We start from the raw sequence: 56,707 nt of genomic DNA on the forward strand, positions 1-56,707 counted from the left end.
GTCGGCAGCGCGGTGTATGAATTTTTGCCCAAGGTGATCGCCGAAGCGCGGCTGAAACAGCCCCAGGTCAAAATCGTCCTGTCGGAGATGAACACTTACCAGCAGCATGAGGCCCTGCGCGCCCGGCGCATCGACCTGGGCATCGTCCGCTCGCCGCTACTGGAAACCGGCTACGCCACCGAATGCCTGGTGCGCGAACCCTTCGTGCTGGCGGTCCCGGCCGGGCACCCGCTGGCCCAGGCCGAGACCGTGAGCGTGCAGGACCTCAACGCGCAACCGTTCCTGATGTACTCCCATTCCGCCTATCCGCCGTTCAACGAATTGCTCACCGGCACGCTCCGCTCGGCCCGGGTCGCGCCGCAATACGTGCAATGGCTCGGCTCCTCACTGACCATCCTGGCGCTGGTCAACGCGGGCATGGGCCTGGCCCTGGTGCCCCGTTGTGCCACCAGCGTGGTGTTCAAGCAGGTGGTGTTCCGCGAGATCGACCTGGGCGAAGGGGTGCAAAGCGAACTGCATCTGATTTGGCGGGAAGACAACGACAACCCGGCGTTCGCCATGTTGCTGGAAGGGATTCGGGGGGCGGTTCACGGGTAATGTCCGCCCCAGGAGTGCATCGACTGTACGATCCGCCAGGCAGATTCAGACAATGTGTCTGCAATCGAATAAAACGACCCGATACCGCTTGAAAATCTTATATAAAACTGTCGAGTTTGACAGTTCTCTGTGCGGTTGAAATAAAAAACAATCGTTTCTCCGCAACCTTGGGAGAATGAAAAATGCGAAACCACACGTGTACTGAAGCAGACTTCAGTAAATATCGTCCTGACGACAAGATCTTCATTGAAGGTAAGGACGGCTCACGTCAAAACGTGTATTTCAAACTTGTTTTTGATGGACGGCTTAACTATAAAGACCTGAACTCCAGAGAGCACTCAGTTGAACTTTCAGCACTATGTGACACCTATCAGGTCGGTTAACTTTCCTGACAGAAGCCAAAAAATGGATTGCTCTACCCATGTCCGAGCCTGATTGCGAATATCAGGCTCTTTTTTCGTTTCACGCATCTTTGTTCATTACAGCCAACAACGGAACAAGCCACCGTAGCGGTCCGGCGCCTCGCCCCAGAGGGCTCTGCACAACCTTCGCTATCCTCACGCCTAAAGTAGTTGTACGATGACCGATGAGCGTAGTCAAAAACGCTCGTGACGTTCCTCATACCTACAAAAACAAGGAAACATCCATGAAGAAAGCGACATTGGTCATCAGCTTCCTGTGCCTGTTCAGCGGTTATGCGGCCACTGCCGCGGCGTCGGCCGAGCAGGATGTGGCCCAGGCCGTCGACCACCTGACCCAGGCCATGCTGCACAAGGACATCCCCCAGCTCCAGGCATTGGCCGCCGAAAACCTCACCTACGGGCATTCCAGCGGGAACATCCAGGACAAGAAAGCCTTCATCGCCGACATCGAGACCGGCAAGAGCGCGTTCAAGACCCTGGAGATGAAAAACCAGAAGATCACCCTCTCAGGCGACACCGCCCTGGTGCGTAATCATTTCTCGGCCCAGGCGATCAAGGGCAGCGACATCGTGCCGACCGAAATCGAGAACTTCCAGATCTGGCAGAAACAGAAGGACGGTAAGTGGCTGCTGATCGGTCGGCAGGCGTTCAAGTTCTGATGATTGGCCAGGTGCACGCATGAAGTGGGAGCGAGCCTGCTCGCTCCCACAGCGCCTCAGGTTTTGGCCCACTGCTCGCGGTACTGCAACAGGAAATCGATGAAGGCGCGCACGCGCTGGGGCATGTGTCGGCCGTGGGGATAGAGCAATGTGAAGGGCCGTGAGCGGCCACCCAATGGCTGCAGCACTTCCACCAGGCGCCCGTCCGCCAGTTCCTGTTCGACGATGAAGCGGTAGGTCTGGAACAGGCCCGCACCATGCTTGGCCAGCGTCACACCGCCCAACACATCGTCCGAACAACCGTAGTGGCCTTGGGCAAAGACCTCCCGGTCCTTGCCATCGACCTTGAACAGCCAGGAAATCCGTCGACCGCTGCTGGGCAATTCGAACTGGATGCACTCGTGCTGATCCAGGTCTTCGAGGGTCTGCGGGGTGCCGGCCCTGCGCAGGTAATCCGGCGCTGCGACCACCACCAGCCTCGCGTCTTCCAACTGCCGGGCGATCATCGAGGAGTCCGGCTGGGCCCGCACGCGGATCGCCAGGTCATACCCTTCGGCAACGAAATCGATGTTGCGATTGCTCAGGTGCACGTCCACGCTGACTTGTGGGTACAGCGCCCGGAACGTCGGCAGCAACGGCAGGATCCGGTGGTGACCGTAGGTGGTGGGCAGGCTGATGCGCAATGGCCCGGCGGGCACCGCTTGGGCGCCCATCATTGCCTGTTGCGCCTCGATCAGTTGCGTCAGCGCCTGCCGGCATTCTTCGAAATAGGTCTTGCCGGCCTCTGTCAGGCGGATGCTACGAGTGGTACGCACGAAAAGGCGCGAGCCCAGGCGTTCTTCCAGGCGAAAGATCGAACGGCTCACCGCCGCCGGAGTGACGCCCGCCACCTGCGCCGCCGCCGTGAAACTGCCCGCCTCCGCCGCCAGGCAAAACAGTTCTATGCTGCCCAGTTGCAGGTCTTCGAAATGCCGCTTCATGATTCGTTACACCGCGTATCAACTGAAGATTCCAGAGGCCTGTTTATCAGGCTGGCGCGTATAAATACAGTGGCCCCGGTGGCGTGGGAATGGTCCTGCGCCCGTGTTCATCAGCAGGAGTGCGAGATGCCCTTTGTCAATGTACGAATTACCCGTGATGGCGTGACACGTGAGCAGAAGGCCCAGGTGATCGCTGAAATCACCGAGACCCTTCAACGTGTGTTGGGCAAGGACCCGCACTTGACCCATATCGTGATCGAGGAGGTGGATACGGATAACTGGGGATACGCGGGTATGACGACGACGCAGTTTCGAAGTCTTCCGAAGGAGTGAGTCTGCTCGTGATGGCGGCCTTATTGAGTACCTATCCATTGCTGCGATAACGGCCGCTTTTTGAGACACCGGGAGCCGGACCCGCCAAAACTAACCAAGAGCGCTTTGCCCCACCCCCTGGTGCCTCGCCCAGGCTCGGCATGCCCGAGACGGCCTTAAAGCCGACCTGGCTCGTTCATGCCTGCGCGGGGCCCTGTGGGAGCGGGCTTGCCCGCGAAGGCGACCTGACAGCCAACCCATATCTTCCAACTGCCCCGCAAGTCCCATTGCGAGAGCGAGCTCGCTCGCGAAGACAGTGGCACACCCAGCATTGATTCAACCTGCTCCCCATCTTCGGCAAAGTTCGGTTGTGTGGATGTTTGGGATTGATTACATGAGGTATCAACTCAAGTACCAGAACCCTGATTTATCAAGTCTGAGTGCATCAATACCCTGAGCACAACCCGCGCCGCTCCCGGCGCAGCGGTTCAATCAAGTGATCAGGAGTCGATTTCATGAGTATCAACAAAACCGTCATCATCACCGGCGCTTCCAGCGGTATCGGCTTGGGCTTGGTCAAGGCGTTCCTGGATCGGGGCTATAACGTGGTGGGCAATGCCCGTTCTCAATCCGGGCTGGACGCCGCTGCGGCCCAGCTCAACCATACCGACCGGTTCATTGGCGTGGCCGGTGATATTGCCGACCCGGCCACCTCTACCCGTGTCGTTGCCAAAGCCGTCGAGGTCTTCGGCCGTATGGACGGGTTGGTGAACAATGCGGGTTTCTTCCTGCCCAAGCCGTTCATCGAGTACAGCCCCCAGGACCTGGAAGCGCTGCTGGACACCAACCTCAAGGGCCTCGTGTATGCCAGCCAGGCAGCGGCCGCGCACATGATCGGCCGTCGCCAGGGCTTTATCATCAACATCTCCGCCTCGGTGGCGCTGCAACCCAATATCCAGGTGCCGGCCGCGCTGCCGGTGCTGATCAAGGGCGGTGTCAACCAGATGACCCGCGCCCTGGCCCTGGAGTTGTCGCCCCATCACATCAAGGTCAACACCGTCGCGCCCGGGATCATCGACACGCCGATGCATGACCCGGCGCACCGTGCGTTTCTCGACAACCTGGCGCCGGCGGGTCGTGTGGGGACGGTCGAGGAAATTGCCGAGGCCGTGCTTTATCTGGCGGGAGCCGATTTCACCACCGGCGTGGTACTGCCGGTGGATGGCGGGATGAGCACGGGCAAGTGGTGAGCAGCAACTGCCCGCTGTGTGGGAGCGAGCCAGCTCGCTCCCACAGCGATCAGAGGGTGTAGGAGATGCCAGCCTGCACAGTGCGCGGTGCGCCTGGGTAGGCGTAGACGTTACCGAACGCACCCTCTTCATAATCGGCGTCGAACAGGTTCTTCACGTCCAGGTTCAGGCGGATCCGCTCGTTGACCTTGTAGTAGCCCAGCAGGTCCACCACCGTGTAGCTGTCCATCGAGAAGGCATTCGCCGCCGTCTGGCCGGCGCGCTCGTCAACGTACCGGGCACCGGCGCCCAGCCCCAGGCCCTTGAGGCCGCCGTCCTGGAATTCGTAGACGTTCAACAGGCTGAAGGTGTTCTTGGGCACGTTGAGCAGGCGGGTCCCGCTTGGGATGCTGGTGTCCTTGGTCACCTCGGCATCGACGTAGGCATAGCCACCGATCACCCGCCACGCCGGTGTCAGATTACCGGCCACGTTCAGGTCGAAGCCACGGCTGCGCACTTCGCCGGCGGCCACGCTGAAGGTGGAGTCCAGCGGGTCAGTGGTGAGCACGTTACGCTTCTCGATCTGATAGACCGCCGCGTCGACGCTCAACTGGCGATCCAGCGCTTCCCATTTCACACCCATCTCGTAGGACTTGCCCTCTTCCGGCTTGAAGCCGCCACCCTGGCGGCTGGCACCGGTGTTGGGCTTGAACGAGCGGGCCGTGTTGGCGTAGACCGCCACGGTGTCGGTCAGGTCGTAGATCACGCCCAGCCGCGGGGTGACCGCGCTGTCGTCTTTGCTCCAGCTCCTGCCATTGGGCACAAACGTCTCGTACTCATGCTCGAAGCGCTCGAATCGCGCCCCCGCCAGCACTTTCAAGCGCTCGGTCAGCGCCACCTGGTCCTGGAGGAACAGGCCAAGGGTCTTGAGGTTTTCCTGGTCGTCGGTGGGGGTGCGGGTCAGCGGCGGGCGGGGCTGGCCGTACACCGGATCGAAGATATCAATGGGGTAGGCCCCGGTCCCGGCCGCGGAGCGCTGGATGATGGACTGGTAGTCGTAGTCTTCGTACTCGATCCCGGTCAACAGCGTGTGCTCCAAGCCGCCCGTGGCGAAATGCCCGGTGAGGTTCAGTTGCGTGTCGCGGTCTGTCCATTCCAGCTTGCGGTAGTTGAAATTGCGCCCCAGGGTACGGCCGTCGGCGGCGATGCCGTTGCCTTCGATGGCATTGCCCTGCAACGTGCCGTCCAGCCATTGGGTGCCACCGGCCAGGGTCCAGTCGTCGTTGAGCATGTGCTCGAAACGCACCTGCAGCATGTTGTTGTCGTTGTGCAGTTTGCCGGCGTCCTTTTCGCCGAAGAAGGTCTCGCGCGATGCCGTGCCACGCTGGCCAGGATAGTGCGTCACACCCCGGTCCAGCGGATGGTTGTTGCGCATGAAGTCGCCTTCGAACGTCAGGCGCGTGGTGTCGTTGAGTTGCCAGGTCACCACCGGGGCGACACCGTAGCGCTCGGTCTCGACGTGGTCGCGGAAGGTGTCGCCCCCTTCGCCGATCACGTTCAAGCGGTAGGCCAGTGTGCCCGCTTCGTCCAACGGGCCGGACGCGTCCAGCGTGCCGCGACGCATGCCTTGGTCATTGAGCTGGCTGCCGAGGGTCACCGTGCGCTCGGCCAACGGCTGCTTGGACACCACGTTGAAGGTGCCGCCGGGGTCGCCACGCCCGTACAGCATGGTCGCCGGGCCGCGCAGCACTTCCAGGCGCTCGATGGTGTTGGCGTCGGGCATGTTCGGGTAACCCCGGTTGATCGGGAAGCCGTTGCGGTAGAACTCCCCCGTGGTGAAGCCGCGCACGGTGAAGGTGGTCAGGCCCTGGCCGCCGAAGTTGTTGGCCCGGCCCACGCCGCCGGCGTAGTCGAGGGCATCTTGCAGGCGCGTGGCGCCGAGGTCTTCGACGGCGTCGCGCGACACCACGGAGATCGATTGCGGGGTTTCATGGATCGCGGTGTCGGTACGGGTGGCGCTGGCCGAACGGGTGGCGTGATAGCCCTTGACCGGTCCCTGGGGATTTTCATAGTCGCCAGCGCCGACGATGTCGGTGGCTTGCAGCTCCATGGACGCCGGGGCGACGAGGGGCTCTTCTGCCCAGGTGGATACGGAATAAGCCTGCAGCACACACAGTGAAACGAGAATCCGACGCATCGATGCACAATCCTAAGGGAAAAACGCCAACCCGCTGGGGCCGGCAAGAATGTGTCGCGAAAGATACAGCAACTCATTCCTGTTTGATATGCATTCCCATTAACACCCTGCATTTCCCTGCGCATATTCAGTTATCGGGTGGCTGAGGGACTCTTGCTCGATTCGCTGGAAAAAACGTTGTGCGCGAACGTCCTGGACAAAGGCCACGTTCAGCCGCAGCCAGTCACACGCCTCACCCGCCGGCATGAAGCTGGAACCCTGGGAGAGTTGCACTTGCGCTTCATGGGCAATCTGCTGCACCCGGTCGGCAGCCAGGTGTCGCGGCCGGGCCCATACGAACAAGCCACCGGTGGGCTCGGCGAAAACCTCCCAATGCGCCTGGTCGAGTTGGCGAAGGGTGCTTGCCATCTGCTTGTTCAGCCGTTGGCGCAGGCGCTGGATCAACTTGCGATACGCGCCGTTGGCGAGCAACGCCGCCACGACGTTCTCCGCCAGCAGCGAGCAGCCGATGCCGGTCACCATCTTGACCTCGGCCAGCCGGTTGATGATGTCGGGCTGGGCAACCACGTAACCGACACGCAAGGAGCTGGACAAGGTCTTGGAAAAACTCGCGAGGTAGATCACCCGGTCCAGCCCGTCCAGGGTCGCCAGCCGGGACGTCACGCCGTTCTGGAAGTCGGCGTAGATGTCGTCCTCGATCAGCTTGAAGTCATGCTGGTTGGCCAGTTGCAGCAAGCGGTACGCCACGCTGGGTGCCAGGCTGGTGCCGGTGGGGTTCTGGTACATGCTGTTGAGGAAGAAATAGGCGGGTTTGTGCTGTTCCAGCAAGCGTTCCAGGTCCTCGATAGCCGGGCCCTGGGTACCTCGCGCCACCGCCAGGGTCCTGACCCCATGCAGCCTCAGCAGGTTGAACAGGTTGTAGTAGCCGGGGCTCTCCACCAGCACCAGGTCACCGGGTTTGAGCAGCGTGCGCACCAACAGGTCAAGGCCCTGGCTGGCCCCCTGGGTCGTGAGAATCTGCGGCAGGTCGACGTGGATGTCGATCAGATCCAGGCGTTTCTGAATGTGCTGGCGCAGCTCGACCGACCCCAGCGGCGTGCTGTAGTTGAACAGGGCGTGGTTGTCGCTGCGCACCACCTGGCGGATGGCCTGGCCCAGGTCGGTGTCGTCCCGCCAGGCGTCGGGCAGCCAGCCGCAGCCGAGCTTGAGCCGCGAAGACTGCGGCTCGAACAGGGCCCATGCGCCCTCCTCTTCGCCCGTCGCCGGTTCCTTCGGGCGCGACACCTGGGGCGCGACGAAAAAACCCGACCCATGCCGGGATTCCAACACCCCACTGGCAACCAGTTGGTCGTAGGCCTTGATCACACACGCCAGGCTCACGCCGTTTTCCTGGGCCAGTTGCCGAATGGAGGGCATCCGGGCGCCGGGGCGGATGCCCTGGCGCTTTATCCAGCCCAGCAATTGAGCCACCAGTTGCCGGACCATCGGCTCGGCGGCATTGCGATCGATGTTCAGATCCATGGCATGCCTTTTAAGTGTTCGCTGTTTTTTGGCGAACAGTTAAACACAAAACGCCCCGGGCTGTTTCTTGTTCCTGGGGGAGTCGGCGGTGATAGTCCTCGAGACTTACGATTTCCTGAGGAACACGCTTGAACGCACAGCATCGACACCCATGGGGACTGGCTTTCGGCCTGTGCCTGATCACCCTGGCCGTGAACCTGCAGGCGCCGTTGTACACCGCCTATGCGCTGGCTTCAGGGCATGGGGCGGGCGCCACGGCGGTGGCCTTTTCCTGTTATGTGCTGGGAGTGCTGCCGGTGTTGCTGGCCTTCGGCGGGATCGCCGACCGAGTGGGCCGCCGGCCCTTGATCCTGTTGGCGCTGGGCCTGTCGATGCTGGCGACGGTGGTCACCTCGATCTGGCCGAACCTGATCGCGCTGGGCCTGGCGCGGCTGATGATGGGCGTGGGCACGGGGCTGGCCTCGGCGACCGCGACGGCCTACATGACCGAACTGATGGCAGGCGACGACACCCGCGCGGCTGCCAACCGGGTCACCGCCAGTACCTCGCTGGGCTTCGGCCTCGGCGCGGCATTGACCAGCCTGTTCCTGATTGGCCAGCACAGCGTCGTGCCCGGCAGTTTCTGGCTGCAACTGACCCTGGCGGCCCTGGCGATGGGCGTGGTCGTCCGGTTGCCGGACCCTGCCACGCGCAACAGCCATGCACCGCTGCTGCGCCTGCCGCTGTTTCCCGCCGGCAGCCTGCCCTACAGTTTTTCGATGCTGCTGGCCTGGGCCACCTCGGGACTGGTCATCGCGATATTGCCATCGGTACTGGCCGCCCACGCCTTGCAGCAGTGGTCAGGCCTGTCGACCTTTACCGTGATCAGTTGCGGGCTGCTCTTCCAGCCCTGGGCCCGCCGCCTGCCACCTGCCCGGGCCACCGGCATCGGCTTGCTGGTGCTGCCCATAAGCTATGCGCTACTGGCGTTGGGCGCGAGCAACGGTTCGCTGCCCGCGGTGCTGTTGGGCGCCCTGGGGGCCAGCAGCGCGTGCTACGGGTTTCTGTACCTGGGCGGGTTATCGGCGATCACGGCCATGGCCGGCCTGGAAAAGGCCCGGGTCAGCGCCGGTTTTTTCCTGTTCGCGTATATCGGTTTCAGTCTTCCCGTGGTGGTCACCGGCGTGGTGGCCGACGCGTTCGGCGCCGATATGGCGTTGATCCTGTTCGGGGTGGCGTTGATGGTCGGATCGCTGGTCACCGGCTGGGTGGTTGTTCGCAAGGTGGAACCTGTGGCGAGGGCGCTTGCTCCCGCTCAATTGAGTGACAATCACTGAAATGGGGCTGCTGCGCAGCCCAGCGGGAGCAAGCGCCCTCGCCACGGGATAAAGCCCGCAGCAAGGCTCGACACTGGCTTAGGCAAAGTCGTATACCATATCCCCAATTCCATCAGCCGACTCGCCGCCGTGACCTTATCCAAGTTCAACCTGCCTGACCTGGGCAACACCCCCACCACTTCGGAAATCATCACCCGTCACCTGCGCGATGCCATCGTGGCCGGGCATTTCGCCGAGGACGAGCCGATTCGCCAGGACGACATCGCCCGACAGTTCAACGTCAGCAAGATCCCCGTACGCGAAGCCCTCAAGCGCCTGGAGGCCGAGGGCCTGGTGATGTTCCAGCGCAATCGCGGGGCGATGGTCACGCGCATCTCCGAGGCGGAACTGGCGCAGATGTTCGAGGTGCGCATGTTGCTGGAGGACAAGGTGCTGCGCCTGGCGATCCCGAACATGACCGAAGAGACCTTCGCCCGTGCGGACAGTATTTGCCGTGAATTCATCGGCGAGGATGATGTGGGCCGCTGGGCCGAGCTGAACTGGCAATTGCATGCCTGTCTCTACGAACCGGCACAACGGCCGTTCCTGGTGGGGCTGATCCGTTCGGTCCACGACAAACTGGAGCGTTACCTGCGCATGCAGATGAGCCTGTCGGCCGGCAAGGACCGCGCCGACCACGAACACCGGGAAATCCTCGACGCCTGCCGCGCCGGCGATGTCGAACGGGCGGTCAAACTCCTGGACGAACACATCGCCGGCGTCTGCAAGACCCTGTTCGAATTCTTGCCCTCCAGCCATTGAGGACCAGTGGCATCCCCTCGGCGCTTTTGTGGGAGCGAGCTTGCTCGCGAAGACGGCGGCACATCCAATCTCACCATCACTGACCCACCGCTTTCGCGAGCAAGCTCGCTCCCACAGGGATAGTGGATTTCACGCACATACTGGGTATCCCCCCGGCGCTTTTGTGGGAGCGAGCTTGCTCGCGAAGACGGCGGCACATCCAATCTCACCGTCACAGAACCACCGCTTTCGCGAGCAAGCTCGCTCCCACAGGGATAGTGGATTTCACGCACATACTGGGTATCCCCCCGGCGCTTTTGTGGGAGCGAGCTTGCTCGCGAAGACGGCGGCACATCCAAATTCACCGTCACTGATCCACCGCTTTCGCGGGCAAGCCCGCTCCCACAAGGGATTTGGGGTGTACGCCGCCTTTGCATGCACCAGCAAGACCTGTGGGAGCGGGCTTGCCCGCGAAGACGGCGGCACATTCAACATCTTCGTGGCAGACATGCCGCTTTCGCGAGCAAGCTCGCTCCCACAGGGATAGCGGATTCCACGCACATACCGGGCATCCTCCGGCGCTTTTGTGGGAGCGGGCTTGCTCGCGAAGACGGCGGCACATCCAAATTCACCGTCACTGACCCACCGCTTTCGCGAGCAAGCCCGCTCCCACACAGAGCCGGGGTTCCCGCGATGTTTAGAACAGGTTCTGCACCTGTTCCAGCACGGCGCGGTTCATCTGGCCGGTGTGGGTGTGCAGGCTGACGTAGCTTTGCAGCATGTCGAGCTTGGTATTGAGCAGGTCTCGACGGGCCTGGAACACCCGTTGCTGGGCGTCGAGGATGTCCACGGTGGAACGCACGCCGCCCTGGAAGCCTTTCTCCGTCGAGGTCAGCGCACGCTGATTGGACTCCACCGCCCGCTGCATCGCCTTGCTCTTGGCGAACCCGGCCACGACGCCCAGGTAGTCAGTCTCGATGTCCTCGGCCAGTTGCTGGCGTTGCACGTCGTAGTCGGACTGGGCTCCAGCCAGTTGCGCCTCGGCCTTGGCCACCGATGCTCGCACCGCGCCGCCACGGTATAACGGGATGTCCAGTTGCACGCCGACATAATAGGTGTCCTGGCGCGGGTCGAGCTCCTGGTACTGTCGGGTTTCCCGGCGAGTCAGTTGGGTGGTCAGGGACAAGGTCGGGTAGTGCCCGGCGCGCTGGCTGTCGGCCTGGGCCTCGGCGACCTTGACCGCCGCCAGCCGCGCGGCCAACTCGGGGCTGGCGTCGCGGGCGATCGCCGTCCAGTAAGGCAAGTCCTGCTCTGGTGGAATCGGGTTGGCGGTGGCCAGTTCCTCGCGCATGGGCTGGATGTCCTCGATCGGCACACTGGCGCGCCCGGACAATGCCCGTAGCGCCGCCACCCGGCGCGCCTGGGCTTCGGCTTCCTGGGCATCGACCAGGTCGAGCCGCGCCTGGGCCTCATCGATATCGGTGATCGCGCCCTGGCCCCCCTGATAGAGCTTCTTGCTCTGGGTGACCAGGCCGTTGATCGCCGCCTTCTGCTGGGCGATCAACTTGATTTCGTTTTCGGCCCGAGCCACGTCGAAGTAGCTCTTGGCGACCCGGTCATACAAGGTCTGGCCGGCCACGTCGAACACCTGCACGCCCAGTTGCCCACGCGCCTTGCCCTCCTGGTACGCCGCCCAGCGCCCCTTGTCATAGAGCGGCTGCTGCGCCGCCAGGGTGACACTGTTCGCCTGGTAGTCGTTACTGTTGACGTAGCTGCGGTCATCGCCGCCATCGGTACGGCCGCCGTAGCCATAACGTGAGCTCAACGACACCTGCGGATAGAGCCCGCCCCGGCCGATCGCCTCTTCGTTCCGAGAAGCCTCGAAGGCATGGGCGGCCGATTGCACGGTCGGGTCGTTGAGCCGCGAGGCGTCGTACGCAGCGGTCAGGCTCAGGCCCCCTTCGGCCGCCCAGGCGGGGCCGATCACCGCCCAACTGGTGCACAGGCCCAGCAACATCTGGGCGCGGTAACGGTGACGGTCGGTCATGCTCATTCCTCCTTGAAGGCCGCCAGCAAGCGTTCGCGCAAAGGCTTCATCAGGTAGTTCATCAAGGTGCGTTCCCCCGTCACCACCGTCACGTCGGCGAGCATGCCCGGGCGGACCAACAGCCCGGCACCCTGCAACGCTGCGACGGTCTCGGCGGGGATCTCGACCTTGGCGGAAAAATACGGCTGGTGGGTCTGTTCGTTGATCAACTGATCAGCCGAAACCGTCTTCACCGTGCCGGTGACCGTCGGCGTGTCGACCCGTTGCAGCGCGGTGAAGTGCACATGCACCGGCAGCCCGGGCCGCAGCTTGTTGGCCATCAACGGTTCGAAACGCGCAGTGATCGCCATGGGGGCGTCCAGCGGCACCACCTGCATCAAGGTCTGCCCCGCTTGCGCCACGCCGCCGACGGTATGAATGTTCACGTCCATGACTTGCCCGGACACCGGCGCGCGGATCGCCCCGTTGTCGACTTCGAACTGCAAGGCGCGAATCTGATCGGCATAGCCTGCCGCTTCGGCCGAGACTTCGCTGAGCTGGGTTTCGGCGTCCCGACGAAACTCCTGCTGCGCCTGCAAGGCCTTGAGCCGGCTTTCGTTGATGGCCTGGCGCGTCCTGCCGACGTCGCCGACGCCCGAGGCGATCTGCCCGGCCAGTTGCGCCGCGTTGCGCTCGGCCTCGAAGAGTTTGTTGCGCGGCACGTAGCCCTCCCGCGCCAGGTCACGCAGCCCTTCGAGCTCCTGCTGCTGGAAACGCATCTGCGCGTCGTAGTTGCGCTTCACGCCTTCGTAGCCCAGCAACTGCTGCTGCAACGCCGCGGCCTCGTGCTCAATGATCTGCAAGCGGCTGCCCAGCTCGGCGCGCCGGGTCAGGAACAGTTGGCTCTGCAACGCCATGGACGCCTTGACCCGTGGCTCGTCGGCACGCGCCAGCAGCTCCGGCGGCCATTGGATCTCGGCATTGCCCAGGCGCTCGGCAATCAGCCGTGCCTCGACGCTGCGGTCGTTGAGCAACTTGCCCAGGGTCACGTCCAGTTGCGACTGTGCCTGCACGGTGTTGAGCTGCACCAGCAACTGCCCTTGGGTGACGCGATCGCCGTCGCTGACCAACAGTTTTTCCACCACCCCGCCGACCAGCGACTGCACCGCCTTGCGCTCGCCCGCCACCACCACGGTGCCGCTGCCCACCACACCCTGATCGAGCGGCGCCAGGCAGGCCCAGAGCAGGAAGCCGCCCAGGGCGAGCACCAGGAAACCGACACCATAGCGCGCCGCGCCACGGGCATCGGTGCTGGCGGTGGGCAGGGTCGAGCTGCTGCGAACACTCACCCCGTGCTCGCTGTAAGTGTGCGCTCCCGGCGTCAGATCACGCATCTTTGCCTGCCTCCCTCACCGCGGCCGGCCTCGGCCCCGGCATCAATGCCTTGAGAACCCGGTCCCGGGGGCCGAACGCCTGTTGCGTGCCGTCCTTGAGCACCAGGATGTGATCGACCACCGCCAGCACGTTCGGCCGGTGGGTGATCAGCACCACCGTGCTGCCCGCCGCCTTGAGCGCGTTGATGGCCTGCACCAGCGCCAGTTCGCCGGCTTCATCGAGGTTGGAATTGGGCTCATCGAGCACGATCAGCGCCGGCCGCCCGTAGAGCGCACGAGCCAGCCCGAGACGCTGTTTCTGCCCGCCGGACAAGCCCAGCCCACCTGGCCCCAGCGGCGTGTCGTAGCCCTTGGGAAAACGCAGGATCATCTCGTGAATCCCGGCCAGGCGTCCGGCGGCGATGATCTTGTCCGCGTCCTGTTCGCCGAAGCGGGCGATGTTGTCGGCCACGCTGCCGTCGAACAGTTCGATGTCCTGGGGCAGGTAGCCCAGGTGCGGGCCCAAGGCGTCGTGGGTCCACTGGCTGATCTCGGCGTCGTCCAGGCGCACCGAGCCGCCCATGGCCGGCCATACACCGACCAGCGCCCTGGCGAGGGTCGACTTGCCGCTGGCACTGGGGCCGACGACGGCCAGCACGTCCCCTTTGGCCAGGCTGAACTGGATGCCCCGCAGAATCGGCTGCGTGGCACCCGGCGTACCGACGTACAGTTGCTCCAGACGCACCGCGCCGCTGGGGGGCGGCAACGGCATGCGCAGGCGTTCGCGCGGATGCTGGGCCAACAACTGGCTCAAGCGCTGATAGCTCTGGCGCCCGGCATTGAATTGCTTCCACGAACCGATCGCGATTTCCACGGGCGCCAGGGCCCGTCCCAGCAACAGCGACATCGCGATCATCATGCCCGCCGACAACTGCCCTTCCAGCACCAGCAGCGCGCCCAGCCCCAATGACAACGACTGGCCCGAGATGCGCACGAAACGCGTCGCCGAAGTGATGCGCGCACCGCGATCGCTGGCGTGGGCCTGGGCCGCAATGATGCGCTGCTGCAACAGGCTCCAGCGTTGGCGCAACGGCCCGAGCATGCCCAGGGCCTGGATCACTTCGGCGTTGTGCAAGGTGCTGTTGACGTAAACCGCCGATTGCACCCCCAACCGATTGGCCTCCCCCAGGCGCGTGCGCGTCGCCAGTTCCCCCCACAGCGCCAGGCCGACCAGCACCAGGGCGAGGATCAACGTCAACACGCCGAACCAGGGGTGAAAGATGAACGCCACCAACAGGAAGATCGGCAGCCATGGCGCATCGAGCAACGCAATCAGGCCCTGGCCGGTGATCAGTTGCCTAAGCGTGGCCAGGTCGGTGAGCACCTGGGCCGGGTTGGCGTTGTGCTCGCGCAGGCTGCGGGCGAAGGCCGCGTCGAAGATCCGCTCGCCGAGGGCGTCGTCCAGCCCGGCGCTCATGCGGATCATCACCTCCCCGCGCACCCACTCGATCAGCGCACTGAACAGGAACAGGCCCAGGGCGATCAAGGTGAGCATGAACAGCGTGGTTTCGTTGCGACTGGTGAGCACCCGGTCGTACACCTGCATCATGTACAGGGACGGCACCAGCACCAGCAGGTTGATCACCCCGCTGAACAGCGCAAGCGACCAGAACACCCGGCGATAGCTCAGTAAAGCGGCATCAATGTCATGACGCGGATCGAGAAGCAAACCCATAGAAAGTCGCCCGCAAAAGAAAGAGTCGGTCCAAGACGCAATCCATCGCGCGCTTTCTGCCCGAAGGCATTGGAGAAAACACTCACGTCGCTTTCAGTGACGATCCTCGTCGCTACAGGCGCCAATAACTGACAACGCCGCTACCGGTTAGTGCCGGTTCGACAGGCTGGGTTTTTACAGTGGGTGACCAGCGGGAGGGATGTGCTGCAAGCCAGGGTTTTCGGGGCCTCGAACGGGCCCCGAGTGTGGATTTCTTGGCGCCAGCAACGTGGCGCCAAGCGGGCGAAAAACGCCGCCGGACTATCCGAGGGAAGCGGCCCGTTCGGGCTGCGCATGCTGCCGGGAAGTCACCAGCCCGATGAAGGAAATAACCAGCGCCAGCCCCAGGGTGGTGCTCACTTCACTGCGGTGTTCGGGCGTCACCATCATCACCGCCAGCGCCGCCGAGATGAACACGATCACCAGCCAGGTCAGCCACGGGAACAGCCACATGTGAAAAGCCAGCTCGACGTTCTGCCGATGCAGCATCCTGCGCATGCGCAGCTGGGAAATGGCAATTACCAGGTACACCAGCAATGCGATGGCGCCGGAGCTGGCGAGCAGGAACTGGAACAGCCCCGCCGGCATGAAGTAGCTGAACAAGGTGACCCCTGCCCCCAGCACAGTGCTGGCGATCACCGCCGAGCGCGGGACACCGGCCGCGGACGTCACTTTCAGCGCCTTCGGCGCATCACCGCGGCGCCCCAGGGAATACAGCATGCGTGAGGCGATGTAGATCGAGGAGTTCATGCAACTGGCCACGGCAATCAGCACCACCGCATCAACCATGAGCTTGGCGTGGGGAATGTTCATCAGTTCCAGCGCACGCTGGTAGGAGCCCACGGACGCCAGCAGCGGATCGTTCCAAGGCACCACGGAAATGACCACGAAGATCGACAGCAGGTAGAACACCCCGATTCGCCAGATCACCGACCGGGTCGCCTTGGCGATGTTCTGGGCCGGATCGTTGGACTCGGCCGCCGCGATGGTCACCGCCTCGGTGCCGATGAAGCTGAACATGATGGTGATGAAAGCACCGACCACCGCGGACAGGCCGTTGGGCGCGAACCCGCCGTGTTCCTCCATCAAGCGGCTCAGGCCGCTGGCTTCCCGCTCGGGGATCCAGCCCATCAACACGGCAAAGCCCAGGGAAATGAAACCGATGATCGCCACTACCTTGGCCATCGCGAACCAGAACTCGAACTCCCCGTACTTGGCCACGCTGAACAGGTTGGTCACGGCCAACAGGACAATGGACGCCGAGGCAAACACCCAGGCGTCCACGGCCGGAAACCACTGGTTCAGGACATGCCCGGCGGCCAGCGCCTCGATCGGTATCACCAACACCCAGAACCACCAGTAGAGCCAGCCGATGGTGAAGCCCGCCCAACGGCCGATGGCCTGGTCGGCGTAGGTTGAAAAGGATCCGGTGTCCGGGTTGGCCACCGCCATTTCACCCAGCATGCGCATGACAAGGACCACCAACAGCCCGGAAAACAGGTAAGCCAGCAAGACGGCCGGGCCGGCGGCGGCGATGGCGTGTCCGGAGCCGACGAACAGGCCCGCACCGATGATCCCGGCGATGGACAGCATGGTGACGTGACGAGGCTTGAAGCCCTGCGCCAGATGGCCGTTCGAATCCTTGAAGCTGGGGCTGGTCATTTTCTTATTCTCTTTTTATCGGCATTGAGGCGTAGACAGGGATCAGTGGGTGACTGCCCCTCTTGAAGCGCTGACTTCCGGTTTTTCCTGGTCCCCCCTTTACGTATCTGTGTAACCGGATGGAATGACGCGTCACGTTACCTGCCTTGCCGACGGGGAAAATTACCTGAGCGCGCCGCCTCAGTGCCTGATCTCGCCACTGCCGGGCCCCTTCCAGAGCCGAGCCAAAAGGCCAGTATTTGAAATGAGTGCTTCAAATATTTTATCCAGTTAAGTATTTTGCAGAGGCATGCGGCCCCCCGCTCGCCCCCGTCTTTGTGGCAGAGGGACAGTGGTGTGTGGCGGCCGCCTCTTCTTTCCCAGACAAGGACCTCCCGTGAGCGGACTGCGTGAACGCCAGAAAGCCGAACGACGGCAAGCCATCAGCAAAGCGGCCATCGAATTGTTCGAGCGCCAGGGCTACCAGGACACCACCATCGAACAAATCGCCAGCCAGGCCGGCGTCTCGGCGCCCACCGTGTTCAAGTACTTCGGCAACAAGCAGGAAATCATCCTGGAAATCCTCCACGAGGCCGACCAACGCGCGCTCAAGGACACCCGCAGCCAGATCCCCGGGATTGAAGACCCGGTCGAGGCAATGTGTTACCTGGAGCGATTACTGACCGGGTACGCCCTGGAAGTCATGCACCCGAGCCTGTGGCGCGAACTGCTGCCGCTGATCCTGTTCGGGGGCGACAACGATTTGCCCGAAGGCTATCGCGCCATGAACGATGCACTGCGAGCTGAAATCAGCGGCCTGCTCAGGGAGTTGCAAGCGGCCGGCAAGCTGCGCGCCGACCTCGACGTGGAACTGGCCGCCTTCCTGCTCAATGACTATTCGCACCTGCAACTGTATCGGCTAGTCAACCAGCAACAGCCGGATGTCGAGGCTCACTCCAGCCAGGTCCGGCGGATCACCGAGCTGCTGTTCCACGGCATGCGGGCCTGAATAAACCTGAGGAAAGCCCGGCGCCACGACGCCGGGCATGGCTACTCAGCGATTGCTCTTGATGGTGGTCCAGGTGCGCGTGCGGACCCGCTCGACGGCGGCTGGCACCGGCTCCAGGGCGAACAGCGTCTTGCGTGCCTCGTCCGGCACATACATGGCGGGGTTGTTGCGGATCTCGGCATTCACCAGCGCGGTGGCATCCTTGTTGGGGTTGGGGTAACCAATCTTGTTGCTGATCCGGGCAATCACGTCCGGGCGCAGGATGTAGTTGATGAAGGCATAGGCCTCTTGGGTGTGAGGGGCATTGGCCGGCACCATCATCACGTCCGACCACACCGGCGCGCCCTCCTTCGGCAAGGCCATCTCGACCTTGACGCCCTTGCCCGCGGCATCGGCCAGTTGCTTGGCCAGGGCCACGCCGCCGGACCAGCCCACGGCGACGCACACATCGCCGTTGGCCAGGTCCATGCCGTAGCGCGATGAACTGAAATAGTTGATGTAGGGGCGAATCTTCAGCATCGCGGCCTGGGCCTTCGGGTAGTCCTCGCGCTTCAGGCTATTGGGATCGAGGCCTTCGTAGTGCAAGGCGATCGGGATGATTTCGTTGGCGGCATCGAGAAAGCCCACGCCACAGCTGGCCAGCCTGGAAAGATTCTGTTCCTTGAAGATGATGTCCCAGCTGTTCATCTGCACATCGGCGCCCAGCGCCTTGCGCACCTTATCGACGTTGTAGCCGATCAACGTGGTGCCCCAGAGGTACGGCACGGCGTAGCGGTTACCGGTGTCACCGACCGCTTCGAGGGACTTCATGAACTCCGGGTCCAGGTGCTGCCAGTTGGGCAATTGGCTGCGGTCCAGCGGCTGGACGGCACCGGCGGCGATCAGGTGGCTGACGTTGGAGCTGCTCGGGTAGACCACGTCATACCCGGAGTTGCCGGTCAACAGCTTGGACTCCAGGGTCTCGACACTGTCGAATACGTCGTAGATCGGGCGAATACCGGTTTCTTCCTGGAAGCTCTTGAGGATTTCCGGCGGCAGGTACTCGATCCAGTTGTAGATCCGTACCGTGCGTTCGTCGGCCATCGCCGCGCCGCTGACCAACAATGAAATCAAACCGCCCAGCAAGGTGTTACGCAACGACTTGTACATGGGAAAAACTCCAACGCGGCCGCGAAGGCTCGCGACACTTAATAGCGGTAGGTAAAGGACATTTCCAGTGCGCTGAATGTCTGGTCATCGCCAAACACCTGCTTGGCCGCGGCCATGGGCTTGACCCAGTTATAGGACAGCGACGTCACCAGCGCCCTGGACGGCGCCCAATCAAGGAAGACGACGCTCTCGTCGGCAAAACGCCGGTCATTGACGGCGGCCCCCATGTAGTTTTTTTCGTCCAGCCAGAACTGGTAGTGGATCGTTCCCAAGGTCAGCGTTTCGTTGAGGTGCGTCTTGAGGGAGAACTGCTGGACATTTTCATTGCTGTTGAACAGCAGGTAGTTGCCGACCACATCGCCCACCAGCCAGGTGCCCCAGTCGACATAACCCTTGCTGAGCGGGTCCCAGGACGCCTGACGGTTGTCGGCGAGGTTGTCGTCCCCGGAGAAGTGGGTGTAGCGATAGCCGATGATCGGCGTCAGCGGCACGTTGTCGAAGGCATAGTCGGCCTGGGCGTACCAGGCCTCGGCGTCATAGTCGACGCCTTCGCCGTGCCCGCGCTCTACGGCATATTCAGCGTTGAGCGTCAGCGCCGGCACGCCCGGCACCTTGGCGTTGAGCGCCCGGACGTTGTACACCTGCATGCCGTCGCGGCGCAGCGGCGTCGCGCCCTTGGGCCCCAGGGCATTGACCTTCATGGCCATGGCCCCGAGCGTCACCTGGTCGGCGAGGTTGTAGTCGAGGTTGGCGCCGGTCATGCGGAAGTCGCCCAGGTCGCCGTCGGTGCGCAAGGAGAAGGCCTGGGTCTTCAATGCGCCATGGTCCCAGGCCAGCAGCGCCGATTCCTTGAAGGCGGTTCTCGGCGCAAGCCAATAGGCACCGTCCTTGAACTGGTCGAGGTCACCGTCCATGACAATGAAACCGGTGCCGATCATGTAGTTCTGGCGCCCCGCCGTGAAGGTCCACTCCCCGGCGCGAAAACCGCCATAGAACTCTTCGGTGGAGACCTCACCGTCGGAGCGGCGGCTGAAGCCACCGGCATCGCCGTCGCCCAGGGTCGTCGCCGCCACCAGCGAGCCCCCGGCCAACAGGCTGAAGTCGGGCTGCAAGGCATATTCGAGTTTGACGCCAGGCTTGAGGTAAAACTCCTGCCAATCGATTTTCGTGCCGTCGTTGCGGCGGCTGCGCAGATCGATCCGGCCCGCGCCGAAATTGACCTGGCGGGTCGAGAGGATGGCGCCGCCCGCCGTCAGGTTGGCCTCGCCCTTGAGGTTGCCGTCCTCGAACGTGTAGCCCGCCAGGACCGCTTGGGTGGTCAGGGGTAACCCGAACGCCAGCAACGTTCGGGACAAACGCATCATGGAAACCATTTGGAGCTCCTGTGTGATTATTGTTGTTACAGGGCAGTGAATGGCGGCGCAAAGCGTCGCCCAACACCTGGCCAGGCCAGGTGAATGGAACGCAGGTTTCTTATCGTCGGGCGCGGGTCAATCGCGCAGCTGGGCGGCGATGGCTCGCAGCATGCGTACGCTGTCGGTGTCGAACGGGCCGATGGCGTCATCCAGCGAAGACTGCTTGACGATCACCACGCCGGAAGGTTTGTCGACAAACAGGTATTGGCCATGAATGCCACCGGCCATGATCGCCTGGCTGTGGTCGTTGAAGACGTACCACTGGCTGCGGTAGGACGCGCCGGGGGTCCAGGCGTGGAAGTCGGCTGACGTGGCATAGACCGTCGGGTCGGCACCGGCAGCGATGCGGGCCACCGTCTCGGCCGAGAGCAGTTGTCGTTCGCCCTGACGGCCGTCGTTGGCCAGCAGGCGTCCGAAACGCGCCATGTCCCGCAACGTCGCGCTGAAACCGGCGCCGGCCACGCTACGGCCCCACGGATCGGCCATGAAATAGCCGTCGCGCTCGCAGCCCAACTGGCGCCATACGGTTTGCAGCAACTGGTGACAGGCCTTGCCACTGGCCCGCTCCATGACCCAGGCCAAGGCTTCGGTGGTCGCCGTCACGTAGCTGAAGAAGCCACCGTGCTGGCCGCGTTTTTTCAGGGACGGCAGGAACTGATACAGCGACTCGAACTGCGCGTATTGCGCCGGCGCCGGCTGGAAACCGCAGGCATAGCCGTACTGGGAGCTCTCGGAATCCGGGTCTTCGTAGACTTCGCTGTAGTCGATGCCCACCGCCATGTCGAACAACTGGCGCACGGTGGCATCGCCGAACGCGCTGCCCGCCAGCTCCGGCACGTAGAACGCCGCGGGTAATGTCGGGTCCAGCACACCGTCGCACACCAGTTGCTCACCCAAGGTGCCGACCAGCGACTTGGTCACCGAAAACATGATGTGCCGGTCCTCGGGACGCTGCCCGTTGAAGTAGCGCTCATACAGCACCGTGTCGCCCTGTAGCACCAGGAAGGCGTCGGTCTGGCTGGCGACCAGGTGGTCGATCACGCTGATGCTCAAGCCGCATTCGCTGTCGAAGTGCAGCGCATCCAGCGGCTGTGGCGCCTGCTTCAACACACTGAGCGGCCCGCTGCCCGCCTGCACGTCGATGGTGGGACGCAAGCGTGCCAGGTTGCGAAACCCCCACTGGTTGAACGGGGGCCGCATCCAGTTGTTCCAGGTGACGCGGTGCTGGGGTTCGGCGGGAAAGCCTTGCATGAGCAATGGCCCGTGGCGGGCGGCGTGCAAGGAAGATTCGTTGGCCTCGACGTAAAGGCTTGCCAAGGTTGGCAGGGTGTTCTGACTCATCGGGTTGCCCCTGAACAGTGACTCTGCGTGAAAGCAGATGCAGGGAAATAATTATCCGATAATTTCTTTTAGTCAATAAATGTTTTTACAGGCAATCTTCTTTGCAACGACCTGACCGACACCGCGTCGCCACATGGCGATGGCTTTAAGAAAATAACTAAAAGTTATTTATTAACAATTTCTTAGATCATTTAGATTAATTCTTAAGCCGAATGGCTCGCGGGGTGCTGCCATCAAGGAGTGTTGGTCCTCACCTGACCTCAATCTCATCAACGGGTGCCATCGTCATGCAACTCCTCACGCTTCCTCCCTCTCCCAACCTGGCCACGTCGATCCGCGCTACGGCCCAGGTCTTCGAGGACCCCAGCTCTCGTGCCTTGCTGGCTCATTTGCAACAAGTTGCCCCCAGCGACGCCAGCGTGCTGATCATCGGCCAGACCGGCACCGGCAAGGAGTTGGTGGCCCGCCACGTGCACAACCTCAGCGCCCGCCGTGACAAACCGTTCATTGCGGTCAACTGCGGGGCCTTTTCCGAAACGCTGGTCGAAGCCGAGCTGTTCGGACACGAGAAAGGTGCCTTCACCGGCGCGCTGACCGCCAAGGCCGGCTGGTTCGAGGAAGCCGATGGCGGCACGCTGTTCCTCGATGAAATCGGTGACCTGCCGCTGCCCATCCAGGTCAAGTTGCTCCGCGTGCTGCAAGAGCGCGAGGTGGTACGCCTGGGTTCGCGCAAGAGCATCAGGATCAACGTGCGGGTGCTCGCGGCCACCAACGTGCAGCTGGAAAAAGCCATCAACGCCGGGCATTTTCGCGAAGACCTCTACTACCGCCTCAACGTGGTCACCCTGGTGCTCAAACCCTTGCGCGAGCGGCCCGGCGACATCCTGCCGCTGATCCGCCATTTCATCGCCGAGTACAGCCGCAAGCTCGGCCTCGGCGACGTGACCCTGGACGCCCAGGCGCAGCGCAAACTGCTCGACTATTCCTGGCCAGGCAACATCCGTGAGCTGGAAAATGTCATCCATCACACCTTGCTGATCTGCCGTCACCGGGTGATCGGCGTGCAGGACCTGCATTTGTCGAACCTGCGCATCGAACGCCAGGACACCACCCAGGCGTGCCTGCCGCAAGACCCCGAGGCGCTGTTGCAAAGAGCCCTGGAAAAACTGCTCGAACAGGAACAGGGCGACTTGCATGAAAAGGTCGAAGCCGAGCTGTTGCGCGCCGCCTACCGCTACGCCAACTGCAACCAGGTCCATACCGCGCAACTGTTGGGGCTCAGCCGCAATGTCACCCGCAGCCTGCTGATCAAGATCGGCGAACTGGTGGTCAACCGGCGTCGCTCCCCACTCGACACCCGGGACGGCCAGGTCATCAACCTGTCAACCTGAAACCGCACCGGCACTCACAGCCTGGCGCCCCGTGCCACCGACCCGCGCGCCCAGGTAGAAATCCTGGAGATCGCTGCGGGCCGCCAGGTGCTCGGCGCTGCCTTCACTCACCACGCGACCGCTTTCCAGTACATAGCCGTAGTGCGCGTGACGCAGGGCAACGTTGATGTTCTGCTCGGCGACCAGGAAGCTGACGCCGTCCTGCCGGTTGAGCTGGTGAATGATGGCGAAGATCTCCTCGACCACCTGCGGGGCCAGCCCCATCGACGGTTCGTCCAGCAAGACCAGTCGCGGCTTGGCCATCAGCGCGCGGCCGATGGCGATCATCTGTTGCTCGCCGCCGGAGGTGTAGCCGGCCAGGCTGTTGCGCCGCAGCTTCAAACGCGGGAAATGACCATAGACCCACTCCAGGTCGGCCAGCAACTGGCGCCGCGGAGCCTGGCGCGCCAGGGCACCGGCCAAAAGATTTTCCTCCACGGTCAGTTGGGCAAAGCAATGCCGGCCCTCCAGCACCTGCACCAGGCCGTTCGCCGCCAGGGTGTGAGGGGCACTGTGGGTCACCTCCGCGCCCTGATAAACGATCTGTCCGCGCACCACTTCGCCCTTTTCGGCGCGTACTAGGTTGGACGCTGCCTTCAACGTGGTGCTCTTGCCCGCGCCATTGGCCCCCAACAGCACCACCACCTGCCCGGTCGGCACCGTCAGCGAGACGTTGCGCACCGCCAGGATGGTCTGTTCGTAGAGCACTTCAATGTCATCGATCTGCAGGATCGGCGTGTTGATCGTCATGGGGTTTCACCTCGTCCAGGGGCGACCGGACGCACATGCGCTGATCGCCTTGATGCCTCAGGATTCCTTGCTGCAATCACGCGGGGTCAGGCCCTTTTCCCGGGCGTACTGATGGGACGATGCTTCGATGATCGGCCGCAGCAAGGCGCGGTCGGCCTGCACCCAGTCACTGATCAGCTTCCATTGGCTGCCGTCCCATTGCTGGAAGCGCACCGCGCCACCGCCTTCATGGTCCGAGCACGACAATTGCAACGGCTGCACCAGCCCTAGCGCTCCCAATTCCTTGAGCCGGGCGTCGTCGAGCTTGAGGTGCTCGAAGCCCCAGCGCACCTGCTCGCCGGTCAACGGCTGCTTGCCGAACTTCTGCTGGGCGATGCGCACGGCTTCGACGTTGAGGATGCCGTTGACCACGCCCAGGTTGTAATACACGGTGCCGAACCGCTTGGGGTCGGCCAGGTCGCCGTGACCTGCGTCGACCACTTGCTGCTTGATGCCCTGCAGGACCGGGAAGTCGGTGCCCGAAGGGTGCGTGGTGATGGCGATGAAGCCTTTGGCGGCGGCACCGGCTGGCGCGGCGTCATCCTCGGAGTTGCTCCAGATATTGCCGATGATGTGATCGGCCGGGAAACCGACTTTCTGCGCGGTCTTCAACGCCACCGGGTTCATCACGCCCCAGCCGCGCAGGATCACCCAATCGGGTTTTTCCCGGCGGATGTTCAACCATTGCGATTGCTGTTCGTTGCCCGGGTGCGGCACTTCCAGCAGGGTCAACGCAAAGCCGTACTTGTCGGCCAGGGTCTGCAAGACCTCGTTGGTTTCCTTGCCGTAGGGCGAGCCGTGGTACAGGGTGACGATCTTCAAACCCTTGAGCTTATCCAGCCCACCGGCCCGCTGACCGATGTAGTTGATGATCGCCGACACCTCGGAATACGGGTTCAACTGCAACGGGAAAACGTACGGGAACACGCTGCCGTCGGTGGAATCCGTGCGCCCGTGGTTGATGGTGATCAGCGGCAGTTTGTCGGCTGTCGAACGTTCCAGCGTGGCGTAGGCGATGCCCACCGATAACGGGTTGGTCGCCGCTGCCGGCGCGCCGTTCAAGCCTTTCTTCAGGCGCTCGTAGCATTCGACGCCTTTTTCCACCACGTACTCGGTTTCGCATTCGCTCCAGGTCAGCTTGACGCCGTTCACGCCGCCGTTGGCATTGACGTACTTGAGGTAGTCGATAAAGCCGCCGAAAAACCCGCTCCCACCGGCCGCGTAAGGGCCGACGCGATAGCTTTGCAGCGGGAAGTACTGCTCGTTGTCCGCCTGGACAGTGAAGGCCGCGACGGTGAGGCTGAGCGCCAATGCCAGTTGGCTGGCGAGTGATCGTTTGAACATCGGGTTTTCCTTGTAGGTATCAGTCACTGCGAAAATGGGTAGGTGCACGTCCTTCAGTAGCGCAGCGGCCATCGCCGCGCGCGTTCGCGCAAGCGCCGCCAGAGGCGCGCCAGGCCTTCTGGTTCCTTGATCAGGAACAGGATGATCAGGGCACCGAAGATCATCTTCTGCAGGTTCTCCACCTGGCCGGCGTCGATCAGCCCGCCGGGCAGCAGCGCCGCCAGGTTCGAGAGCAGGATGGGAAACAGGACGATGAACGCGGCGCCGAGGAAGTTGCCCAGCAAGCTGCCGAGGCCGCCGATAATGATGATGAACAGGATCTGGAACGAACGATTGAGATCGAACCCATGGGGCTCCACCGTACCCAGGTACGCGAAGGCCCAGAGCGCACCGGCCACCCCGAGGAAAAATCCGCTGATGGCGAAGGCCAGCAATTTGGTCTTCGCCAATGGAATCCCGATGACCGCAGCAGCGGCGTCCATGTCGCGCACCGCCATCCAACTGCGCCCCAGTTCGCTGCGCACCAGGTTCTTGCCCAGCCAGAACAACGCCACCACCACACTCAGGGTGAGCAGGTAGCGCCCGGCCGGGGCGTCCAGGTTCCAGCCGAACACGCTCAGCGGCGGCGCGCTGATGACGCCCGAGGCGCTGTTGTTGGAAAACCAGCTATAGCGGGTCAGCGCCCAGGTCACGAAAAACTGCGCCGCCAGGGTCGAGACCAGCAGATAGAAGCCCTTGATGCGCAGGCTGGGCAAGCCGAACACCACCGCCACCAGTGCCGCCGTCAAGCCACCCAGGGCGATACTGACCAGCAATGGCAAGGCGCTGACGCGTATTTCCAGGTTGTAGGTGGCAAAGGCCCCCACCGCCATGAACGCCGCGGAACCGAGCGACAACTGCCCGGCGTAACCGGTCAGCAGGTTCAGCCCCAGGCCGGCCAGGGACAGCACCAGGAACGGAATCAGGATCGCGCTGAGCCAATAGTCGTTGCCGAGCCAGGGCACGCCGATGAAAGCCACCAGCAGCAAGGCGACGAGCCCGTGGCGATCCTGGCGCAGGGCGAAGACACGGCGGCCTTCAGCATAGTGCGTCGTGAACTGGCCGGCTTCTCGATAGAACATGCTGCTTTCCCCTTCTAGACTCGCTCGATGGCACGTTCGCCAAACAACCCCGCCGGACGCACCAACAGGAACAACAGCGCCAGCACGTAGGGGAACCAGTTTTCGATGCCGCTGCCGATCACCGGTCCGAGGTACACCTCCGCCAGTTTTTCCGAGGCACCGATGATCAGCCCGCCGACAATCGCGCCGCTGATGGACGTGAAGCCGCCGATGATCAGCACCGGCAACGCCTTGAGCACCACCAGCGACAGCGAAAACTGAACCCCCAGGCGAGCGCCCCAGAGCAGGCCGGCGACCAGCCCGACAAACCCCGCCACCGACCACACCACCACCCACACGCGCTGCAAGCGGATCCCCACGGCCAGGGCCGCCAGCGGATCATCGGCCACCGCTCGCAGCGCCAGGCCCAGCCGGGTGCGGTTGAACAGCCACGACAGCACCAGCACCAGCGACGCCGCCGTCAGTGCGGCGAACAGGTCGAACTGCGACAGCAACAGCCCGCCCAGTTCCAGCGGCTCGTCGCTGATGCCCAGTTCCAGGCCATGCACCTGCGCGCCCCACAGCGCCTGGGCGAAGCCTTCGATGACGTAGGACAGCCCGAGGGTGGCCATGAACAGCGTGATGGGCGAACGGTTGACCAGCGGGCGCAGCACCACGCGCTCCACCGCCACGGCGATGATCACCATCGCCGCCAGGCTGATGAGGAACGCCAGCCAGAACGGCACGCCGCGCTCCAGCAGGCTGACGAAGGTCAGCGCGGAAAACAGCACCATGGCGCCCTGGGCAAAATTGAACACCCCGGAGGCCTTGTAGATCAGCACGAAGCCGATGGCGACCAGGGCGTACATCACCCCTGCCAGCAACCCGCCAATCAATACTTCAAAGAAAAATTCCATGCCTGTTCCTGTTCTGCGGGCACAACTTGCCTGCCTTCCCGGTCGGGAAAGCCTCCAATAGTGAATGTCAGTGGCGAGTGCCCAGGTAGGCCGAAATGACCTCGGGGTTCTGCCGTACCGCGTCGGGCGTGCCGTCACCGACCTTGCGACCGTAGTCCAGCACCACCACGTGGTGGCTGATGTCCATGACGACGCCTATGTCGTGCTCGATCAACACCACGGTGGTGCCCAGCTCACGGTTGATGTCGACGATGAACCGGCTCATCTGCTGCTTCTCGTCGGCATTCATCCCGGCCATGGGTTCATCCAGCAGCAACAGCCGAGGCTCCGCCGCCAGGGCGCGAGCCAGTTCCACCCGCTTCTGCAAGCCGTAGGGCAAGGTGCCGACCAGCACGTCGCGCCACGGCTGCAAGTGAAGGAACTCGATCACCCGCTCTGCCGCTTCGCGCTGCCGATCGTCCTCGTCCCGCGCCCGGCCGATGCGCAGGGCTTGTTCGATCCAGCTGCTGCGACGCTTGAGGTGACGCCCGGTGAGCACGTTGTCGAGCACGCTCATGCCCTTGAACAGCGCAATGTTCTGGAACGTCCGGGCAATGCCGCGTACCGCCACGTCGCGAGCGCGCATGCTGCGCCGCTCCTGGTGGTCGAAGCGGATGCACCCGGCCTGGGCCTGGTAGACGCCACTGATGACGTTCAACAACGAACTCTTGCCGGCCCCGTTGGGCCCGATCAGGGCGCAGATTTCACCCGTGGCTACTCGGAAACTGATGTCGGTGACGGCTTTGACGCCCTTGAATGACAACGAAATATGTTCCAGTTCCAGCACATGCGTGGCGACAGTGTTTGTCATCGGCGCGGCCCCTCAAGCCAGTTGCGACTGGCGCTCGCGCCAATCATCGGGAGTCAGTTCCACAGGGGTTGGCGGTGCTTGCCAATGAGGGACATCACCCCAGTGGCGAACCTGGATCCCCAAGCGCTGGAAAAACGCCTGGGTCTCGGGCCGCAAGGCTTCCCCCACGACCAACGGAATACGGGTACGGGTAAACCCGAGCACGTCGCGCAATGGCCGGCGGACCAACCAGCCTCCCAACTGCCGTTGCAACACGCCTGGCGCTGGCGCCAACGCCCAATCCACCAGCCTGCGCGCCCAGCCACCAGGCTTGGGCAAGCGCTCCAGCACGTACCCGTGCAAGCGCTCGTAGGTGTCCCGCGTCCCGGCCACCAGCGTCGGGCCCAGCTCGCGCCGGTCACGATCACGGGTGGCCAGGCTCTCAGGAAAATTCAGGCAAAAACCCGCCACCAGCCAAGGCGCCAACAAGTAGCGGGCTTGTCCGCCCGAGGCAAACGCACGGGCAGCCAGCGCTTCGTCCTGCCGCCCGAGGGCTTCACGCGTCACCAGGCGTTCGCCGTCCTGCAACAGTTCGGCGTGGCTGAGACATTGCTGCTCAGGGCCCTGCGCACCTTGGCGAAAGAACACGAAGGCCGTTGGCTGAGCGTACGTGGGCGGCGCCTGACTGGCAGTCGACTGGTGGGCCACCAGCGTCGCGTAATCCAACGCCTGCACCGCTGGCAGGGCCTGGGGCAGCCCGCGCGGATCGAGGTACACCAATACCTGCGCCGTTACCGATGCCGCTTGCAGGCGCAGGATTTCCTCGGCGCCCTCCACCAGGACGAAATCCGGCTGCAGGGCACCGAGCAACTGCGTCTGCTCAGGCGCCGGTTCCAGTGGATCGAACAGGCTCGCCACGCCACCCAGCCATTGCGCAGCCAAGGCCGCGAGCAGCGCTTGTGGGCGGGGCCGGCTGATGATCGTCAGCGTCGCGCCCACCGAGAACCCCCGAGCCTGCAAGACAGTGGCCAGGCGCTGCACCTCGTCGGCCAATTGGCCCCAGGTCCGCACCTGCCAGATGCCCAGGTGCTTGTGGCGCAGGGCGACGTCGGCACCATGCCGCCGCGCCTGGCGCTGCAACCACTGGTGCAAACTGGACGGCGAGTCGTCGTGTGTATCGGTGAGCGTCCCCATGTTCGCCTCCGCGCCTACGCCACCGCCGCCGTTCGGGTGGCGGCCTTGCGTTGTTCCAGTTCACGCACCAGCGGCAAGACCTTGCGCCCGAAATATTCGACCTCTTCCTGGAAGTGCAGGAAGCCGGCGAGCACCAGGTCGACCCCCACGGCCTTGAGCGCGACGATGCGTTCGGCGATCTGCTGTGGCGTGCCGATCAGGTTGGTCTTGAAGCCATCGTTGTACTGCACCAGGTCCTCGAAACTGGACTTGGCCCAGTTGCCCTCGCCTTCCGGGCTCGACTTGCCGGCCTGCTTGGCCGCGTCGCCAAAGGCGTTCACTGCCTCCGGGTCAGCCTGCTCGATGATCTGCGCGAGTACCGCACGGGCTTCCTCCTCGGTGTCGCGGGCGATGACGAATGCGTTCACCCCGACCTTGACCGTGTGCTGGTTGGCGGCGGCTTTGGCCCGCAGGTCATCGATCTGGGCCTTGACGCCTTCCACGGTATTGCCATTGGTGAAGTACCAGTCGGACACGCGCGCGGCCATGTCTCGCGCGGCGCGAGAGCTGCCGCCCTGGAAAATTTCCGGGTGCTGTTGCAACGGTTTCGGCTTGAGGGTGTAGTCGTGGAAGCGGTAGAAGTCACCGCGAAAGGTGAAGTTGTCAGTGGTCCAGATGCCCTTGAGGGCGGTGATGAATTCTTCGGAACGCCGGTAGCGCTCGTCATGCTCCAGCCACGGCTCACCGATGGCGGTGAACTCCCCCTTGAACCAGCCGGACACCACGTTGATCGCCACGCGGCCGCCGGTCAGGTGGTCGATGGTCGCAATCTGCTTGGCCAGCACCGACGGCGTCCATGGCCCCGGTAGCACCGCGGCGATGACTTTCAGGCGTGTGGTGGCGGCCAGCAGGGCGTGACTGAACGCCACGGACTCATGCTGGTATTCGGCCCCGTAGCCGGCGGTGAAACGGACCTGGGACAACGCGTAGTCGAACCCCGCCGCTTCGGCGATCTGGGCCAGCTTGCGGTTGTAGTCGATGCCCCAATCGGTGCGTTGTTCGATCTTGCTGACCACCAGCCCACCGCTGACGTTGGGCACCCAGTAGGCGAACTTGATTGTGTCCTGGCTCATTGCATGTACTCCACGGCTCATAGAAAGAAAGCGGTTGTCAGGCGGCGCTGGCGTTGCGCCGCACATCCACGGCAAGGCTGAGGGAAGCGGCCTCGGCCGCGCGCTCGATACGTTCCAGCAATTGCGCGTTGGCGATTCGGTAATGGCTGAAATCCGTTTCAGAGGCATAGACCCCCACCGGTAAGGTCAGGGCCTGGAAGAACCCAAACAATGGCCGCAACTGGTGATCGATGACCAAGGCATGGCGCTCGGAGCCTCCCGTGGCGGCCACCAGCACCGGCACGTTCTTCAAGGCTTCGTGATGCACGAAGTCGAACAGGTGCTTGAACAGCCCGGTGTAGGAAGCCCGGTAGACAGGGCTCGCGGCGATCAGCAGATCGGCGCTTTCAATGGCTTGCAGGTCCGCCTGCACGGCAGCGGGCAAGGCCTCGCGCCGCAACACCCCGGCGAACTGCGGACCGACCTTCGCCAACTCGATCAGGCGTACCTCGATCGGCCGTTGCCGACCCAGGCTTTCCACCAGTGCCTTGACCAGTGCCAGGGTGCGCGAGGGTTGCTGCACACTGCCGGACACCGCCACCACGTTAAATTGCTTGCTCATCCGTTATCCCTTGCCGGTAGACGCCCCTTCAGCGTCTGCACAAGGTGTAGAGCAGCAACCGTGCCACTTGAATATTTTCTTTATATTCAAATAGTTAGCATATAAAGACGAATCATCTCGCTGTCGCTCGACAGACAAGCTGTTGATCCACTGTTGCCCTACGAACACCCGGCGCTCGACAGGCCTGGGCGATGGCTGTTGCCCGGCGCACAGCGGCGCAACAGATTGTTCGCGGGAGGACAGTCGCGTCGCCCTCGACCGCGAGTGGGGCCCGCATTTATGGGGGGGTTGGTCGACGGGCATGGACTGTGCAATGGCCACTGACAAGCACGGCCCGTCAGTGAGCGACCTCCTCGCTCACCCCGTTGGCCGGCACTCGCCTACTCGCCATCGAAGGAACACCACCATGACTGCACAGCAACAACACCTGCCCCCGACCCTTTCCAGCGGTACCGACTATGAAGCCCTGGCCGAACGATTCCGGCCGATCTTTGCGCGCATCCAGGCCGGCGCGCTGGAGCGTGAGCAAACCCGCAGCCTGCCCTTTGAGCAGGTGCAATGGCTGAAAGAGGCCGGCTTTGGCGCCGTGCGCGTACCGGTCGAATATGGCGGTGCCGGGGCCTCGTTGCCGCAGCTGTTGCAGTTGCTGATCGAACTGGCCGAAGCCGATTCCAACCTGCCCCAGGCCTTGCGCGGACATTTCGCCTTTGTCGAAGATCGCCTCAATGCCCATGCGGCCAAGCCACAAGACATCTGGTTCAAGCGTTTCGTCGAGGGTGACCTGGTGGGCAACGCCTGGACTGAAATCGGCGCGGTGAAGATCGGCGACGTCATCACCCGGGTGTCCCGTCATGGCGATCGATGGCAGGTCAACGGCACCAAGTACTACAGCACCGGCAGCATCTTTGCCGACTGGATCGACGTGTACGCCCAGCGCGATGACGACGGCACCGACGTGATCGCCGCCGTCCACGTGCACCAACCGGGCGTCAAGCTGAGCGACGACTGGGACGGCTTCGGCCAGCGCACCACCGGCAGCGGCACCACGGTCTTCGAGCAGGCCTGGGTCGAGGCTGAACACATCATCGACTTCTCCACCCGCTTCAAGTACCAGACCGCGTTCTACCAGTTGGTCCTGCTGGCGGTGCAGGCCGGTGCAGGCCGTGCCGCGGTCCATGACTTCACCGAAAACGTACGCGCACGCACGCGAATCTTCAGCACCGGCAACGCCAGCACAGTGAGCCAGGACGTCCAGGTGCAGCAGGTGATCGGCAAGGCCTCGGCCCAGGTCTACGCGGCCGAAGCCACCGCACTGCGAGCGGCGAGCGCCGCACAGCGGGCCTACGAGAGCCGGCTCAGCCAGGACGCCGAGGCCGAACACACCGCCAACATCGCCGCCGAACTGGAATCGGCCCAGGCCCAGGTGGTCATCGCCGACCTGATCCTGCGCGCCACCAGCGACCTGTTCAACGCCCTCGGCGCCTCAGCCACCAGCACCACCAAGGCCCTCGACCGCCATTGGCGCAACGCACGCACCGCCGCCTCGCACAACCCGCTGATCTACAAGGAACGCATCCTCGGCGACTGGGAAATCAACAGCACCGAGCCGCCGTATGTCTGGCAGATTGGCGCAGGCTCCAAGCAAAGCTGAAGCCCCAGAAATCGCCCTGTGGGAGCTTGCTCGCGAAGCGGTGTATCTGACACAGGGATGTCGAATGGACCGCCGCTTTCGCGGGCAAGCCCGCTCCCACAGGTTCAGCGGTGTCCCTTCTATTGTGGAGACACCACAACACATTCTGTGGGAGCGAGCTTGCTCGCGAAAGCGGTGTATCTGCCACACAGATGTCGAATGGACCGCCGCCTTCGCGGGCAAGCCCACTCCCACAGGTTCAGCGGCGGCCCCTTCTATTTTGGACACACCACAACACCTTCTGTGGGAGCGAGCTTGCTCGCGAAAGCGGTGTATCTGCCGCACAGATGTCGAATGGACCACCGCTTTCGCGGGCAAGCCCCGCTCCCACAAGTTCAGCGGTGGCCCTTCAGCACACCTGCCACAAGTCCGTCGGCATATTCAGGCTTTGCGCTAGCGCAGAAGCAACCCTACCCACTGGCCCGGCGTCATCTTCGTCACCATCATCGACACGATCACGAACATCCCGGAAAACCCGGCAACCCCCATCCAGAACCACTGCCGGTACACCCGGCGGTAGGCCTGCGCCAGCCCTTCCCCACGGTCCGCCGCGCTCGACGCCATGTGTTGCAGGCGCTTCTGCAGCACCAACACCGGCAGCCAGAGCATCCCCACGCAAAGGAAGATGATCAGCGAGGTCAGCACCCAGCCCGTGGTCAGGGAAAGCCCAGCCAGGCTCACCAGCCAATACCCCGTGGCAATCTGGATGAAGCCGGCCGGCGTGGTGATCCAGGCGTCGTACCGCACCACCGTCCGGGCCACGTGGGCGATGACCTGCGGATTGGCCGTGCGGCTGGCGGCAATCAGGTACAGGTAGGAACCCATGCCGAACCCGAACAGAAAAATGGCAGCGATGACATGGAGGTACTTCAGGCCCAAATAGAGCATGGCTCAGCGCTGCCCATCGGCGACGTGCACCGAGATCGACAAGTTGACCGGGTCGTTGATGGCGGCCATGTACTCGTCCACCGTGATCTCGCCGACACACGCCCGGGCGCCGGGTTCGGGCCTGTAGCCCTGGGCGATCTTGGTCGCCAGGGCCACGGCGGCACAACTCGGGATCTCCGGCCCCTTGTCGTTCAAGGCCGTCAGTTGCACGGTCAGGGACAACGGTCGCCCATCGACACCCACACCCCGGACATCCAGGTACATGGCACTCTTGCCGTCGCCGAAGCGTTCGAACCAGGTGCCCCAACGATGCAGTCGGGCGGCCCAGGGGCGATGGTCGCGAACCCAGCCCATTTTCATCGCCTGGGCCAGCAGGCCGTTGGCGACACCGCCCAGCTTCAGCCCGGCACCGGCCTTGAAACTCAGGGTCCGGGCGCCATAGCGATGGGCGAAAATGTCCATGTCCGGCACGTCGACGTTCGACAGCAGCCGTGTGCCCAGTGACTGCATCTTGCGCAGCGTCAGGTCCTGCCAGCCCAACACCTCATGGACCTGGCCATCCCTGAGTTGCTTGATGGGTTTGCCTGCGTAGGCCAGGACGCCCTCGATGGTCGACAGACCCGGCATCTTGGCCGACGAGGAAATGCCATGCTCGATCGAGTCGATACGTTGGAAACGATGCCGATGCTCATCGATCAACGCGGCCGACAGCGACGGCACCGAACTGCAACCACTGAGGATCGCGACGCCGGCTTGCCGGGCCTGTGCGTCGAGCACGCCAATGCCGTTGACGAAGGTGCGGCAGTCCGAGAGGTCGCAGTAGTGGACGCCGGCCTCGATACAACTCTGGGCAATCCGATAGGATTGGCCCTGGAAGGGGCCGCCGGTGTGGATGACCAGGTCAATGTTCATTTCTCCCAGGACCGTGCTGAACCCTTCTCCCATGGCGTCGCCACACCAACGCTCACAGACGTTGCCCGATTGTGCTTTCAACTCATCGGCCTTACGCAGTAACTTGTCCGGGTCACGCCCGGAGATCACCACCTCGATGCCCGGCGTCACGATCAGATGCCGGCAAACGATACTGCCGAAGTTTCCATAACCACCGATTACCATCACCCTGAGTGTCATTTTCCTTCCCTACAGCCACAGTGGTAGCCGCCATGATATCCCACGCGTTTCCCGGTATTGGTGATTTTGATCGAACCCTTGCCGCCCACTCCAGGATCATGAACGACCTGGACCTCACATCGAAGGCAAGGCAAGCATGAGCAGACAGACAGCCGCCTGTGCCCTGGCACTGACCGCGCTCTCGACCCTGTGCGCACCGGCACACGCCGGCACCTGGCAGATCTGCCGCCTGGAGCTGCACATTGTCGAGGTGGTGAAAAAGCCGTATCCGCAGCTGGAAGCAAGAGTCGCCAGGGCCAGCCCGGCGTCAGCCACGGTGGAGTGCCCGCCGCAAGGGTCGACGATCAGGTTCATCCCTGAAACCCCCGACTACCAGAGCACACTGCCCCGCCGCCAGTGGCCTGCCAAGGGCCAGTCGATGCGGGTCGACTACCGCTACCTCGATGGCATCTGCAAAGGCGATGGCAACCAGCATCCGTGCCGTATCAAGCATTATCCGCTGGCAGGCCATTGACGAAACGTCACTGAACCTGTGGCGAGGCCGCTGGTTCCCGTTGGAGTGCGCCGCACTCACAAGAAAGGGAGCGGCCACGCAGCGCGCTCGCCACGCGCCATTGTCAATCGTAGAACGGCGCCACCAGCGTCCGGCTGCCGACAAAGAAACTGTCTGCCACCAACCGCAGCGGTTGCAGGTCCATGTCGCTGGCCTTGTCCGCGATCAGTTGCTGGAAATGCCGGTACACCGCCGCATATTCCCCTTCATCGGCCACCGCCTGGCGCACGCCGTCGAGACTCAGCACAGCCCCCCCGTTATCCAGGCGCAAAGTGCCTTCGGCGCAGCGAATCTCGATGCTCCAGAGTTCATCATGGCCATGGTCGAAGTCGAACTCCGCGCGGATATCCAGGCGCCGCGCATCGGACATCCTGAGGCTGGCGGCGATGGGCGACTGGCAGTTGTCCGGGACGCGCAACTCGGCAGATTCGACGAACAACGGCAGCGCCAGCAGATGAGTCGCAATGGACAAGGCATTGATACCCGGATCGAAGACCCCCAAGCCACCGGGTTGCCAGATCCAGGCCTGGCCGGGGTGCCATTTGCGCACGTCTTCCTTCCAGTCGATCTGCACGCTTTGCAGGGTGCGGGTGGCCAGCCATTCACGGGCGACCTCGATACCGGGGGCGTAACGCGAGTGCCAGGCGAACAGGCCGCTGACGCCTTGCTCGCGGGCTTGATCCACCAGCGCCATGGCTTCGCCCAGCGTGGCGCAAGGTGGCTTTTCCACCAGGACATGTTTGCCGGCCGCCAGGGCCTCTTGCACCAGGGCGAAGCGCCCCTGGGGCGGCGTGCAGAAGGCAATCGCATCGACCTGCGGGCCCTTCGCGAGCAAGTCACCCAGGGAGCGGAAATTCTCGACCCCGGCGCAAGGCTGCCCCTGCGTGGCGACGGACACCAGCTGGAAAGCGGGATTGGCGAGGATGGCTGGAACATGTTGATCCTGGGCAATCTTGCCGTAGCCCACCAGAGCGAGACGAATCGGTTGCATCAATGACTCCTGATTTTTTTGTACTTGTGCCAGGGGCAGCAAACTAGCCCTAATTGCCGCGCTGGACAATGGGGCCGCCAGCGCTTTGACAAATCATTCAGCGCTGGGCACCCGTCGCCGTCACCACATTGGAGACCCTGCCAAAGAACGGTTCCAGTCGCTCGCGCGGAGCATCATGCTCCACCACCAGGGCGGTCACCTCTTCGCACGAAGCCACCTGGTAATGGGCGACACTGGAGAGTTTTTCATTGGTGACGGCGGTCACCAACTGACCGCTGGCCGCCGCCACCGCGCGCTTGAACTCAGCGTCGTCCAGGCCGAACGCCGTGACCCCGTTGTCCGGGTCAATGGCGCAGGCACCGAGAAAGCACAGGTCGAAACTGAACTGGCGCAACTGCTGCACCGCCGTCACCCCGATCACGCCACCGGCCACCGGGTTCACCCGTCCGCCCAACAGAATGACTTCGGCACAGGGCAGCTTCATCAACTGCACCGCAATCAGCGGCGAATTGGTGGCGACGGTCAACCGCAACCCAGGGTCGATGGCGCAGGCAATGGCCAGGTTGGTCGAGCCGGCGTCGATGAACACATGCTGGCCCGCGCGCAGTAACGACGCCGCGGCCTGGCCGAGACTGCCCTTGCGCGCCGGGTCCTGCCGCACGCGCACGTCCATCGGTCGTTCGGCGGCGGGCAGCAATATGGCGCCACCGTAGACACGCTTGCACACCCCCGCCGCTGCCAATGCGCCAAGGTCGCGGCGTATGGAGTGTTCGGAAACATTGAATTCACTGGCCAGGTCAGCCGCGATCACCCGGCCATACCGGGCCAGGCGTTCACTGATCAGTTGCTGGCGCTCACCGGGAAACGCTTCGTGGGTGGATGTCATGGCAATAAACCTGCATAAACGAGCAACAATAATCACAAACGAGCAAAAATATGCCGGTTACAGCGCCAGTCGTCAAACCCTCTCGGAGTCGGCACAAAAAAAAGCCCCGCAGCCCAATAGGGTGCGGGGCAAGGGAATTGGTTGGTTGCGGCCAACCAAAGGAGCACGGTGGAGCGATTCTGTGACTCAGATGCAATCCTGCGCGGCGCGTTCAAAACTCGACGGCAGCAGGTTCGAGGCCAACAAGTGGCGCTCGTAGATGAACACCTTGCCGCCGTTTCCAGCCTTGTAGGCTTCCAGCACGTTGTCGGCCGACACTTTGCTCGGCACCACGATCCGGTAGCTGCGCTGGGTCTGCGACACCAGTGGATTCAACGCGCTGTCCTGCAATTTGGGCACGACGCATTCGGCGTATTGGGCTGGCGTCTTGCTGGTTTGCAGGGTCAGGGTCGGGTCATTCGGGACGGAGGCGCACCCGGCGAGCAACGACGCGGCGAACGCCATGGACAGTAAAAATAAACGGCGCATCGGTGTAATCCTGAAAATAAAAGTGGACGGCGTGTTCGATGGCGCTGATTTTCCAATGATTGCCGTCAAAGCAGAACTTGCGTTTGATGATGGTCACTATTACTTCTAACAATAGTTGCGCAACGCACTGTGCCCTGCGCACCGAATAACACTGAAAAAAAACCGATGAGGGCCGTCCATGAGAACGTTTGACCTGATCCGCGATGCTGTACTGCCGGATTTCCGTGACCGGGTGAGCGACTACCTGGTCCAGTACGAAACGATCCTGCTGGACAAAGAGCCGGCCGACCCGGAGCTGGTGCGCGCCACCGCCCATCAGTTGCGCGGTTATCTGCGCGGCTTGAACACCACGCGGGTGTTGGGCATGGCCGATTGGGAGGAGCTGGATCGGCGGGTGGTGAACACGTGGTTATAGCGCCCGCCGCCGGTGTTCAGGTTTCGCCAGGAACCGAAGACGGCGTCGCGGCAACACTGTCCTGCGCTTTCTTCACCAGACGCTGCACCCACCCGGCCTCCTCGGCATCGACCACGCCGTAGCGGTTCGGCGGGAAAAAAAGCCAATGATGGGCGGCGTCAGCCAGGCGCTTGAGCTCATCGGCAGACAGCCAATACGCCGTGTCCAGCAACGGCAGCGGCGCGCCACTGAATCGTCGCCCCAGGCACAGCTGGGTGCCGGGCGCAAAAGCGATCGCTACTTGCTGGCAAGGGCGCATCTGCCGGTCAGGCGCCGGTTTTGTGCCGACCCTTGCATAGCTGAAGTTGCCCGGGTACTGCTCCTTGAGGACCAGCCAGTGACCGGCCTCGGTCCGGGCCACGACCCATTGCACGACGCCGCTGTCGTGCACGCATTCGAGCTTGCCGTGGGTCCATTGCATCAGCGTGTTGCAGTCGGGATCATAGTCGTTGGACCACAGGCTGATGCCAGAAACCAGCGTGTGGTGCTCAAGCTCGACCACGCCTCGATCCGGCATGGTCTGCCAGTAGCGCCGCGTGGGATCGCGGCTGTCGCGCCAAAAGTTGTGCAATACCCAGGCAGCCATGAACAGTCCTGCTGCGAGCGCAAGCCAGCCATGCCAGTCACCGATGGCCCGGTCGATATCCAGTTCAGGCGCCAGCAGTGACTGATAGAGCCACAGCCCGAGCAACACCCCCAACCCCGCCACAAACGGCCCCAGGCACAGCGGCGCCATCAACACCTCGATCCAGCTGAAGCGATGCCCAGAGGCATGCACACGCGACCACGCCTGCTCCTGGGCAAGCATCGGCGCCTGCTCCCGTGGGCCAAGCGCCGGATCGGGGGTCTGGAAGCGTTTGTACAGGGTGTAAGGGTTATCCGCCATGGACCAGCTCGCGCTCCGGGAAATCATTGCCAGCCAACTGACCGGCCGATCCTCATGGCGAAGGCGCTTGCTCTCGCCGGGTGTACAGCCGCGCACCCTATCACGTCGCGGGATCTGGCGGATGGCTTTCAGGGTGGCTTCACAACCCGGCGCGAGCAAGCGCCCTCGCCACGGCGAGACGCAGGATCAACAGTGAGGCGATCCAAGTCGCCGGACACCTGTCTCTCCCGTCACCTCATCCAATGCCTTGTCGACGGCCGCCAGCGCACCCTCCATGTAGCCGCCCTGCTCGCCACCGGCCTCGCTGCCGATCCAGCGCAGAGCCTCGCTCCACGGTGCGTCGGGGGCACATTGCAGCTCGTGTCGACCGTGCCAGCCCGGCGAAACCTGATCGTCCGGCGTGGCGGTGAATGGATCGGCTGCCCAGTCATGGAAGAAGTCCTCGAGCGGGTCGGCCGCCTCTTCGCCAAACAGGCGTACCAGTTGCTCTCGGCATAGCGCTTTCAATGCCGACGCGCCCACACCGTTACGCCGCGCTGCGTCCATGCCCAAAAAACCGAACAGCGCAGCGCCCTGGTCGGTGCCGGCATCGTGGATTTCAGCCAGCGGCCCCACCCCGCTGAATGCATCACCGGACAGCCCTTGCTCCCGCCAAAACGGTTTGGCGTAGCGCGCAACGTACTTAGCGTGGGAAGCCATCCAGGTCGGGACATTGGCCATCTGCTGCATTTCCTGCCCGGACAGGGCGGGCACCATGCGCAGGTTTTTTCCCAGGCGAGGCGGCAGCGCCAGCCAGAGATGGGTGTAATCGGCGGTATGGATACGCTTGTCGGAGAATGACAGGTGCACGCGTTCATCAACCCTTGCTACACCCGTCACCACAGCCGCCAGATGGACGCGTGTCTTGGGCAATGAAGCGGCAAGCGCCTGCACCAGGCGAGCCGTTCCGCCCTGGATGCGCATGGACACGTTGCCTGAGCGGTAGCCTTCGCGGCGGACTCGCTCGGTGGCCCAGCGCTCTATCAATGCATCGCCTTGCTCGTATTGCTGGAACACGGGCAATCCCAGCTCGGCCATCAGGGCGTGCATGCGCGGCTGGCAGTCCGGCCAGAACCAGGTCGGACCGAGGTCGAAGCCGCCAGTGGCGGTCGAGAGAATTCTTCCGCCCAGCCGATCGCGGGCTTCGAACAGCTCGAATTCCAGGCCAAGGCCATGCAGGCGGTAGGCGGCGTAGACACCCGCCAGACCGGCGCCAACGATGGCAATCTTTTGTGTCGTCATGGGTGATCCTCGGAATGCGATGAAGGGCGCCATTGGCGCCTATCGCCGCTTCAGTGTTTCTCGAACGCCGACACCGCGTCGAACACCCGTGCGGTGTAGGTCAGTGCCGCGCCGGCGTTGAGCGAGATGGCAACGCCCAAGGCCTCGGCAATTTCTTCACGAGTTGCCCCATGCTTGAGTGCTGCTTGCACGTGAGAGGCGATGCAACCGTCGCAGCGGGTAGTGATCGCCACCGACAGCGCGATTAACTCATGGATCTTCGGGTCCAGGTGTCGGGCCGGTGCACTGCCCAGTGCGCTCATGCCCCGCATGGTTTCCGGGGCAAGCCTGGCAAACTCACCGACGTTGTTCATCAACCCGGCGAAATACTCGTTCCAGTTCATCATTCCTAATGACTCCTGTTTCAGTTGCGGCCGGCAGTCACGCCGCCATCGACCGGCAGCACGGTGCCGGTAATCCACGAAGCTTCCTGCGAGGCGAGGAACAGGATCGCCTCGGCCACATCGGCTGGCTGGCCATTACGGCCCAGCGGGTGGAAAGCATTGAAGGTCGGCAGTACCGCCTTGACCTGATCAGCGTCCATGAAGGTGCCGTAGACCGGCGTCTCGACCACTGCGGGGGCCACGGTATTGATGCGGATGTTGGCGCTCGCCAGTTCCAGGGCCAGGTTGCGAGTCAGCGCGTGGACACCCGCGTTAGCGGCGGAATAGGCCGCCGACGGGGTAGCCCCGATGGCCTGGATGGCCCACAGCGAGCCGGTCTGGACAATCGCCCCGCCACCGCGCTTGAGCATGGCCCTGGCGGCCGCCTGGGCCATGAAAAATTTGCCCTTGAGGATGATGTCCAGGAAGGCGTCGTACTCGTGGGGTTCCACTTCAAGGAAGGGCTTGGGGCTGAAGATGCCGGCGTTGTTGATCAGAATATCCACCCCGCCGAACTCATTCACCGCGAGATCCACCAGCGCCTGGCCCGTGGCCGGCTGGGCGATATCGCCCGCGAGGGTGCGCACATTCTGGCCGGTCGCATCGATGTCCCGGGCAACCCGGGCGAGCTTGGCGGCGTCACGACCACCGATCACCACACGGGCACCGGCCTCGACCAGACGCTGGGCGACCTCCTTGCCAATGCCCGAACCACCACCGGTCACAATCGCGACCTTGTTAGAAAAACTTTTCATGCCTGGATTTCCTCATTGACTGGACGCAAGGGATAAAAATATCGAAGACCTTGGATCAATCCCCGTTTCTGCTATATTTCAGGGATCTATCTGAGGACTTGGTGTGCATTCTTCGCCAAAGCCCGCAACGTCACAACGCAGAAGATTTTGTTTTCCGGAATAGAAAAACTATCAATGACCAGCCCCGCTTACCTTAACGCGCTCCGTGCATTCGAGGCCGCAGCGCGACACCAGAGTTTCTCGGCCGCCGCGGCCGAGCTCAATGTCACTCCCGCAGCCGTTGGGCAACAGGTGCGTAATCTCGAGTCGTGGCTGGGCATCGCCCTGTTCATGCGTTCGAGCAGCGGCTCGGCGCGCCTGATGCTCACTGACGCCGCTCGCGCGGCCCTGCCGGATATCAGGGAAGGGTTCGATCGTTTGTCCATAGGCCTTGCGCGGTTGAAGGACGCCAGCGTGCATGCCGGGCTGACCGTCACCGTAAGCCCGGCCTTCGCCTCGAAATGGCTACTGCCGCGGATCGAGCGCTTTCAACACGCCTACCCGACGCTGGACGTGCTGCTGGATACGAACGCCCGGTCCGTGGATTTCCAGGTCGAGCAGATTGACGTGGGGGTTCGCTACGGCGCGGGGAAATGGCCGGGGCTCACCGCCGTGCACTTGATGGACGAAGTGATCTTCCCGGTCTGCTCGTCGGATTTCCCGTTGCTTGAGGGTGGCCGTCTTGCAGCCGATGCCTTGGCGCAGTGCACGCTGATCCACGACCTGTCCATGGCCAACGACCGTGACTATCCCACCTGGCGCATGTGGCTGGACGCTTCCGGTTTCAACCAGATCAAGTCCGACCACGGCCTGCGGATCAACAATTCGGCTTCGGTACTGCAAGCGGCCATCGACGGCCAGGGCCTGGCACTCGCTCGCAGCGTCATGGTGCGCGACGACCTGGCGGCGGGTCGGCTGATCCGGCCGTTTGCGGACAAGGGCCTCGACTGCCCGCTGACCCAGGCTTACTACGTGGTGTACCGTCCCGAATGCAGTGAACTGCCCAAGGTCCAGGCCTTCAGGGACTGGCTGCTCGCCGAGGCCGGGCGCGCGGCCTCAGAGGCCTAGATCAGGCGAAGCGTCCTTGAGCCAGACCCGGGCACCTTGCGCGCCCGCCCTGGCTTCGAGAGGCTCGCCCGGCGGCAAGCGCATCCAGCCCAGGGGCTGCAAAGTGAAGTCCTCGCCCTGCAGTTCGCCTTCCAGCACCAGGAGTTCCAAGCCCCGCGGGTTGGCGTGCACATGAAGGCTGTCTGCCGGATAGCGTTGCACGCAAACACGCTCGTACTCGCTCTCGAACAGCAGTTGATCGTCGCGTGCATCAAGCAGCACAACAAGTGGCTGCCGGTCCTGGCGATGAAACTGGCGCAAGCGCACGAAGATCATGCAGCCAGCGCTTGCTCCGGGAGCATGCCGGCTACCTGGAGGGTTGCGCACGTACGTGCCCGCCGGGTATCGACCATGCTCATCCTCGAAGACGCCCTCCAGCACCAGGAACTCTTCCCCGCCGCAATGGGTGTGCGCACTGAATGCACTGCCGGGTGCATACCGCACCAAGGAGGTGGCCCTTGCCTGTTCACCACCGACCCGATACAGCGGCCGCCGGTACACCCCTGCCAGTGGACTGCGGACCCACGGCTGCGTGGCACCCTGCACGATGGACCTGAGAGAGTGGTCTGCGTTGATCAACGGCTTCATCACAATTGCGCCCGCCCCCCGTCGACGACCATCTCGGCACCCAGCATGTAGCTGGACGCATCACTGGCCAGGAACAGCACTGCCGCGGCAATCTCCTCGGCCCGCCCCATGCGACCGATGGGCGCTTGCGCACCGACACGCTCGGCATAGGCGCGATACGCTTCGACGCTTTGATTGGGCTGATGATGAATGGGGGTCTCAATGGCGCCAGGGCTGACGGCGTTGACGCGGATGCGTCGTTCCAGCAACTCGGCCGAAAGCGTGCGCGCGAAGCTGCGCACGGCAGCCTTGGAGGCAGACAACAACGCCCGGCCTGGCGCGCCGACCTGGTTCAGCCAGGACGTAGACAGGATGATCGACCCCCCCGGACGCATGATCGGCTCAACGGCCTGCACCGAGAAAAAGACCCCTTTCACATTGATGTCCATGAGTTCGTCGTAGCGCTCCTCGGTGGTGCTCGACAACGGTGTGCCAAAGGCCACCCCGGCATTGGCGAAAAAGATGTCCAGGCCGCCGAACGCTTGCTCGACGGTCGCTGCCATCTGCCGCAGTTGCTCGCGTGATCGCACATCCGCCACCACCGTGATGACGCCGGGACCCAGCGCTCTGCGCGCCTGTTCCAATTTCTCCGCATCGCGGCCGGTGATCGCCACGCGCGCGCCCTGCTCCAGCAACTTCTGCGCCGTTGCCAGGCCGATGCCTGAATTGCCGCCCGTGATCAGGGCTGTTTTTCCGGTGAGCATAGGACACTCCTGCAGCGAGCCGGGTGGTCGGGAACGTGGAGTGCATCGGCTCGCAAGTTCGCAGGATGGAACAAAGCCGGGCCATGGGACGACTGATTAAAACTATGCATGCGCCGTAGAAAATCTTTGTTGCGAGCAGTCCGCTACAAGGAAAAACATGTGGCCATCAGCGACCAAAGAGCCGGCCATCAAAGCCATCTCGGCGGCAATGCGAAAGTTTTTCTATCAAACGGAGCCTTCTGCCGATGACAACGATCACCCCCATCGGCCGACGCGAACGTCGTTTTCCCGGCTGGGTCTTCCAAGCGATGGTGTGCCTGGTGGCCTTTGCGGCCAATTCCATTTTTTGCCGGCAAGCGCTGATGCAGGATCAAATCGACCCTGCGTCATTCACCGCGATCCGCCTGCTCAGCGGTGCTGTGTTCCTGCTGTGCCTGATTCGGTCGCGCCAGCCTCGGCCTGCCATGGGCGGCAGTTGGCGGGCCGGTCTGGCGCTGTTTCTCTATGCTTACTTATTCTCCATTGCCTACGTCCGACTCGGTGCGGGCGTAGGCGCCTTGATCCTGTTCGGAGCCGTGCAGGTGACGATGTTCGCCTGCGCCTGGAAACAGGGCGAGCCGGTTCAGAAAAAAGCGCTGATCGGCATGTCCGTGGCCTTCTGCGGCCTGCTGGCCCTTTTACTACCGGGCGCCGACACCCCACCCATGGGCAGCGCCCTGCTCATGGCGGTCTCGGGAATGGCCTGGGGAGCCTACTCACTGCTCGGCAAAGGCTGCGCCAACCCACTCGCAGACACCGCCGGCAACTTTGCCAGAACCCTGGCAATGCTGTGTGTGCTCGGCCCGATCATGCTCCTTGGCAGCCACCCGCGCCTGAGCGTGCCCGGCGTGCTTTATGCGCTGGCTTCCGGCATCCTGGCCTCTGGCTGCGGCTACGCGCTCTGGTATGGCACGGTCAAGAAAATCAGCGCACAACACGCCGCAACGCTGCAGCTCGGCGTGCCCATCCTCGCCTCGCTGGGCGGCGTATGGCTGCTGGATGAACCCATGTCGATCCGCTTGTTGACGGTCTCCATCGTTGTGTTGGGCGGCATTGCACTATCACTTAGGGCGCGAATCGCGTGAAGACCAAATCATGGTTCCGGACCCGGGCCTGATGGCAGGCGAAACAGGTCTGGTGCTGGGCCTCATCGGCGGGTTTGCCGTTGATGAAGCGACCGAATCCCCAGCCGCCGGTTGACGCGTATTTCTGCGAGTCCTTGACCATGACCTGGACGGTGGTGGCTGCGCCAGGGATCGAGGCCGGCTCGAATTCCGGCGACTGGACGTGCTTCCAGGCCAGCTTCACCAGCACCGTGCCGTCGGGGAACGGCAGGGTTGCATCCTGATAGGCCTTCATCGCCAGGCCATTGCCCACCACGGCTCGGAGCTCGTTCAACGGCGCGGCTTCCTGGGCCGGGGCGATCAGGGCCCATTGGCGATAGCCCTCGGGAAGTTTCACGCCATAGATCGGCGAAACCTCGCCGCCCCCGTCATCGCCCAGGACCAGGCCAGCCGTGCCCCATGTCGCGGCGGCCACGGCGGCGGACATCGCCAGATGCTTGAGTTTCATCGCTGCTCTCCAGTAAGGATGCTGTGGTTACTTTGTCGAGGTACGCAACGGCCGGAAGGCTTCGCGCAACGCTTCGCTGAACAACTGGGGTTGCTCCCAGGCCGCGAAGTGACCGCCCTTGCTGACTTCGCTGAAGTAGGACAGCGTTGGATAGGCACGCTGGGCCCAGGTCTTCGGCGCGCGATAGATTTCGTGCGCGAATACGGTGATCGCCACCGGGACCTTGATGTCCGTGGTCTTTTGCGCGGCGGCGCTGAAGTTATTGTTGTTGTTCTCCCAGTAGAAACGGGAGGACGAGGCGCCGGAGTCGGTCAGCCAGTACAAGCTGATGTCGTCGAGCATTTCATCGCGGCTGAGTACGCGCTCAGGCTGGCCGTCGCTGTCGGTCCAGGCCGCGAATTTCTCGTACATCCAGGCCGCCGTACCGGTGGGCGAATCGGCCAGCAGGTAACCGATAGTCTGCGGTCGGGTTACCATCATTGCGCCGTAGGCGGCATTGCGGCCGAAGAACGTGCTCAGCGAGCGGTAGGCCGTGCGTTCCGGTTCGGTCAGCCCGGCCGGAGCCGGATCGCCGCTGTTGATCGGTTTCACCAGTTCCGGCGGCACGGTCGCCGGCATGTTCAAGTGGATCCCCAGCAGTCCAGGCGGCGCCAGGCGCCCCATAGCGTCGGAGATCACCGAACCGTGATCGCCGCCCTGGGACACGTAGTGGCTGTAGCCCAACCGCTTCATCAACACGTCCCAGGCTTTCGCCACCCGGTCGGGGCCCCAGCCCAGTTCGGTCGGCTTGCCGGAAAAACCATGACCGGGAATCGACGGAATCACCACGTCGAAAGCATCCTCGGCGCGACCACCGTAGGCAGTCGGGTCGGTCAGCGGGCCGATCGTCTTGAGAAATTCGAACTGCGAACCTGGCCAACCGTGGGTGAGAATCAGCGGCATCGCGTTGGGGTGGCGCGAGCGCACATGGATGAACTGGATGTCGACACCATCGATGGTGGTGACGAACTCCGGCAAGGCGTTGAGCCTGGCCTCAGCCTTGCGCCAGTCGTAGCCGTCGCCCCAGTATTTGACCAGTCCCTGCACCTGGGCCAGTTGCACGCCCTGGGAGGTGTCGCTGACCGTTTCCTTGTCCGGCCAGCGCGTGGCGGCGATGCGCTGGCGCAGTTCGGTCAACTTGGCTTCCTCGACGTGAATGCGGTACGGGCGAATGGCCTCCGACCCGGCTTGTGCAGCGCTGGCGACGGGGTCCTGCGCAGCCGAGGCCTCGGCGCTGGCGGCGAGCAAGGCTAGACCGAGCGCGCTGGCCGCACCGGCTGAAACCAGGTAACGCTGCCAGGTAAAAACGAACGGGGCTGCAAGCATGGTGAATCTCCTTTTGATGCCCAGGGGGACGGCAACGGCCGTCTCGACGCAGGCCATTTAAGGCCGCACGGGTATCGCGGATGTGTCACCAACGGGCGCTAAAGCAACAGTCCGTATCGCAGTGGGGGCTGGATACACAGGGATACATGGGTGGCGAGGGGTTGGGAGAGTGGCGTGGGAGAAAGGCGGCCGTCCGATCACTGCGCCGCGTGTGCCTGCTGATACTCCCGTGGCGTACAACCAAACTCGCGCCGGAACACCGTGTGCAGGTACTGCGCCGATTTGAAGCCGCACCGCTGGGCAATATCGGCAATCGGCGAGTCGGTGTCGTCGAGCCCGCTGGCGGCAGCGGCCAGCTTGAAGCGCAGGATCTCGTCGTGAACGCTGCACCCGCGCACCTTGCGAAAATGCGATTCCAGGGATGAACGCGACACACCGACATACGCCGCCACCTGGGCGGTCTTGATGCCCTGGCAGGCGTATTGGCGGATGAACAGCAGCGCCTGCATGACGTAGGGATTGCCCAGCGGCTGGTGCAGGCTGGAGACCTGCACATTGATCGCGTCCGGCGGGACCAGGATCTGCGTGCCCGTGGACGGCATGCCGTGGAGCATCTGGTGCAGCAGGCGCGCCGCGGTCCGGCCCATGGTTTCGGTGCCCTGGATCACCGAACTCAGTGGCACCCGCGTCAGGCTGCGGGTCAGCGGATCGTTGTCGATGCCGATCAACGCCACCTGCTCCGGGACGGCGATCCCGGCGGTCAGGCAGGCTTGCAACAGTTGGCGGGCGCGGGCGTCGCTGACGGCAATGATGCCGATGGGTTTGGGCAGGCTTTGCAGCCAGGCGATCTGCTGTTCGACGGCGCTGTCCCAGAGCGGCGCGCTGGTGCCCATGCCGCGGTAGATCTCGGCGGGCAGGCCGTCGCGCTGCACCAGGCGGCGAAAGGCTTTTTCCCGCTCCTGGGCCCAACGATTGGCCTGTGCCTCGGGCAGGCTGAAACAGGCGAAGCGCGTCAGGCCGGCCTCGATCAAGTGCTCATAGGCCAGCGTCATCAACGCGTCGTTGTCGGTGGCGACGTAAGGGATACCCTTGGGGTAGGCCCGCGCATCCTGGTAGGAACCGCCCACTGCCACCACGGGCAGCTTGATCCCCGCCAGCGCCTCACCGATCAGCGGGTCATCGAAGTCGGCAATGATGCCGTCGCCCTGCCAGCGTTCGATGCCCTTGAGGCGACAGAGGAAATCCTCTTCGAGGAACAGGTCCCACGAGGCGCGGGTGCTGCTCAGGTAATTGCCGATGCCACTGATGATCCCACGGTCGTAGATCTTGCTGCCGTTGAACAACAGGGCGATGCGGTGAACGGGCGGGACGGTTTTCATTGTTTGAACCCTTGGCCGATGGACACAGACTAGGCTTGCCCGCGCCCAAGCTCAATACAAAATCGAACGGCCCGTTGGTGATTTTCATAATCAGCAGCCTCAGGTCCGGCGCTAGTATCGAGACACCGCCAAGAATAAAAAGGACACAGCCATGCCGTACTTCCCCGGTGTCGACAAGATTCGCTTCGAGGGTGCCGCCAGCGGCGCGCCCCTTGCCTTCCGCCACTACGACGCCGACAAGCTCATCCTCGGCAAGCCCATGCGCGAACACCTGCGCATGGCGGTCTGCTACTGGCATTCGTTCGTCTGGCCGGGGTCCGACGTGTTCGGTGCCGGCACGTTCAAGCGCCCCTGGCAGCACGCCGGCGACCCCATGGAACTGGCCATCGGCAAGGCTGAAGCGGCCTTCGAGTTCTTCAGCAAACTGGGCATCGACTACTACTGCTTCCACGACACCGATGTCGCCCCCGAGGGCAGCTCGCTGCGCGAGTATCGCAACCATTTCGCGCAGATGGTCGATCACCTGGAGCGCCATCAGGAACAGACCGGCATCCGCTTGCTGTGGGGCACCGCCAACTGCTTCAGCAACCCGCGCTTTGCCGCCGGCGCGGCAAGCAACCCGGACCCGGAAGTCTTCGCCTGCGCCGCCGCCCAGGTGTTCAGTGCCATGAACGCGACCCTGCGGCTCAAAGGCGCCAACTACGTGTTGTGGGGCGGCCGCGAAGGCTACGAAACCCTGCTCAATACCGACCTCAAGCGCGAGCGCGAGCAACTGGGCCGGTTCATGCGCATGGTGGTCGAGCACAAGCACAAGATCGGCTTCAAGGGCGACCTGCTCATCGAACCCAAGCCCCAGGAGCCGACCAAGCATCAATACGATTACGATACGGCCACGGTGTTCGGCTTCCTCCAGCAGTTCGGCCTGGAGCGCGAGATCAAGGTCAACATCGAGGCCAACCACGCGACCCTGGCCGGGCACAGCTTCCACCACGAGATCGCCACCGCGACGTCGCTGGGGATCTTCGGCAGCATCGACGCCAACCGGGGCGATCCGCAAAACGGCTGGGACACCGACCAGTTTCCCAACAGCGTCGAGGAAATGACCCTGGCCACCTATGAAATCCTCAAGGCCGGTGGGTTCACCCACGGTGGATTCAACTTCGACTCCAAGGTTCGTCGCCAGAGCGTGGACGATGTCGACCTGTTCCACGGCCATGTCGCCGCCATGGACGTCCTGGCCCTGGCCCTGGAGCGCGCGGCCGCCATGGTCCAGGACGACCAGTTGCAACGGTTCAAGGACCAACGCTACGCCGGCTGGCAGCAGCCGTTCGGCCAGGCAGTGCTGGCGGGCGACTACAGCCTCGCGGCCCTGGCTGAACATGCCTTCGACAACGCGTTGAACCCCCAGGCGGTCAGTGGCCGACAGGAGATGCTCGAGAACGTGGTCAACCGGTTCATCTACCCCTGACCCAGGGCTGCACCGGGAGCCTGCGAGGCTGTGACATTCGCGCGACAAATCTGTGCCCACACCGCCGCGCAACACTCTACAGTCTTACCGGCATCCCGCTCATCGTCAGGACGTGTCTTTCAAACAACAATAAAAGGACGCACTACCATGAAAACATTCAAACGCACGTTGCTCGCCGGCGCCCTCGCCCTGCTCTCCCTCCCGGTCATGGCCGACGCCGCGCACCCGAAAATCGGCTTCTCCATCGATGACCTGCGCCTGGAACGCTGGTCGCGGGACCGCGACTACTTCGTCGCGGCAGCGGAAAAACTCGAGGCCAAGGTCTTCGTTCAATCGGCAGACGCCAACGAGCAGAAGCAGATCTCGCAGATCGAGAACCTCATTTCCCGGGGGGTCGACGTGATCGTCATCGTGCCATTCAACGCCACCGTGCTCACCAACGCCGTCGCCGAAGCCAAGAAGGCCGGGATCAAGGTGGTGTCCTACGACCGGCTGATCCTCAACGCCGACATCGACGCCTACATTTCCTTCGATAACGAAAAGGTCGGCGAAATGCAGGCCAGCGGCGTGTTGCAAGCGGCGCCCAAGGGTAATTACTTCCTGCTCGGCGGCGCCCCCACGGACAACAACGCCAAGGTGCTGCGCGAAGGCCAGATGAAAGTGCTGCAACCGGCCATCGACAAGGGCGACATCAAGATCGTCGGCCAGCAATGGGTGAAGGAATGGAACCCCACCGAAGCCCTGAGCATCGTCGAGAACGCCCTGACCCGCAACAGCAACAAGATCGACGCCATCGTCGCCTCCAACGACGCCACCGCAGGCGGCGCGATCCAGGCCCTGGCGGCTCAGAAAATGGCCGGCAAGGTGCCGATCTCGGGCCAGGACGCCGACCTGGCGGCGGTCAAGCGGGTGATCGACGGCACCCAGACCATGACCGTCTACAAGCCACTAAAGCTGATCGCCACCGAAGCCGCCAAGCTCTCGGTGCAACTGGCACGCAACGAGAAACCCACCTACAGCTCGCAGTACGACAACGGCAGCAAGAAGGTCGACACCATCCTGCTCACCCCGACCCCGCTGACCAAGGACAACATCGACCTGTTGGAAAAGGACGGCTTCTACACCAAGGCGCAAATCGCCGGGCAATGACCTGAAGCCAAGCCCGAGGTTATCAGTCACTGTGGGAGCGAGCTTGCTCGCGATGGCGGTGGTTCAGCTGGCATCCCTTTCGGATCTGCTGCCGCTATCGCGAGCAAGCTCGCTCCCACAGGAAACTGGCTGACATCAGGGCAGTGCCTAGCCACTGATTATGTGTGAGTCCTTGCCATGTCCGATTACCTGCTGCAAATGAACGGCATCGTCAAGACCTTTGGCGGTGTCAAGGCCCTGAACGGCATCGATATCAAGGTCCGGCCCGGTGAATGCGTCGGCCTGTGCGGCGAGAACGGCGCGGGCAAATCCACGCTGATGAAAGTCCTGTCGGCGGTCTACCCCCATGGCACCTGGGAGGGCGAAATCCTCTGGGACGGCCAGCCGCTCAAGGCGCAATCGATCAGCGACACCGAAGCCGCGGGGATCGTCATCATCCACCAGGAACTGACCCTGGTTCCCGATCTGTCGGTGGCCGAAAACATCTTCATGGGCCATGAGCTGACCCTGCCCGGCGGGCGCATGAATTACCCGGCGATGATCCATCGCGCCGAAGCCCTGATGCGTGAGCTCAAGGTGCCGGACATGAACGTCTCGCTGCCGGTGTCCCAGTACGGCGGCGGCTACCAGCAACTGGTGGAAATCGCCAAGGCCCTGAACAAGCAGGCGCGCCTGCTGATCCTCGACGAGCCCTCCTCGGCCCTGACCCGCTCGGAAATCGAGGTGCTGCTGGACATCATCCGCGACCTCAAGGCCAAGGGCGTCGCCTGCGTGTACAGCTCCCACAAGCTCGACGAAGTGGCCGCCGTGTGCGACACGATTTCGGTAATCCGCGACGGCAAGCACATCGCCACGACCGCCATGGCCGACATGGACATCCCCAAGATCATCACCCAGATGGTCGGGCGAGAAATGAGCAACCTCTACCCCACCGAACCCCATGAGGTGGGCGAGGTGATCTTCGAGGCGCACCACATCACCTGCTACGACATCGACAATCCCAGGCGCAAACGGGTCGACGACATCTCGTTCGTGCTCAAGCGTGGGGAAATCCTCGGCATCGCCGGGCTGGTCGGCGCCGGTCGCACGGAGCTGGTGTCGGCGCTGTTCGGCGCCTACCCCGGCCGCCACGAAGGCGAGGTCTGGCTCGACGGTCAGCCGATCGATACGCGCACCCCGCTCAAGGCGATCCGCGCCGGCCTGTGCATGGTCCCCGAAGACCGCAAGCGCCAGGGCATCATCCCGGACCTGGGCGTGGGCCAGAACATCACCCTGGCCGTGCTGGACACTTATTCACGCCTGACCCGCATCGATGCCGAGGCCGAGCTGGGCAGCATTGACAAGGAAATCGCGCGCATGCACCTCAAGACCGCGAGCCCGTTCCTGCCGATCACCAGCCTGTCGGGCGGCAACCAGCAAAAAGCCGTGCTGGCGAAAATGCTCCTGGCCCAGCCCCGCGTGCTGATCCTCGATGAGCCGACTCGCGGGGTGGACGTCGGCGCCAAGTATGAGATCTACAAGCTGATGGGCGCGCTGGCAGCCGACGGCGTGTCGATCATCATGGTCTCCTCGGAACTGGCCGAGGTGCTGGGGGTGTCCGATCGGGTGCTGGTGATCGGCGAAGGCCGGCTGCGCGGCGATTTCATCAACCACGAACTGACCCAGGAACAGGTGCTCGCCGCCGCGCTCAGCCATCCCGATGGCCATCACAATAATGATCGGAAGTCCGCGTAGATGAATCAGGTCAAACAACTGTTCTCCCGCTACAAAATGCTCGCGCTGGTGATCGCCGTGGCGATGATCTGGCTGTTCTTCAGTTGGCAGACCGAGGGCGGGTTCCTGACCCCGCGCAACCTTTCCAACTTGCTGCGGCAGATGTCCATCACCGGGATCCTGGCCTGCGGCATGGTGCTGGTGATCATCAGCGGCGAGATCGACCTGTCGGTGGGGTCCTTGCTGGGGCTGTTGGGTGGGCTGGCGGCGATCCTCGATGTGGTCTACCACATCCCGCTGCTGGCGAACCTGAGCCTGGTCGCCCTGTGCGGCCTGGTGATCGGCCTGGGCAACGGCTACATGACCGCCTACCTGCGCATCCCCTCGTTCATCGTCGGCCTGGGCGGCATGCTTGCCTTTCGCGGGATCCTGCTGGGGGTCACCGGCGGGACCACCATCGCCCCGGTGTCGCCGGAGCTGGTCTACGTCGGCCAAGGCTATCTGCCGCACGCCGTGGGCACCGGGCTGGGCGTGGTGCTGTTCGCCCTGACCCTGTTCCTGACCTGGAAGCAGCGACGCAACCGCGCCCTCCATGGCCTGGCGGCACATTCGCCGGTGCGTGACGGATTGCGCGTAGTGCTGATCGGCGCGGTGCTGGCCGGCTTCGTCTACACCCTCAACAGTTACGACGGCATTCCGGTTCCAGTGCTGCTTTTGCTGGTGCTGCTCGGCGTGTTCAGCTACGTCACCAGCCAGACCGTGTTTGGCCGGCGGGTGTATTCGGTGGGCAGCAACATGGAAGCCACGCGCCTGTCGGGTATCAACGTGCAAGCGGTGAAGCTGTGGATCTTCGGCATCATGGGGGTGATGTGCGCCCTGGCTGGTGTGGTCAACACGGCACGCCTGGCAGCGGGTTCGCCCTCGGCCGGCAACATGGGCGAACTCGATGCCATCGCCGCCTGCTTCATCGGTGGCACGTCGATGCGTGGTGGCTCCGGCACGGTCTACGGCGCCCTCCTCGGCGCGCTGGTCATCACCAGCCTGGACAACGGCATGTCGATGCTCGACGTCGACAGTTACTGGCAGATGATCGTCAAGGGCAGCATCCTGGTGCTGGCGGTGTGGGTCGATGTGAGCACCCGCACCGGACGACGCTGAGCCGGGTGGGTGGCGATGGCCCCGGCGCCGTCGCCACCGCGTGGCACGGCACGGGCCAAGGGCATTTTTTGGTCTATAGTTTCCAGCGAACCCGTTGATACACCTTTTCGCATGGACGCAATCGGGAGCTTCGGCCATCCGTCTCTCCCCGGCGGCTGTCCGCTGACCTGGAATGCCGGTACAACGCACGGAGCACATCATGTCGATCCAACGGACGAGTGGACTGAGGCAGGCTCGCGGTGTCGCCACCGATGCATCGCCCCGTCTCCCAGCCCGGCTCTTTCGACATGGCCTCGATCGCATCAGGGAAGCCTACGTCCTGCTACCGCTGCTGGCACTGCTCCTGCTGATCGCCCTCTGGTCCGCCACCCTCTATCTCATCCAGGTCGAACAAACCCGCGCCCAGCGCAACGCCGCGGCATTGAGCCTGGAGATCAGCGCCACTTACGAAGCCCAGATGCTGCGCGCGGTGCGTGAAATCGACCAGACCCTCAAGCTCGTCAAGTACGCCTACGAGGCGCAAGGCGAGCACAACCCACTCACCGGGCTCAGGGAGCGAGCGCTGTTGCCGCCGGCCCTGTTGTTCGACGTGAGCGTGGTCGACGCCGACGCCCAACTGGTGGCCAGCACCCGCGCCAACGACACCAGCCATGGCAATGACCCGCAAGAACTGCGCACGCTACGGCACAACGACACGCTGCTGGTCAGCCGTCCCTGGAAAGACCCGCGCTCCGGAGAATGGCGATTGCGCTTCAGTCGGCGCCTCGATGGACCGCAGGGCACGCTCTCGGGCATGGCCCGCGTCGAGGTGGACGCGGCCTACTTCGTCAGCAGTTATGACCCTTCGAAACTTGGCGCCCAAGGGGTACTCGGGCTGCTGGGCACCGACGGGGTGTTTCGGGTCCGGCGCACCGGCGATACCCTGCTGGCGGGCGATACGGTCGACTACGCAGCGCTGGTGCCAGACACCGAGGACACCCAGGCGCTGCTGCTGGTCAACCATTGGGACGGCGTGCGCCGCTACACCAGTGCCCGCCAGCTCTACGACGTTCCCCTGGCGGTGATCGTCGGGCTGTCCGAAGAGGAACAACTGCTTGCCGTGACCCGCCAGGCCCAGGTCTATCTGCACCGGGCCACCGGGGCCAGCCTGCTGCTGATCTGCCTGGCGGGCCTGCTCAGCCGGATGAGCTGGCAGTTGGCGCAAAGCCGTCTGCAGGCGGCCGAAGCCAAGGTCGCCTACGCCGAACGCGTCGAATACCTGGCCTACCACGACGGCCTCACCGCGCTGCCGAACCGCAGCCTGTTCAGCAAACTGCTGGTGCAGAACATCCGCGAAGCCAGCCGTTATCGACGCCAGATGGCCGTGCTGTTCCTCGACCTCGACCGCTTCAAACTGATCAACGACACCCTCGGCCACGATGCCGGCGACCAGTTGCTGCAAGAAGTCGCCCACCGTCTCAAGGCCTGCCTGCGCGAGAGCGACATCGTCGCCCGCCTGGGCGGCGACGAATTCGTGATCCTGCTGCCGCAGCTGTCGGATGAACAGTACGTAGGAGCCACCGCCCAGAAAATCCTCGCGGCGATTGCCAGGCCCTTCAACCTGCAAGGGCAAGAGTTTCGCGTGACGGCCAGCATCGGCATCAGCCTGTACGACCGCGACGGCCAGGACGAACAGACCCTGAAGAAAAACGCCGACATCGCCATGTACCAGGCCAAGCAACAGGGCAAGAACACCTTTCAGTTCTACTCCGAGCGCTTGAACGCCGAATCACTGGAGCGGCAAACCCTCGAACTGGGCTTGCGCCATGCCTTGGAACGGGATGAGTTCAGGCTTCACTACCAGGCCAAGCGCGACATCCGCAGCGGGCAGATCACCGGCATGGAAGCGCTGTTGCGCTGGGAACACCCCGACCTGGGCCTGGTAGCGCCCATGCAGTTCATCCCGGTGGCCGAAGAGACGGGCCTGATCGTGTCCATCGGACAATGGGTGCTGCGAACGGCTTGCCTGCAAAACGTCGCCTGGCAACAACAGGGGCTGGCACGGTTGTGCGTAGCCGTGAACCTGACGGCCCGGCAGTTCTTTGATGACGCGCTGCTGAGCGACCTTGTCACTGTCCTGGCCGAGACTGGCATGGACGCCAACCTGCTGGAACTGGAGATCGCCGAGAGCCTGCTGATGCAGGACGTCAAGGCTGCCCTCCAGGTCCTGACCGGGCTCAAGCAACTGAACGTGCGCATCGCCATCGACGATTTCGGCGTCGGCTACTCATCGCTCTCGGCCCTGCAGCAGTTCCCGCTCGACGCCATCAAGATCGACCGCTCGTTCATCCGGGACGTGGCCCGGGTGTCGGAGGAACGGGCCTTGACCGAGGCCATCATCACCATGGGGCGCAGCCTCAGCCTGACGGTGGTGGCCCAGGGCGTGGAAACCAAGGAGCAAGCCGACTTCCTGCGGGACAACGCCTGCGATGAATTCCAGGGGTTCTACTTCAACAAGCCGATGCCCGCCGAACAGTTCCAGGCCTTGCTGCAAGCGCAAGCGCCTCACCCCTAGCCCTCACGGCGGATCCGCCGGCAGCACCCGGACGCTGTCGTCCACGTCTCGCGCATCGATGTAGCCGACACTGTCGGGATGGCCGGCCAGGTAATTCTTCACCTCCGCGCTGCTGCCAAGAGTTTCAGGCGGTTGGCCCCGGCCGGTAAAAATGATCTTCGACCAGTGCGCCTTGAGCTGGGCGGCGGACTTGCCGGTGAAGCGGGTGTAGAACTCGTCGCGAATCGCCGAGCCCTCGGGCAAATCAATGGGAACGGCCTGCCCGCCATCGGGAAAACGATTGGTCTTGCCCAGGAAGATGTTCGCCACCT

At 63.3% G+C, this 56,707-nt stretch carries 51 protein-coding genes (2 of these 51 cut by a window edge); 18 read left to right on the forward strand and 33 right to left on the reverse strand.

What is annotated here, in order from left to right; genetic code table 11:
• Both AD664_RS05145 and AD664_RS05150 read left to right on the forward strand, forming a co-directional pair.
• Positions 1 to 597, forward strand: partial view of a LysR substrate-binding domain-containing protein gene (locus AD664_RS05145; protein ID WP_053144872.1) — the 3' portion only. It extends 294 nt beyond the left edge of the window; 597 of the gene's 891 nt are visible here — the last part of the coding sequence; the start codon falls outside the window, past its left edge; its stop codon occupies positions 595 to 597.
• Between the two features lie 646 nt (positions 598 to 1,243).
• Complete coding sequence (locus tag AD664_RS05150) at positions 1,244 to 1,678, forward strand: nuclear transport factor 2 family protein (RefSeq protein ID WP_047737980.1); 435 nt, start codon at positions 1,244 to 1,246, stop codon at positions 1,676 to 1,678.
• A 56-nt stretch (positions 1,679 to 1,734) separates the two neighbouring features.
• Here the strand turns inward: AD664_RS05150 and AD664_RS05155 are convergent, their stop codons facing one another.
• Positions 1,735 to 2,658 (reverse strand): LysR family transcriptional regulator, encoded by a 924-nt coding sequence (locus tag AD664_RS05155; RefSeq protein WP_053144874.1) that lies wholly within the window; start codon positions 2,656 to 2,658, stop codon positions 1,735 to 1,737.
• Positions 2,659 to 2,784: 126 nt separating this feature from the next.
• On the opposite strand from AD664_RS05155, the gene AD664_RS05160 reads away from it, so the two are divergent.
• Complete coding sequence (locus tag AD664_RS05160) at positions 2,785 to 2,991, forward strand: 4-oxalocrotonate tautomerase family protein (protein WP_047737977.1); 207 nt, start codon at positions 2,785 to 2,787, stop codon at positions 2,989 to 2,991.
• Between the two features lie 494 nt (positions 2,992 to 3,485).
• Entirely contained in the window at positions 3,486 to 4,220 is a 735-nt protein-coding gene (locus AD664_RS05165; RefSeq protein WP_053144876.1) for an SDR family NAD(P)-dependent oxidoreductase, read from the forward strand.
• Positions 4,221 to 4,269: 49 nt separating this feature from the next.
• On the opposite strand, the gene AD664_RS05170 is transcribed toward AD664_RS05165, so the two are convergent.
• Positions 4,270 to 6,396: a TonB-dependent siderophore receptor gene (locus AD664_RS05170; protein ID WP_053144878.1), complete on the reverse strand. Its 2,127-nt coding sequence runs from the start codon at positions 6,394 to 6,396 to the stop codon at positions 4,270 to 4,272.
• Positions 6,397 to 6,495: 99 nt separating this feature from the next.
• The gene (locus tag AD664_RS05175) at positions 6,496 to 7,917 is read right to left on the reverse strand and encodes a PLP-dependent aminotransferase family protein (protein ID WP_053144880.1); all 1,422 of its coding nucleotides are present in this window, start codon (positions 7,915 to 7,917) and stop codon (positions 6,496 to 6,498) included.
• Positions 7,918 to 8,045: 128 nt separating this feature from the next.
• Here AD664_RS05175 and AD664_RS05180 point away from each other — a divergent pair, with 128 nt between their 5' ends.
• Together AD664_RS05180 and AD664_RS05185 are read left to right on the forward strand one after the other, a co-directional pair.
• Positions 8,046 to 9,233, forward strand: coding sequence for an MFS transporter (locus AD664_RS05180; RefSeq protein WP_053144882.1), 1,188 nt, complete (start codon positions 8,046 to 8,048; stop codon positions 9,231 to 9,233).
• 129 nt (positions 9,234 to 9,362) lie between these two features.
• Entirely contained in the window at positions 9,363 to 10,034 is a 672-nt protein-coding gene (locus AD664_RS05185; RefSeq protein WP_053144884.1) for a GntR family transcriptional regulator, read from the forward strand.
• Positions 10,035 to 10,710: 676 nt separating this feature from the next.
• Here the strand turns inward: AD664_RS05185 and AD664_RS05190 are convergent.
• The 4 genes from AD664_RS05190 to AD664_RS05205 all read right to left on the reverse strand — a co-directional run bounded on the left by AD664_RS05190 (position 10,711) and on the right by AD664_RS05205 (position 16,848).
• A complete protein-coding gene (locus AD664_RS05190; RefSeq protein WP_053144886.1) occupies positions 10,711 to 12,060 on the reverse strand; it encodes a TolC family outer membrane protein in 1,350 nt (449 codons plus the stop codon).
• A gap of 2 nt (positions 12,061 to 12,062) precedes the next feature.
• Positions 12,063 to 13,433 (reverse strand): HlyD family type I secretion periplasmic adaptor subunit, encoded by a 1,371-nt coding sequence (locus AD664_RS05195; RefSeq protein WP_053144888.1) that lies wholly within the window; start codon positions 13,431 to 13,433, stop codon positions 12,063 to 12,065.
• Positions 13,426 to 15,147, reverse strand: coding sequence for a type I secretion system permease/ATPase (locus tag AD664_RS05200; RefSeq protein ID WP_042730259.1), 1,722 nt, complete (start codon positions 15,145 to 15,147; stop codon positions 13,426 to 13,428). Before AD664_RS05200 ends, AD664_RS05195 begins: the two co-directional genes overlap by 8 nt.
• A 300-nt stretch (positions 15,148 to 15,447) precedes the next feature.
• The gene (locus AD664_RS05205; protein WP_053144890.1) at positions 15,448 to 16,848 is read right to left on the reverse strand and encodes an amino acid permease; all 1,401 of its coding nucleotides are present in this window, start codon (positions 16,846 to 16,848) and stop codon (positions 15,448 to 15,450) included.
• A 376-nt stretch (positions 16,849 to 17,224) separates the two neighbouring features.
• On the opposite strand from AD664_RS05205, the gene AD664_RS05210 reads away from it, so the two are divergent.
• A complete protein-coding gene (locus AD664_RS05210; protein WP_042730257.1) occupies positions 17,225 to 17,836 on the forward strand; it encodes a TetR/AcrR family transcriptional regulator in 612 nt (203 codons plus the stop codon).
• Positions 17,837 to 17,881: 45 nt separating this feature from the next.
• On the opposite strand, the gene AD664_RS05215 is transcribed toward AD664_RS05210, so the two are convergent.
• The 3 genes from AD664_RS05215 to AD664_RS05225 all read right to left on the reverse strand — a co-directional run bounded on the left by AD664_RS05215 (position 17,882) and on the right by AD664_RS05225 (position 21,741).
• Entirely contained in the window at positions 17,882 to 18,985 is a 1,104-nt protein-coding gene (locus AD664_RS05215) for a polyamine ABC transporter substrate-binding protein (RefSeq protein ID WP_053144892.1), read from the reverse strand.
• 38 nt (positions 18,986 to 19,023) lie between these two features.
• Positions 19,024 to 20,358: a hypothetical protein gene (locus tag AD664_RS05220; RefSeq protein WP_053144894.1), complete on the reverse strand. Its 1,335-nt coding sequence runs from the start codon at positions 20,356 to 20,358 to the stop codon at positions 19,024 to 19,026.
• 117 nt (positions 20,359 to 20,475) lie between these two features.
• Positions 20,476 to 21,741 carry a serine hydrolase gene (locus tag AD664_RS05225; protein ID WP_053144896.1) on the reverse strand — a complete coding sequence of 422 codons (1,266 nt, stop codon included), beginning with the start codon at positions 21,739 to 21,741 and terminating at the stop codon, positions 20,476 to 20,478.
• Positions 21,742 to 22,028: 287 nt separating this feature from the next.
• Between AD664_RS05225 and AD664_RS05230 the strand changes: the two genes are divergently transcribed.
• Positions 22,029 to 23,132, forward strand: coding sequence for a sigma-54-dependent Fis family transcriptional regulator (locus AD664_RS05230; RefSeq protein ID WP_053144898.1), 1,104 nt, complete (start codon positions 22,029 to 22,031; stop codon positions 23,130 to 23,132).
• Here the strand turns inward: AD664_RS05230 and AD664_RS05235 are convergent.
• The 8 genes from AD664_RS05235 to msuE all read right to left on the reverse strand — a co-directional run bounded on the left by AD664_RS05235 (position 23,124) and on the right by msuE (position 31,057).
• Positions 23,124 to 23,921: an ABC transporter ATP-binding protein gene (locus AD664_RS05235; RefSeq protein WP_053144900.1), complete on the reverse strand. Its 798-nt coding sequence runs from the start codon at positions 23,919 to 23,921 to the stop codon at positions 23,124 to 23,126. The two genes, AD664_RS05230 and AD664_RS05235, sit on opposite strands and share 9 nt — an antisense overlap.
• Before the next feature lie 57 nt (positions 23,922 to 23,978).
• Positions 23,979 to 25,304 (reverse strand): ABC transporter substrate-binding protein, encoded by a 1,326-nt coding sequence (locus tag AD664_RS05240; protein ID WP_053144902.1) that lies wholly within the window; start codon positions 25,302 to 25,304, stop codon positions 23,979 to 23,981.
• 53 nt (positions 25,305 to 25,357) lie between these two features.
• Positions 25,358 to 26,425: a branched-chain amino acid ABC transporter permease gene (locus AD664_RS05245; protein ID WP_042730250.1), complete on the reverse strand. Its 1,068-nt coding sequence runs from the start codon at positions 26,423 to 26,425 to the stop codon at positions 25,358 to 25,360.
• Between the two features lie 14 nt (positions 26,426 to 26,439).
• Positions 26,440 to 27,321: a branched-chain amino acid ABC transporter permease gene (locus AD664_RS05250; protein WP_042730249.1), complete on the reverse strand. Its 882-nt coding sequence runs from the start codon at positions 27,319 to 27,321 to the stop codon at positions 26,440 to 26,442.
• A 67-nt stretch (positions 27,322 to 27,388) separates the two neighbouring features.
• On the reverse strand, positions 27,389 to 28,171 hold the full coding sequence (locus tag AD664_RS05255; RefSeq protein ID WP_053144904.1) for an ABC transporter ATP-binding protein: 783 nt from the start codon (positions 28,169 to 28,171) through the stop codon (positions 27,389 to 27,391).
• 12 nt (positions 28,172 to 28,183) lie between these two features.
• Positions 28,184 to 29,344, reverse strand: a complete 1,161-nt coding sequence (locus tag AD664_RS05260; protein ID WP_053144906.1) for an AMP-binding protein — start codon at positions 29,342 to 29,344, stop codon at positions 28,184 to 28,186.
• Positions 29,345 to 29,358: 14 nt separating this feature from the next.
• Positions 29,359 to 30,456 carry a dimethylsulfone monooxygenase SfnG gene (sfnG, locus tag AD664_RS05265; RefSeq protein WP_042732304.1) on the reverse strand — a complete coding sequence of 366 codons (1,098 nt, stop codon included), beginning with the start codon at positions 30,454 to 30,456 and terminating at the stop codon, positions 29,359 to 29,361.
• Between the two features lie 37 nt (positions 30,457 to 30,493).
• Complete coding sequence (gene msuE, locus AD664_RS05270; RefSeq protein ID WP_047737938.1) at positions 30,494 to 31,057, reverse strand: FMN reductase; 564 nt, start codon at positions 31,055 to 31,057, stop codon at positions 30,494 to 30,496.
• A 406-nt stretch (positions 31,058 to 31,463) separates the two neighbouring features.
• Between msuE and AD664_RS05275 the strand changes: the two genes are divergently transcribed.
• Positions 31,464 to 32,708 carry an acyl-CoA dehydrogenase family protein gene (locus tag AD664_RS05275; RefSeq protein WP_053144908.1) on the forward strand — a complete coding sequence of 415 codons (1,245 nt, stop codon included), beginning with the start codon at positions 31,464 to 31,466 and terminating at the stop codon, positions 32,706 to 32,708.
• A gap of 432 nt (positions 32,709 to 33,140) precedes the next feature.
• Here the strand turns inward: AD664_RS05275 and AD664_RS05280 are convergent, their stop codons facing one another.
• Both AD664_RS05280 and AD664_RS05285 read right to left on the reverse strand, forming a co-directional pair.
• Positions 33,141 to 33,635 (reverse strand): DUF2269 domain-containing protein, encoded by a 495-nt coding sequence (locus AD664_RS05280; protein WP_053144910.1) that lies wholly within the window; start codon positions 33,633 to 33,635, stop codon positions 33,141 to 33,143.
• A gap of 3 nt (positions 33,636 to 33,638) precedes the next feature.
• Complete coding sequence (locus AD664_RS05285; protein ID WP_053144912.1) at positions 33,639 to 34,766, reverse strand: saccharopine dehydrogenase family protein; 1,128 nt, start codon at positions 34,764 to 34,766, stop codon at positions 33,639 to 33,641.
• A gap of 136 nt (positions 34,767 to 34,902) precedes the next feature.
• Between AD664_RS05285 and AD664_RS05290 the strand changes: the two genes are divergently transcribed.
• Positions 34,903 to 35,280 carry a hypothetical protein gene (locus AD664_RS05290; RefSeq protein WP_053144914.1) on the forward strand — a complete coding sequence of 126 codons (378 nt, stop codon included), beginning with the start codon at positions 34,903 to 34,905 and terminating at the stop codon, positions 35,278 to 35,280.
• A gap of 103 nt (positions 35,281 to 35,383) precedes the next feature.
• Here AD664_RS05290 and AD664_RS05295 read toward each other — a convergent pair whose 3' ends face one another.
• From AD664_RS05295 to AD664_RS05305, 3 genes are all read right to left on the reverse strand, one after another.
• Positions 35,384 to 36,310 carry a Gfo/Idh/MocA family protein gene (locus AD664_RS05295; protein WP_053144917.1) on the reverse strand — a complete coding sequence of 309 codons (927 nt, stop codon included), beginning with the start codon at positions 36,308 to 36,310 and terminating at the stop codon, positions 35,384 to 35,386.
• 97 nt (positions 36,311 to 36,407) lie between these two features.
• Positions 36,408 to 37,196: a DeoR/GlpR family DNA-binding transcription regulator gene (locus AD664_RS05300; protein ID WP_042732771.1), complete on the reverse strand. Its 789-nt coding sequence runs from the start codon at positions 37,194 to 37,196 to the stop codon at positions 36,408 to 36,410.
• Between the two features lie 186 nt (positions 37,197 to 37,382).
• Positions 37,383 to 37,724, reverse strand: a complete 342-nt coding sequence (locus AD664_RS05305; protein WP_047735417.1) for a lipoprotein — start codon at positions 37,722 to 37,724, stop codon at positions 37,383 to 37,385.
• Between the two features lie 178 nt (positions 37,725 to 37,902).
• Between AD664_RS05305 and AD664_RS05310 the strand changes: the two genes are divergently transcribed.
• Positions 37,903 to 38,139, forward strand: a complete 237-nt coding sequence (locus AD664_RS05310; protein WP_042732773.1) for a hypothetical protein — start codon at positions 37,903 to 37,905, stop codon at positions 38,137 to 38,139.
• Positions 38,140 to 38,155: 16 nt separating this feature from the next.
• On the opposite strand, the gene AD664_RS05315 is transcribed toward AD664_RS05310, so the two are convergent.
• From AD664_RS05315 to AD664_RS05330, 4 genes are all read right to left on the reverse strand, one after another.
• Positions 38,156 to 39,064 (reverse strand): hypothetical protein, encoded by a 909-nt coding sequence (locus AD664_RS05315; RefSeq protein WP_256207043.1) that lies wholly within the window; start codon positions 39,062 to 39,064, stop codon positions 38,156 to 38,158.
• 186 nt (positions 39,065 to 39,250) lie between these two features.
• Positions 39,251 to 40,345 (reverse strand): FAD-dependent oxidoreductase, encoded by a 1,095-nt coding sequence (locus tag AD664_RS05320; protein WP_053144919.1) that lies wholly within the window; start codon positions 40,343 to 40,345, stop codon positions 39,251 to 39,253.
• Positions 40,346 to 40,395: 50 nt separating this feature from the next.
• The gene (locus AD664_RS05325) at positions 40,396 to 40,731 is read right to left on the reverse strand and encodes a carboxymuconolactone decarboxylase family protein (RefSeq protein WP_042730161.1); all 336 of its coding nucleotides are present in this window, start codon (positions 40,729 to 40,731) and stop codon (positions 40,396 to 40,398) included.
• Positions 40,732 to 40,748: 17 nt separating this feature from the next.
• Positions 40,749 to 41,522 carry an SDR family NAD(P)-dependent oxidoreductase gene (locus AD664_RS05330; protein WP_047735423.1) on the reverse strand — a complete coding sequence of 258 codons (774 nt, stop codon included), beginning with the start codon at positions 41,520 to 41,522 and terminating at the stop codon, positions 40,749 to 40,751.
• A 174-nt stretch (positions 41,523 to 41,696) separates the two neighbouring features.
• On the opposite strand from AD664_RS05330, the gene gcvA reads away from it, so the two are divergent.
• The gene (gene gcvA / locus AD664_RS05335; protein ID WP_053144921.1) at positions 41,697 to 42,629 is read left to right on the forward strand and encodes a transcriptional regulator GcvA; all 933 of its coding nucleotides are present in this window, start codon (positions 41,697 to 41,699) and stop codon (positions 42,627 to 42,629) included.
• On the opposite strand, the gene AD664_RS05340 is transcribed toward gcvA, so the two are convergent.
• On the reverse strand, positions 42,618 to 43,256 hold the full coding sequence (locus AD664_RS05340) for a cupin domain-containing protein (RefSeq protein ID WP_053007370.1): 639 nt from the start codon (positions 43,254 to 43,256) through the stop codon (positions 42,618 to 42,620). The two genes, gcvA and AD664_RS05340, sit on opposite strands and share 12 nt — an antisense overlap.
• The gene (locus AD664_RS05345) at positions 43,256 to 43,999 is read right to left on the reverse strand and encodes an SDR family oxidoreductase (RefSeq protein WP_053144923.1); all 744 of its coding nucleotides are present in this window, start codon (positions 43,997 to 43,999) and stop codon (positions 43,256 to 43,258) included. Before AD664_RS05345 ends, AD664_RS05340 begins: the two co-directional genes overlap by 1 nt.
• Before the next feature lie 245 nt (positions 44,000 to 44,244).
• Here AD664_RS05345 and AD664_RS05350 point away from each other — a divergent pair, with 245 nt between their 5' ends.
• Positions 44,245 to 45,123: a DMT family transporter gene (locus tag AD664_RS05350; protein ID WP_053144925.1), complete on the forward strand. Its 879-nt coding sequence runs from the start codon at positions 44,245 to 44,247 to the stop codon at positions 45,121 to 45,123.
• Here AD664_RS05350 and AD664_RS05355 read toward each other — a convergent pair.
• The 3 genes from AD664_RS05355 to AD664_RS05365 all read right to left on the reverse strand — a co-directional run bounded on the left by AD664_RS05355 (position 45,104) and on the right by AD664_RS05365 (position 48,354).
• On the reverse strand, positions 45,104 to 45,610 hold the full coding sequence (locus tag AD664_RS05355) for a cytochrome P460 family protein (RefSeq protein ID WP_053144927.1): 507 nt from the start codon (positions 45,608 to 45,610) through the stop codon (positions 45,104 to 45,106). The two genes, AD664_RS05350 and AD664_RS05355, sit on opposite strands and share 20 nt — an antisense overlap.
• A gap of 27 nt (positions 45,611 to 45,637) precedes the next feature.
• A complete protein-coding gene (locus AD664_RS05360) occupies positions 45,638 to 46,975 on the reverse strand; it encodes an epoxide hydrolase family protein (RefSeq protein WP_053144929.1) in 1,338 nt (445 codons plus the stop codon).
• Positions 46,976 to 47,172: 197 nt separating this feature from the next.
• Positions 47,173 to 48,354, reverse strand: coding sequence for a XylR family transcriptional regulator (locus AD664_RS05365; RefSeq protein ID WP_053144931.1), 1,182 nt, complete (start codon positions 48,352 to 48,354; stop codon positions 47,173 to 47,175).
• Between the two features lie 151 nt (positions 48,355 to 48,505).
• On the opposite strand from AD664_RS05365, the gene xylA reads away from it, so the two are divergent.
• From xylA to AD664_RS05390, 5 genes are all read left to right on the forward strand, one after another.
• Complete coding sequence (gene xylA, locus AD664_RS05370; protein WP_042730153.1) at positions 48,506 to 49,822, forward strand: xylose isomerase; 1,317 nt, start codon at positions 48,506 to 48,508, stop codon at positions 49,820 to 49,822.
• 147 nt (positions 49,823 to 49,969) lie between these two features.
• The gene (gene xylF, locus AD664_RS05375) at positions 49,970 to 50,971 is read left to right on the forward strand and encodes a D-xylose ABC transporter substrate-binding protein (RefSeq protein ID WP_042730152.1); all 1,002 of its coding nucleotides are present in this window, start codon (positions 49,970 to 49,972) and stop codon (positions 50,969 to 50,971) included.
• Positions 50,972 to 51,148: 177 nt separating this feature from the next.
• Entirely contained in the window at positions 51,149 to 52,705 is a 1,557-nt protein-coding gene (xylG, locus tag AD664_RS05380) for a D-xylose ABC transporter ATP-binding protein (RefSeq protein WP_053144933.1), read from the forward strand.
• The gene (locus AD664_RS05385; RefSeq protein WP_053144935.1) at positions 52,706 to 53,842 is read left to right on the forward strand and encodes a sugar ABC transporter permease; all 1,137 of its coding nucleotides are present in this window, start codon (positions 52,706 to 52,708) and stop codon (positions 53,840 to 53,842) included.
• A 199-nt stretch (positions 53,843 to 54,041) separates the two neighbouring features.
• Entirely contained in the window at positions 54,042 to 56,396 is a 2,355-nt protein-coding gene (locus AD664_RS05390; protein ID WP_053144937.1) for a bifunctional diguanylate cyclase/phosphodiesterase, read from the forward strand.
• A 3-nt stretch (positions 56,397 to 56,399) separates the two neighbouring features.
• Here AD664_RS05390 and AD664_RS05395 read toward each other — a convergent pair whose 3' ends face one another.
• On the reverse strand, positions 56,400 to 56,707 hold the 3' portion of the coding sequence (locus AD664_RS05395) for a phosphate ABC transporter substrate-binding protein (protein ID WP_256207049.1). 142 nt of this gene lie beyond the right edge of the window; 308 of the gene's 450 nt are visible here — the last part of the coding sequence; its start codon lies off the right edge, out of view — the gene reads right to left on this strand; the stop codon is at positions 56,400 to 56,402.

Source organism: Pseudomonas sp. P97.38, assembly GCF_001269745.1.
Classification (GTDB): Bacteria; Pseudomonadota; Gammaproteobacteria; order Pseudomonadales; family Pseudomonadaceae; genus Aquipseudomonas; species Aquipseudomonas chlororaphis_E.

Coding starts and splice junctions, on each gene's coding strand:
- AD664_RS05150 (WP_047737980.1), top strand. CDS start 1,244: ATGAAGAAAGCGACATTGGTCATCAGCTTCCTGTGCCTGTTCAGCGGT.
- AD664_RS05155 (WP_053144874.1), bottom strand. CDS start 2,658: ATGAAGCGGCATTTCGAAGACCTGCAACTGGGCAGCATAGAACTGTTT.
- AD664_RS05160 (WP_047737977.1), top strand. CDS start 2,785: ATGCCCTTTGTCAATGTACGAATTACCCGTGATGGCGTGACACGTGAG.
- AD664_RS05165 (WP_053144876.1), top strand. CDS start 3,486: ATGAGTATCAACAAAACCGTCATCATCACCGGCGCTTCCAGCGGTATC.
- AD664_RS05170 (WP_053144878.1), bottom strand. CDS start 6,396: ATGCGTCGGATTCTCGTTTCACTGTGTGTGCTGCAGGCTTATTCCGTA.
- AD664_RS05175 (WP_053144880.1), bottom strand. CDS start 7,917: ATGGATCTGAACATCGATCGCAATGCCGCCGAGCCGATGGTCCGGCAA.
- AD664_RS05190 (WP_053144886.1), bottom strand. CDS start 12,060: ATGACCGACCGTCACCGTTACCGCGCCCAGATGTTGCTGGGCCTGTGC.
- AD664_RS05195 (WP_053144888.1), bottom strand. CDS start 13,433: ATGCGTGATCTGACGCCGGGAGCGCACACTTACAGCGAGCACGGGGTG.
- AD664_RS05200 (WP_042730259.1), bottom strand. CDS start 15,147: ATGGGTTTGCTTCTCGATCCGCGTCATGACATTGATGCCGCTTTACTG.
- AD664_RS05205 (WP_053144890.1), bottom strand. CDS start 16,848: ATGACCAGCCCCAGCTTCAAGGATTCGAACGGCCATCTGGCGCAGGGC.
- AD664_RS05215 (WP_053144892.1), bottom strand. CDS start 18,985: ATGTACAAGTCGTTGCGTAACACCTTGCTGGGCGGTTTGATTTCATTG.
- AD664_RS05220 (WP_053144894.1), bottom strand. CDS start 20,358: ATGGTTTCCATGATGCGTTTGTCCCGAACGTTGCTGGCGTTCGGGTTA.
- AD664_RS05225 (WP_053144896.1), bottom strand. CDS start 21,741: ATGAGTCAGAACACCCTGCCAACCTTGGCAAGCCTTTACGTCGAGGCC.
- AD664_RS05230 (WP_053144898.1), top strand. CDS start 22,029: ATGCAACTCCTCACGCTTCCTCCCTCTCCCAACCTGGCCACGTCGATC.
- AD664_RS05235 (WP_053144900.1), bottom strand. CDS start 23,921: ATGACGATCAACACGCCGATCCTGCAGATCGATGACATTGAAGTGCTC.
- AD664_RS05240 (WP_053144902.1), bottom strand. CDS start 25,304: ATGTTCAAACGATCACTCGCCAGCCAACTGGCATTGGCGCTCAGCCTC.
- AD664_RS05245 (WP_042730250.1), bottom strand. CDS start 26,425: ATGTTCTATCGAGAAGCCGGCCAGTTCACGACGCACTATGCTGAAGGC.
- AD664_RS05250 (WP_042730249.1), bottom strand. CDS start 27,321: ATGGAATTTTTCTTTGAAGTATTGATTGGCGGGTTGCTGGCAGGGGTG.
- AD664_RS05255 (WP_053144904.1), bottom strand. CDS start 28,171: ATGACAAACACTGTCGCCACGCATGTGCTGGAACTGGAACATATTTCG.
- AD664_RS05260 (WP_053144906.1), bottom strand. CDS start 29,344: ATGGGGACGCTCACCGATACACACGACGACTCGCCGTCCAGTTTGCAC.
- sfnG (WP_042732304.1), bottom strand. CDS start 30,456: ATGAGCCAGGACACAATCAAGTTCGCCTACTGGGTGCCCAACGTCAGC.
- msuE (WP_047737938.1), bottom strand. CDS start 31,057: ATGAGCAAGCAATTTAACGTGGTGGCGGTGTCCGGCAGTGTGCAGCAA.
- AD664_RS05275 (WP_053144908.1), top strand. CDS start 31,464: ATGACTGCACAGCAACAACACCTGCCCCCGACCCTTTCCAGCGGTACC.
- AD664_RS05280 (WP_053144910.1), bottom strand. CDS start 33,635: ATGCTCTATTTGGGCCTGAAGTACCTCCATGTCATCGCTGCCATTTTT.
- AD664_RS05285 (WP_053144912.1), bottom strand. CDS start 34,766: ATGACACTCAGGGTGATGGTAATCGGTGGTTATGGAAACTTCGGCAGT.
- AD664_RS05290 (WP_053144914.1), top strand. CDS start 34,903: ATGAGCAGACAGACAGCCGCCTGTGCCCTGGCACTGACCGCGCTCTCG.
- AD664_RS05295 (WP_053144917.1), bottom strand. CDS start 36,310: ATGCAACCGATTCGTCTCGCTCTGGTGGGCTACGGCAAGATTGCCCAG.
- AD664_RS05300 (WP_042732771.1), bottom strand. CDS start 37,196: ATGACATCCACCCACGAAGCGTTTCCCGGTGAGCGCCAGCAACTGATC.
- AD664_RS05305 (WP_047735417.1), bottom strand. CDS start 37,724: ATGCGCCGTTTATTTTTACTGTCCATGGCGTTCGCCGCGTCGTTGCTC.
- AD664_RS05310 (WP_042732773.1), top strand. CDS start 37,903: ATGAGAACGTTTGACCTGATCCGCGATGCTGTACTGCCGGATTTCCGT.
- AD664_RS05315 (WP_256207043.1), bottom strand. CDS start 39,064: ATGGCGGATAACCCTTACACCCTGTACAAACGCTTCCAGACCCCCGAT.
- AD664_RS05320 (WP_053144919.1), bottom strand. CDS start 40,345: ATGACGACACAAAAGATTGCCATCGTTGGCGCCGGTCTGGCGGGTGTC.
- AD664_RS05325 (WP_042730161.1), bottom strand. CDS start 40,731: ATGATGAACTGGAACGAGTATTTCGCCGGGTTGATGAACAACGTCGGT.
- AD664_RS05330 (WP_047735423.1), bottom strand. CDS start 41,522: ATGAAAAGTTTTTCTAACAAGGTCGCGATTGTGACCGGTGGTGGTTCG.
- gcvA (WP_053144921.1), top strand. CDS start 41,697: ATGACCAGCCCCGCTTACCTTAACGCGCTCCGTGCATTCGAGGCCGCA.
- AD664_RS05340 (WP_053007370.1), bottom strand. CDS start 43,256: ATGAAGCCGTTGATCAACGCAGACCACTCTCTCAGGTCCATCGTGCAG.
- AD664_RS05345 (WP_053144923.1), bottom strand. CDS start 43,999: ATGCTCACCGGAAAAACAGCCCTGATCACGGGCGGCAATTCAGGCATC.
- AD664_RS05350 (WP_053144925.1), top strand. CDS start 44,245: ATGACAACGATCACCCCCATCGGCCGACGCGAACGTCGTTTTCCCGGC.
- AD664_RS05355 (WP_053144927.1), bottom strand. CDS start 45,610: ATGAAACTCAAGCATCTGGCGATGTCCGCCGCCGTGGCCGCCGCGACA.
- AD664_RS05360 (WP_053144929.1), bottom strand. CDS start 46,975: ATGCTTGCAGCCCCGTTCGTTTTTACCTGGCAGCGTTACCTGGTTTCA.
- AD664_RS05365 (WP_053144931.1), bottom strand. CDS start 48,354: ATGAAAACCGTCCCGCCCGTTCACCGCATCGCCCTGTTGTTCAACGGC.
- xylA (WP_042730153.1), top strand. CDS start 48,506: ATGCCGTACTTCCCCGGTGTCGACAAGATTCGCTTCGAGGGTGCCGCC.
- xylF (WP_042730152.1), top strand. CDS start 49,970: ATGAAAACATTCAAACGCACGTTGCTCGCCGGCGCCCTCGCCCTGCTC.
- xylG (WP_053144933.1), top strand. CDS start 51,149: ATGTCCGATTACCTGCTGCAAATGAACGGCATCGTCAAGACCTTTGGC.
- AD664_RS05385 (WP_053144935.1), top strand. CDS start 52,706: ATGAATCAGGTCAAACAACTGTTCTCCCGCTACAAAATGCTCGCGCTG.
- AD664_RS05390 (WP_053144937.1), top strand. CDS start 54,042: ATGTCGATCCAACGGACGAGTGGACTGAGGCAGGCTCGCGGTGTCGCC.